Source organism: Brevibacterium sp. ZH18 (assembly GCF_022748595.1).
Lineage (GTDB): Bacteria > Actinomycetota > Actinomycetes > Actinomycetales > Brevibacteriaceae > Brevibacterium.
Genome location: NZ_JALDSX010000002.1, coordinates 57672 through 115342, shown reverse-complemented (window position 1 = coordinate 115342; position 57671 = coordinate 57672). Strand labels below are relative to the sequence as shown.

Annotated in this window: 55 protein-coding genes and 1 riboswitch (2 of these 56 cut by a window edge); of the genes, 39 read left to right on the top strand and 16 right to left on the bottom strand. The window is 63.8% G+C overall.

The window, feature by feature from the left end:
• From MPN20_RS01450 to MPN20_RS01420, 7 genes are all read left to right on the top strand, one after another.
• On the top strand, positions 1-1716 hold the 3' portion of the coding sequence (locus tag MPN20_RS01450; protein ID WP_242778545.1) for a PH domain-containing protein. Its footprint begins 63 nt before the window's first position; 1716 of the gene's 1779 nt are visible here — the last part of the coding sequence; its start codon lies off the left edge, out of view; it ends in the stop codon at positions 1714-1716.
• The gene (locus MPN20_RS01445) at positions 1713-2603 is read left to right on the top strand and encodes a DUF2520 domain-containing protein (RefSeq protein WP_242778542.1); all 891 of its coding nucleotides are present in this window, start codon (positions 1713-1715) and stop codon (positions 2601-2603) included. Before MPN20_RS01450 ends, MPN20_RS01445 begins: the two co-directional genes overlap by 4 nt.
• 98 nt (positions 2604-2701) lie before the next feature.
• The gene (lysS, locus tag MPN20_RS01440) at positions 2702-4261 is read left to right on the top strand and encodes a lysine--tRNA ligase (RefSeq protein ID WP_242778539.1); all 1560 of its coding nucleotides are present in this window, start codon (positions 2702-2704) and stop codon (positions 4259-4261) included.
• A gap of 4 nt (positions 4262-4265) precedes the next feature.
• Positions 4266-4511 (top strand): hypothetical protein, encoded by a 246-nt coding sequence (locus MPN20_RS01435; protein ID WP_242778536.1) that lies wholly within the window; start codon positions 4266-4268, stop codon positions 4509-4511.
• Positions 4477-4815: an Lsr2 family protein gene (locus tag MPN20_RS01430; protein WP_242778533.1), complete on the top strand. Its 339-nt coding sequence runs from the start codon at positions 4477-4479 to the stop codon at positions 4813-4815. The genes MPN20_RS01435 and MPN20_RS01430 overlap by 35 nt, the downstream gene beginning before the upstream one ends.
• A 695-nt stretch (positions 4816-5510) precedes the next feature.
• Positions 5511-8063, top strand: a complete 2553-nt coding sequence (locus MPN20_RS01425) for an ATP-dependent Clp protease ATP-binding subunit (RefSeq protein WP_242778530.1) — start codon at positions 5511-5513, stop codon at positions 8061-8063.
• A 136-nt stretch (positions 8064-8199) separates the two neighbouring features.
• Positions 8200-8784, top strand: a complete 585-nt coding sequence (locus tag MPN20_RS01420) for an amino-acid N-acetyltransferase (protein WP_242778527.1) — start codon at positions 8200-8202, stop codon at positions 8782-8784.
• A 105-nt stretch (positions 8785-8889) separates the two neighbouring features.
• On the opposite strand, the gene MPN20_RS01415 is transcribed toward MPN20_RS01420, so the two are convergent.
• Positions 8890-9978: an A/G-specific adenine glycosylase gene (locus MPN20_RS01415; protein WP_242778526.1), complete on the bottom strand. Its 1089-nt coding sequence runs from the start codon at positions 9976-9978 to the stop codon at positions 8890-8892.
• 36 nt (positions 9979-10014) lie between these two features.
• On the opposite strand from MPN20_RS01415, the gene MPN20_RS01410 reads away from it, so the two are divergent.
• On the top strand, positions 10015-10800 hold the full coding sequence (locus MPN20_RS01410) for a hypothetical protein (RefSeq protein WP_242778523.1): 786 nt from the start codon (positions 10015-10017) through the stop codon (positions 10798-10800).
• A gap of 92 nt (positions 10801-10892) precedes the next feature.
• On the opposite strand, the gene MPN20_RS01405 is transcribed toward MPN20_RS01410, so the two are convergent.
• The 6 genes from MPN20_RS01405 to MPN20_RS01380 form a co-directional block, all read right to left on the bottom strand.
• Positions 10893-11285 carry a VOC family protein gene (locus MPN20_RS01405; RefSeq protein WP_242778520.1) on the bottom strand — a complete coding sequence of 131 codons (393 nt, stop codon included), beginning with the start codon at positions 11283-11285 and terminating at the stop codon, positions 10893-10895.
• A gap of 45 nt (positions 11286-11330) precedes the next feature.
• Positions 11331-12683 (bottom strand): DNA repair protein RadA, encoded by a 1353-nt coding sequence (gene radA, locus MPN20_RS01400; RefSeq protein WP_242778517.1) that lies wholly within the window; start codon positions 12681-12683, stop codon positions 11331-11333.
• A gap of 86 nt (positions 12684-12769) precedes the next feature.
• Positions 12770-13357, bottom strand: coding sequence for an N-acetyltransferase family protein (locus tag MPN20_RS01395; protein ID WP_347566784.1), 588 nt, complete (start codon positions 13355-13357; stop codon positions 12770-12772).
• Complete coding sequence (gene map, locus MPN20_RS01390; protein ID WP_242778514.1) at positions 13357-14124, bottom strand: type I methionyl aminopeptidase; 768 nt, start codon at positions 14122-14124, stop codon at positions 13357-13359. Before map ends, MPN20_RS01395 begins: the two co-directional genes overlap by 1 nt.
• Positions 14125-14364: 240 nt before the next feature.
• The gene (locus MPN20_RS01385; protein WP_242778511.1) at positions 14365-15903 is read right to left on the bottom strand and encodes an aldehyde dehydrogenase family protein; all 1539 of its coding nucleotides are present in this window, start codon (positions 15901-15903) and stop codon (positions 14365-14367) included.
• 110 nt (positions 15904-16013) lie between these two features.
• Entirely contained in the window at positions 16014-17249 is a 1236-nt protein-coding gene (locus MPN20_RS01380; protein ID WP_242778508.1) for an FAD-binding oxidoreductase, read from the bottom strand.
• Positions 17250-17383: 134 nt separating this feature from the next.
• On the opposite strand from MPN20_RS01380, the gene MPN20_RS01375 reads away from it, so the two are divergent.
• From MPN20_RS01375 to MPN20_RS01360, 4 genes are all read left to right on the top strand, one after another.
• Positions 17384-18259, top strand: a complete 876-nt coding sequence (locus MPN20_RS01375; protein WP_242778505.1) for a LysR family transcriptional regulator — start codon at positions 17384-17386, stop codon at positions 18257-18259.
• A 22-nt stretch (positions 18260-18281) separates the two neighbouring features.
• Positions 18282-18884, top strand: coding sequence for a class I SAM-dependent methyltransferase (locus MPN20_RS01370; protein ID WP_242778502.1), 603 nt, complete (start codon positions 18282-18284; stop codon positions 18882-18884).
• 82 nt (positions 18885-18966) lie between these two features.
• Positions 18967-19287 carry a putative quinol monooxygenase gene (locus tag MPN20_RS01365; RefSeq protein WP_242778500.1) on the top strand — a complete coding sequence of 107 codons (321 nt, stop codon included), beginning with the start codon at positions 18967-18969 and terminating at the stop codon, positions 19285-19287.
• Positions 19288-19343: 56 nt separating this feature from the next.
• Complete coding sequence (locus tag MPN20_RS01360) at positions 19344-19922, top strand: hypothetical protein (RefSeq protein WP_242778497.1); 579 nt, start codon at positions 19344-19346, stop codon at positions 19920-19922.
• 45 nt (positions 19923-19967) lie between these two features.
• On the opposite strand, the gene MPN20_RS01355 is transcribed toward MPN20_RS01360, so the two are convergent.
• The 4 genes from MPN20_RS01355 to MPN20_RS01340 form a co-directional block, all read right to left on the bottom strand.
• Complete coding sequence (locus MPN20_RS01355; protein ID WP_242778494.1) at positions 19968-20849, bottom strand: energy-coupling factor transporter transmembrane component T; 882 nt, start codon at positions 20847-20849, stop codon at positions 19968-19970.
• Positions 20833-22311 carry an ATP-binding cassette domain-containing protein gene (locus tag MPN20_RS01350; protein WP_242778491.1) on the bottom strand — a complete coding sequence of 493 codons (1479 nt, stop codon included), beginning with the start codon at positions 22309-22311 and terminating at the stop codon, positions 20833-20835. Before MPN20_RS01350 ends, MPN20_RS01355 begins: the two co-directional genes overlap by 17 nt.
• 13 nt (positions 22312-22324) lie before the next feature.
• On the bottom strand, positions 22325-22954 hold the full coding sequence (locus tag MPN20_RS01345) for an ECF transporter S component (RefSeq protein WP_242778488.1): 630 nt from the start codon (positions 22952-22954) through the stop codon (positions 22325-22327).
• A gap of 23 nt (positions 22955-22977) precedes the next feature.
• A riboswitch (TPP riboswitch) is annotated at positions 22978-23086 on the bottom strand.
• A gap of 28 nt (positions 23087-23114) precedes the next feature.
• Positions 23115-23654 carry a DUF4916 domain-containing protein gene (locus MPN20_RS01340; protein WP_242778485.1) on the bottom strand — a complete coding sequence of 180 codons (540 nt, stop codon included), beginning with the start codon at positions 23652-23654 and terminating at the stop codon, positions 23115-23117.
• Positions 23655-23875: 221 nt separating this feature from the next.
• Between MPN20_RS01340 and MPN20_RS01335 the strand changes: the two genes are divergently transcribed.
• The 8 genes from MPN20_RS01335 (at position 23876) to glpK (ending at position 33470) form a co-directional block, all read left to right on the top strand.
• Positions 23876-25372 carry an MmgE/PrpD family protein gene (locus MPN20_RS01335; RefSeq protein ID WP_242778480.1) on the top strand — a complete coding sequence of 499 codons (1497 nt, stop codon included), beginning with the start codon at positions 23876-23878 and terminating at the stop codon, positions 25370-25372.
• On the top strand, positions 25372-26277 hold the full coding sequence (prpB, locus tag MPN20_RS01330) for a methylisocitrate lyase (RefSeq protein ID WP_242778477.1): 906 nt from the start codon (positions 25372-25374) through the stop codon (positions 26275-26277). Before MPN20_RS01335 ends, prpB begins: the two co-directional genes overlap by 1 nt.
• On the top strand, positions 26274-27395 hold the full coding sequence (locus tag MPN20_RS01325) for a bifunctional 2-methylcitrate synthase/citrate synthase (protein WP_242778473.1): 1122 nt from the start codon (positions 26274-26276) through the stop codon (positions 27393-27395). Before prpB ends, MPN20_RS01325 begins: the two co-directional genes overlap by 4 nt.
• Positions 27396-27435: 40 nt before the next feature.
• Positions 27436-28227 (top strand): enoyl-CoA hydratase/isomerase family protein, encoded by a 792-nt coding sequence (locus MPN20_RS01320; protein WP_242778470.1) that lies wholly within the window; start codon positions 27436-27438, stop codon positions 28225-28227.
• A gap of 51 nt (positions 28228-28278) precedes the next feature.
• Positions 28279-29244 carry a Ppx/GppA phosphatase family protein gene (locus MPN20_RS01315; protein WP_242778467.1) on the top strand — a complete coding sequence of 322 codons (966 nt, stop codon included), beginning with the start codon at positions 28279-28281 and terminating at the stop codon, positions 29242-29244.
• Between the two features lie 149 nt (positions 29245-29393).
• On the top strand, positions 29394-31115 hold the full coding sequence (locus MPN20_RS01310; protein ID WP_242778464.1) for a glycerol-3-phosphate dehydrogenase/oxidase: 1722 nt from the start codon (positions 29394-29396) through the stop codon (positions 31113-31115).
• 37 nt (positions 31116-31152) lie between these two features.
• Complete coding sequence (locus MPN20_RS01305) at positions 31153-31875, top strand: MIP/aquaporin family protein (RefSeq protein WP_242778461.1); 723 nt, start codon at positions 31153-31155, stop codon at positions 31873-31875.
• A gap of 62 nt (positions 31876-31937) precedes the next feature.
• On the top strand, positions 31938-33470 hold the full coding sequence (gene glpK, locus MPN20_RS01300) for a glycerol kinase GlpK (protein WP_242778457.1): 1533 nt from the start codon (positions 31938-31940) through the stop codon (positions 33468-33470).
• Positions 33471-33505: 35 nt separating this feature from the next.
• Here glpK and MPN20_RS01295 read toward each other — a convergent pair whose 3' ends face one another.
• Complete coding sequence (locus MPN20_RS01295) at positions 33506-34048, bottom strand: GNAT family N-acetyltransferase (protein WP_242778454.1); 543 nt, start codon at positions 34046-34048, stop codon at positions 33506-33508.
• Positions 34049-34122: 74 nt separating this feature from the next.
• Between MPN20_RS01295 and MPN20_RS01290 the strand changes: the two genes are divergently transcribed.
• Together MPN20_RS01290 and proC are read left to right on the top strand one after the other, a co-directional pair.
• On the top strand, positions 34123-35112 hold the full coding sequence (locus tag MPN20_RS01290) for a sugar phosphate isomerase/epimerase (RefSeq protein ID WP_242778451.1): 990 nt from the start codon (positions 34123-34125) through the stop codon (positions 35110-35112).
• A gap of 45 nt (positions 35113-35157) precedes the next feature.
• Positions 35158-35994, top strand: coding sequence for a pyrroline-5-carboxylate reductase (gene proC, locus MPN20_RS01285; RefSeq protein ID WP_242778449.1), 837 nt, complete (start codon positions 35158-35160; stop codon positions 35992-35994).
• 17 nt (positions 35995-36011) lie between these two features.
• Here the strand turns inward: proC and MPN20_RS01280 are convergent, their stop codons facing one another.
• Complete coding sequence (locus MPN20_RS01280; RefSeq protein ID WP_242778446.1) at positions 36012-36893, bottom strand: LuxR C-terminal-related transcriptional regulator; 882 nt, start codon at positions 36891-36893, stop codon at positions 36012-36014.
• A 110-nt stretch (positions 36894-37003) separates the two neighbouring features.
• Between MPN20_RS01280 and MPN20_RS01275 the strand changes: the two genes are divergently transcribed.
• The 3 genes from MPN20_RS01275 to MPN20_RS01265 all read left to right on the top strand — a co-directional run bounded on the left by MPN20_RS01275 (position 37004) and on the right by MPN20_RS01265 (position 39995).
• Positions 37004-37345, top strand: a complete 342-nt coding sequence (locus tag MPN20_RS01275; protein WP_242778443.1) for a DUF485 domain-containing protein — start codon at positions 37004-37006, stop codon at positions 37343-37345.
• Positions 37342-38988 (top strand): cation acetate symporter, encoded by a 1647-nt coding sequence (locus tag MPN20_RS01270; protein WP_242778441.1) that lies wholly within the window; start codon positions 37342-37344, stop codon positions 38986-38988. Before MPN20_RS01275 ends, MPN20_RS01270 begins: the two co-directional genes overlap by 4 nt.
• 245 nt (positions 38989-39233) lie before the next feature.
• Positions 39234-39995, top strand: a complete 762-nt coding sequence (locus tag MPN20_RS01265) for a hypothetical protein (protein ID WP_242778437.1) — start codon at positions 39234-39236, stop codon at positions 39993-39995.
• A 99-nt stretch (positions 39996-40094) separates the two neighbouring features.
• On the opposite strand, the gene MPN20_RS01260 is transcribed toward MPN20_RS01265, so the two are convergent.
• Complete coding sequence (locus tag MPN20_RS01260; RefSeq protein ID WP_242778434.1) at positions 40095-40757, bottom strand: TrkA family potassium uptake protein; 663 nt, start codon at positions 40755-40757, stop codon at positions 40095-40097.
• Entirely contained in the window at positions 40750-42168 is a 1419-nt protein-coding gene (locus tag MPN20_RS01255; RefSeq protein ID WP_242778672.1) for a potassium transporter TrkG, read from the bottom strand. Before MPN20_RS01255 ends, MPN20_RS01260 begins: the two co-directional genes overlap by 8 nt.
• Before the next feature lie 59 nt (positions 42169-42227).
• Between MPN20_RS01255 and MPN20_RS01250 the strand changes: the two genes are divergently transcribed.
• The 14 genes from MPN20_RS01250 (at position 42228) to ccsB (ending at position 56793) form a co-directional block, all read left to right on the top strand.
• The gene (locus tag MPN20_RS01250) at positions 42228-43424 is read left to right on the top strand and encodes an acetoin utilization protein AcuC (RefSeq protein WP_242778431.1); all 1197 of its coding nucleotides are present in this window, start codon (positions 42228-42230) and stop codon (positions 43422-43424) included.
• A 214-nt stretch (positions 43425-43638) separates the two neighbouring features.
• Entirely contained in the window at positions 43639-43737 is a 99-nt protein-coding gene (locus tag MPN20_RS01245; protein WP_009882927.1) for an AURKAIP1/COX24 domain-containing protein, read from the top strand.
• A gap of 75 nt (positions 43738-43812) precedes the next feature.
• Positions 43813-44058, top strand: coding sequence for a glutaredoxin family protein (locus MPN20_RS01240; RefSeq protein WP_242778428.1), 246 nt, complete (start codon positions 43813-43815; stop codon positions 44056-44058).
• A 27-nt stretch (positions 44059-44085) separates the two neighbouring features.
• Positions 44086-44781: a redox-sensing transcriptional repressor Rex gene (locus MPN20_RS01235; protein WP_242778425.1), complete on the top strand. Its 696-nt coding sequence runs from the start codon at positions 44086-44088 to the stop codon at positions 44779-44781.
• Positions 44778-47255, top strand: a complete 2478-nt coding sequence (gene hemA, locus MPN20_RS01230; RefSeq protein WP_242778422.1) for a glutamyl-tRNA reductase — start codon at positions 44778-44780, stop codon at positions 47253-47255. Before MPN20_RS01235 ends, hemA begins: the two co-directional genes overlap by 4 nt.
• A complete protein-coding gene (locus MPN20_RS01225; protein ID WP_242778419.1) occupies positions 47252-48862 on the top strand; it encodes a uroporphyrinogen-III synthase in 1611 nt (536 codons plus the stop codon). The genes hemA and MPN20_RS01225 overlap by 4 nt, the downstream gene beginning before the upstream one ends.
• Before the next feature lies 1 nt (position 48863).
• Positions 48864-49919, top strand: coding sequence for a porphobilinogen synthase (gene hemB / locus MPN20_RS01220; protein WP_242778417.1), 1056 nt, complete (start codon positions 48864-48866; stop codon positions 49917-49919).
• Positions 49916-50392, top strand: coding sequence for a MarR family winged helix-turn-helix transcriptional regulator (locus MPN20_RS01215; protein WP_242778414.1), 477 nt, complete (start codon positions 49916-49918; stop codon positions 50390-50392). The genes hemB and MPN20_RS01215 overlap by 4 nt, the downstream gene beginning before the upstream one ends.
• A 40-nt stretch (positions 50393-50432) precedes the next feature.
• Positions 50433-51869, top strand: a complete 1437-nt coding sequence (hemL, locus tag MPN20_RS01210; protein ID WP_242778411.1) for a glutamate-1-semialdehyde 2,1-aminomutase — start codon at positions 50433-50435, stop codon at positions 51867-51869.
• Complete coding sequence (locus tag MPN20_RS01205) at positions 51866-52507, top strand: histidine phosphatase family protein (protein ID WP_242778408.1); 642 nt, start codon at positions 51866-51868, stop codon at positions 52505-52507. Before hemL ends, MPN20_RS01205 begins: the two co-directional genes overlap by 4 nt.
• A gap of 116 nt (positions 52508-52623) precedes the next feature.
• Positions 52624-53199, top strand: a complete 576-nt coding sequence (locus MPN20_RS01200; RefSeq protein ID WP_242778669.1) for a TlpA disulfide reductase family protein — start codon at positions 52624-52626, stop codon at positions 53197-53199.
• A 5-nt stretch (positions 53200-53204) separates the two neighbouring features.
• Entirely contained in the window at positions 53205-53960 is a 756-nt protein-coding gene (locus tag MPN20_RS01195) for a cytochrome c biogenesis protein CcdA (RefSeq protein ID WP_242778666.1), read from the top strand.
• Entirely contained in the window at positions 53960-55666 is a 1707-nt protein-coding gene (locus MPN20_RS01190) for a cytochrome c biogenesis protein ResB (protein WP_242778405.1), read from the top strand. The genes MPN20_RS01195 and MPN20_RS01190 overlap by 1 nt, the downstream gene beginning before the upstream one ends.
• Before the next feature lie 119 nt (positions 55667-55785).
• Positions 55786-56793 (top strand): c-type cytochrome biogenesis protein CcsB, encoded by a 1008-nt coding sequence (ccsB, locus tag MPN20_RS01185; RefSeq protein WP_242778402.1) that lies wholly within the window; start codon positions 55786-55788, stop codon positions 56791-56793.
• 428 nt (positions 56794-57221) lie between these two features.
• On the opposite strand, the gene MPN20_RS01180 is transcribed toward ccsB, so the two are convergent.
• Positions 57222-57671, bottom strand: partial view of a PLD nuclease N-terminal domain-containing protein gene (locus MPN20_RS01180; RefSeq protein WP_242778400.1) — the 3' portion only. The gene runs 27 nt beyond the window's last position; the window shows 450 of its 477 coding nt (coding positions 28-477); the start codon falls outside the window, past its right edge — the gene reads right to left on this strand; its stop codon occupies positions 57222-57224.

The following is a 57671-nucleotide window of genomic DNA, read 5'->3' as shown; positions in this document are numbered from 1 at the left end:
ACTCCGATTCTCGAGAGTCTGGGTGTCCTGGTCGCCATCTTCGTCGCGGCCGCCTACGGGCTGCAGAACTTCGTGCAGAACGCGATCGAGGGCCTGGCCACCGGTGACGGTGTCGATCTCGGGTTCGCCGGCTGGCTGCGCACCCACCCGCTCGTCATCCTCGCCGGCGTCGGCGCAATCGTGCTCGTCCTGCTGCTGACGGCACTGTTCAGCTGGCTGGCCTGGCGAGTGATGGGCTATCGCGTCGACGCCGAGGCCATCTACTACCGTCGCGGACTGCTGTCGAAGAAGCAGCGCAAGGCTCGGCTGGACCGCGTCCAGTCAATCGACCTGCAGCAGAAGCTGCTGCCCCGGCTCATGGGCATGGCCGAGCTCGTCTTCGACGTGGCCGGCGGAACCGACTCGAACATCTCGCTCAAATACCTGTCGAAGAAGCGCGCCGAGGAGCTGCGCGACGAACTCCTCGCCGCGGTCAAAGCGAAGAAGCAGTCGGGCCAGAACCAACAGTCCGCCGAGGCTGCCCCGGGTGTCGAACGGCTCGGCACGGGTCCTGCGTCCGCAATCGGCGATACGGAAGATCCCGTCGACGGCGGTGCTGCACAGGTGCTCGATCCGGTCGCCGAAAGGGAGAAGCCGGGCATCGATCATTCGGTGCCCGAACGACGCGACGACAGCCTCGGCGTGCGCCTGAGCAAACGGCTCGGCGCGATGGCTGAAGACGTCTCGCACGAAGCTGAGAACAGCCTCGGCGAGCTTCTGGCACCGTACAATCTCTCACCGAGGATCGGCCGGGAGGGAGAGATCATCCGCGTTCCGGTCCACCGAGTCGTCGTCTCCTCCCTGCTCAAATCAGAGACGATCATCTCTGTCCTCGTCGTCCTCCTGGTCATCGCGGTCGCGATCGTGCTGCTGGCAATGGGCATCACGGAGGCCTTCATCCCGATGCTCGTGGGTGTGCTGCCCGGCATCTTCGCGGCCTTCTCCGTGTTTCGGAAGAATCTCGACAACGCGAACTTCGTCGTCCGCCTCGACGAGCACGGTCTTGCCGTCAACCACGGACTCTTCTCCACCTCGCGCAAGGTCATCCCACTCGATCGGCTCCAGGCCGTGAGCCTCCACCAGCCGCTGCTGTGGCGCTGGGCCGGATGGTGGAAGGCCGAATACAACATCGCCAGCGCCGGGGGATCGGGTGAGTCGAACCTGCTGCTGCCGGTCGGCGACATCGACCAGGCTCTGCTCATGGTCGGTCTGGCGCTGCCCGACCCGCAGCTGCCGGAGGGCATCCGGGCAGACACCCTCGTCCGCACGGCCATGTACGACAGGAAGTCCGAGGACCCACTGGCGCCGTCAGCAGAGGCACTGTTCCACGACCAGCCGCGGTCTTCGAGAATCATCGATCCGTTGGCGTGGAAGCGACGCGCCTACGCCCTGACCGGGTCCCTCCTCATCCTGCGCCTGGGGGTGCTCGATCGCCGCGTCGACTTCGTGCCGCATGTCAGAGTGCAGTCGATGAGGTACCGCCAGGGACCGCTGATGCGGAAGCTCGGGCTGGCTACCGTCGATGTGCATTCGACGGCGGGACCGATCGATCCGCGAGTGACCCACCAGAGCGTCGACGAGGCGAAGAGATTCTTCGCCGAGCATTCGGAGCGCACACGACTGGCACGACAGAAGTTCGACGAGGAGGCCCGTGCGGCCAAGGAGGAGCGGCGATGAGCCAGGACGAAGCACCCCGCCTGGGGATCGGGATCATCGGCTGCGGCAAGGTCGGAGCGACCATCGGCGCGGCCTGGCGCGAGGCCGGTCATGCGATCATCGGTGTCAGCGCCACCTCGGCGCAGAGTCGCGAACGGGCTGAGGAGATGCTCCCGGGCGTACCGATCCTGCCTCCGGACGACGTCGCCGAACGAGCTGAGCTCCTGCTCGTGGCTGTGCCCGATGACGAGATCGAGTCGCTGGTCAGCGGTTTGGCCACCGTCGGACGTATCCACGCGGGGCAGATCCTCGTCCACTGTTCCGGCAGATACGGCACGGATGTGCTGGAAGCCGGGACCCGCCTCGGTGCCCTGCCGATCGCACTGCATCCGTCGCTGTCGTTCACGGGCACGACCGTCGATCTGCCGCGCCTGCGTCAGGCGACGATCGCCGTCACCGCCCCGGCCCCGATCCGTCCCGTGGGGGAGGCCCTCGTAGTGGAGATGGGAGGCGAGCCGATCGAGATCGCCGAGGCGGACCGTCCGCTCTACCATGCGGCGATCACCCATGCGTCGAACCATTCGATCACGATCATCAGCGAAGCCATGGACATGCTCGCCGAGGCGGGGGTCGGTGATCCCTCCCGCGTGCTCACCGCACTGGTCGACGCGAGCGTGTCGAACACGCTGCAGAACGGGTCGAGGGCTCTGACCGGACCGGTCAGCAGGGGAGACGTGGGCACGATTGCCGCGCACTTGGCTGCGTTGAGCGAATACAGTCTCAGCGTCTCCAACCCGGCCACGCGCAACAGCTACATCGCGCTGGCTCGCTCGACCACGGCGAAGGCGGTGAGCCTGGGGCGGATCACCGATGTCCAGGCACAGGAGATCCTGTCGTCCCTCGACTGAGCTCGACGGATCGACAGTCTCGAACGACTGGAGATGTTCGACGGTGGGCAGGGGAGGCGAATTCCACCACAGGGGGCGGTCGCGGTAGCCTAGATGTCATGGCAGATACCGAGTCGAACACGCCCGAGAACGCAGATCTTTCGTCAGAGCACCTCGATCCGGAGCAGATCCGGATCCGGAAGGAAAAGCGCCAGCGGCTCTTAGACTCCGACACCGATGCCTATCCGGTGTCGATTCCGCGTACGCACACCCTGGCAGAGGTCCACGCCGCCCATGACGGGCTCGAGGCGGGAGACGAGACCGAGGACATCGTCGGCGTCGTAGGACGCGTCGTATTCGTACGTACGACAGGCAAACTCTGCTTCGTGACTCTGCAGTCGGGAGACGGCACCAGGCTCCAGGGCATGCTGTCTCTGCGCGAGGTCGGTGAAGAGCGGCTCGGCGATTTCAAGACCGATGTTGACCTGGGCGACTTCCTGTTCGTGCACGGCAAGGTCATCAAGTCCAAGCGCGGCGAGCTCTCCGTGCTCGCCGACTCGTGGTCGATGGCCAGCAAGGCGCTGCGCCCACTGCCCGGCCTGCACACCGAGCTGGCAGAGGACACTCGCGTCCGCCAGCGCTACCTCGACCTGATCACTCGTGAAGAGGCTCGAACGACGATGCTCACCCGCGCCGAGGTCATGTCCTCGCTGCGTCGGACCTTCGCCAGGCAGGAGTTCGTCGAGATCGAGACTCCGATGCTCCAGTTCATGCACGGCGGTGCTTCCGCTCGTCCGTTCAAGACGCATATGAACGCCTACGACATCGACATGTACCTGCGCATCGCGCCCGAGCTGTTCCTCAAACGAGCAATCGTCGGCGGCATCGAGAATGTCTTCGAGATCAACCGCAACTTCCGCAACGAGGGTGCCGACTCGACCCACTCTCCGGAATTCGCGATGCTCGAGGCTTATCAGTCCTATGGCGACTACCACTCGATCGCCGACCTGACGAAGACGCTGGTGCAGAATGCCGCTCAGGAGGCGACCGGTTCGCTGGTCGTCAAGCTCGAAGACGGCTCTGACTACGACTTCGGTGGAGACTGGGCGGTCGTGAGCATGTACGAGACTCTGTCTGCGGAGTCCGGTGTTGAGGTCACTCCAGAGACGGGCCTTGACGTGCTCGACAAGATCGCCGCCGACAACGGAGTCGACTTGGCCGGCGTCTTCCGTTCGCACGGCAAGTACGTCGAAGAGCTGTGGGAGCACTTCTACCAGGACAAGCTCTGGGCGCCGACCTTCGTCACTGACTTCCCTGTCGATACGTCACCGCTGGTGCGCGAGCACCGGACGAAGAAGGGCGTCGTCGAGAAATGGGACCTCTACGTCCGCGGATTCGAATTGGCCACCGGCTACTCCGAGCTCGTCGACCCTGTGATCCAGCGTGAGCGCTTCGAAGCTCAGGCTGCCGATGCGGCCAGGGGCGACGACGAGGCGATGGGCCTCGACGAAGAATTCCTCATGGCAATGGAACATGGAATGCCGCCGACCGGCGGTATGGGAATGGGTCTCGATCGTCTTCTCATGGCTTTGACCGGCCTGGGAATTCGCGAAACCATTCTTTTTCCTTTCACGAAGCCCATCGCTTCGGGGAATCAGGAAACAGCTCAGGAGGGCTGAGTTTATGTTGGATCTCATCAAGGCGCTGTTGCCGTCAATCTGTGTCGGACTGCTGTTCTGGTATGTGATGCGAAACATTCTTCGTGCCGACAGAACCGAGCGCGAACAGATCGATAAATTCTATTCGGAAAATGAAGTTAACGAATTGGGCGTTAACGGCGAATCGGATGTTAAGCTTACTCCGACAAAAACTTCTGAATATGAAAAGAGTGAACATGGCAAGGGAGATGCGACTCGTTCTCACGGATGATTTCGACGGCTCTGAAGCATCGGAAACTGTGCGCTTCAGCCTCGACCAAGGCACTTACGAACTCGAGCTTTCGTCTGAGAATGCTGAAAAGCTCCGTGAAACATTCGCTCCATTCATCGCCAAGGCTCGCCGGGTAGCCAATCCCGGTGGGCGTGGGCGCCGTGCAGGATCGGGTTCCACTGCCGGTCCGAAGCGTGATACCGCTAAGATCCGCGAGTGGGCACAGGCCAATGGCTACCAGCTCGGTGATCGCGGACGGATCCCGTTGGAGATCGTCCAGGCTTACGAGGCAGCAGAAAGCTGATCGAGCCGCACTTGCAATTCTGAAGGACCGACGAATCATTCGTCGGTCCTTCAGTGTTTTGTGCTACCGGCATTCGGGGTCACCAGTCATATTCGCGCCGGGCTATTTCCGATGAAAGGTCTGGCATCGGCCAATCTCTAATTCGCTTTGAGCCCGAGGCGAAGTGATCACAGGTTCAACCAGTATTAGAGGATGCTGATGAAATGGCCTCAGGTCGCTGTGTGGTCTGCTGTGGGGAACAATTGTTCAGGCGTGAAAATGGCCGTTCATGAGGATCTCATCGGAAACGATATCGGCTGATATGTCTCTATCTCGGATATATGTCTCCCGTGGAGTGACGATTCGGCAACCGTCCTTTTACTCACTCTTCGTGGGCTTGATCGGGCTGGCCGTCTGCCTTGCGCTCTGGTCGCTTCGCTGGTCGTTTCGCCGGTCGCTTCGCCGACCAGTTTGCCGTTCGCTTCGCTGACCGTTTTGCCGGTCGCTTCGCTGACCGTTTCGCCGACCGTTTTGCTGATCGGGTGGCGGAGGAACCTTGTTCCGAGGCGACGCACAGGCTCCGTCGAGGCCGTTCTTCGGCGGAAACAGTGAATTTCGCCCACAGCCTAACGGTTTCGGCTGATGGCGAAACGTGCAATAGATCGTGGGCAATGGTCGTTAGGCTCTAAAGAATAACAAGACCGAGGAGGGTGAATATGTTCGAGCGGTTCACTGACCGAGCACGCCGTGTGGTGGTGCTGGCCCAGGAAGAAGCCAAACTACTCAAACATAACTACATCGGAACCGAGCACATCCTGCTCGGCCTGATCCATGAGGGTGAAGGCCTGGCAGCCAAAGCACTCGAGGGAATGGATATCTCCCTTGAGCAGGTGCGCGATCAGGTGCAGGAGATCATCGGCCAGGGCCAGCAGGCGCCGAGCGGGCACATCCCGTTCACTCCGCGTGCGAAGAAGGTCCTCGAGCTCAGCCTCCGTGAGGCTCTGCAGCTGGGACACAGCTACATCGGAACCGAGCACATCCTGCTCGGTCTGATTCGTGAGGGCGAAGGTGTCGCCGCGCAGGTGCTCGTCAAGCTGGGTGCAGACCTGGGACGGGTCCGTCAGGAAGTCATCAAGCTTCTGTCGGGATACCAGGGCAAAGAGCCCGTCGCCGCCGGCGGCCGTGAAGAAGGTACGCCATCCGGCTCATTGGTCCTCGACCAGTTCGGTACGAACCTGACCGCAGCCGCCCGTGAGGGCAAGCTGGATCCGGTCATCGGACGTCACGAGCAGATGCAGCGCGTGATGCAGATCCTGTCCCGCCGCACGAAGAACAACCCGGTCCTCATCGGTGAACCCGGTGTCGGTAAGACCGCAGTGGTCGAAGGACTGGCACAGGCGATTGTCAACGGCGAGGTGCCGGAGATCCTCGAAGGCAAGCAGCTCTACACCCTGGACCTCGGTTCACTGGTGGCCGGCTCCCGCTACCGCGGTGACTTCGAGGAACGTCTGAAGAAGGTGCTCAAGGAGATCCGCACACGCGGAGACATCATCCTCTTCATCGACGAGATCCATACCCTGGTCGGTGCGGGTGCGGCCGAAGGCGCCATCGATGCGGCTTCGATCCTCAAGCCCATGCTGGCCCGCGGTGAGCTGCAGACCATCGGTGCCACAACGCTCGACGAGTACCGCAAGCACATCGAGAAGGATGCCGCACTCGAGCGCCGGTTCCAGCCGATCCAGGTTCCGGAGCCTTCGCTGGCGCATTCGATCGAGATCCTCAAGGGTCTGCGTGACAAGTACGAGGCACACCACAAGGTGACGATCACGGAAGGTGCACTTGCAGCTGCCGTGAACATGTCCGATCGCTACGTCAACGACCGGTACCTGCCGGATAAGGCGATCGACCTCATCGACGAAGCGGGAGCGAAGCTGCGCATCTCGCGTCTGTCTGTGCCGCAGGAGGTGCGCGACCTGGAAGAGAAGATCCTCGAGGCTCGTCACCGCAAGGAAGCCGCCATCGATGCTCAGGACTTTGAGCTGGCTGCCTCCGAGCGCGACTCCGAGATGAAGCTGCAGCAGGACAAGGATGACCAGACCGAAGCCTGGCGCAAGAGCGGCAAGGACACATCGGCAGTCGTCGATGCTGACCTGATCGCCGAGGTGCTGGCTGCGGCCACCGGAATCCCGATCTTCAAGCTCACCGAGGAAGAGTCCTCGCGACTGCTGCGGATGGAAGATGAACTCCACAAGCGCATCATCGGGCAGAACGACGCAGTCAAGTCGATTTCCCGTGCGATCCGCCGGACCCGTGCGGGTCTGAAGGATCCGAAGCGCCCTTCGGGCTCGTTCATCTTCGCCGGCCCCACGGGTGTCGGCAAGACCGAGCTCGCAAAGGCCTTGTCCGAGTTCCTGTTCGGTGATGAGGATTCCCTCATCAGCCTGGACATGTCGGAGTACTCCGAGAAGCACACGGTCTCGCGACTGTTTGGTTCGCCTCCGGGATACGTGGGCTACGAAGAGGGCGGTCAGCTGACGGAGAAGGTCCGTCGCAAGCCGTTCTCGGTGGTCCTCTTTGACGAAGTCGAGAAGGCACACTCGGACATCTTCAACTCGCTCCTGCAGATCCTCGAGGATGGTCGCCTGACCGACTCGCAGGGTCGTGAGGTCGACTTCAAGAACACCATCATCATCATGACCACGAACCTGGGTACCCGCGAGGTGTCCAGTGGTCAGCAGATGGGCTTCCAGATCGAGGGAGCTACGAACAACAACTACGAGCGGATGAAGCAGAAGGTCAACGAAGAGCTCAAGCAGCACTTCCGGCCTGAGTTCCTCAACCGCGTCGATGACACGATCGTGTTCCCGCAGCTGGGCAAGGAAGAGATCCTTCAGATCGTCGACCTGTTCCTCGGACGGCTCGACGAGCGTCTGGCTGACCAGGGCATGAAGGTCGAACTCACCGATGCGGCCAAGAGCCTGCTGGCTGACCGCGGCTACGATCCGGTTCTGGGTGCCCGACCACTGCGTCGGACCATTCAGCTCGAGATCGAGGACAACCTGTCCGAGAAGATCCTGTTCAAGGAGATCGGCAGCGGTCAGACGATCAAGATCGACATCAAGGGCGAGGGCAAGACGGCGGAATTCACGTTCGAGGGCGTGGAGACCGAGAGCTTGGCACTCACCAGCTCGGACGATTCTGACTCCGGCGAACTCGCCGGCGCCGGATCGAACGGCGGCGGCAACGGTTCGGGAAGTTCGACTTCCTGAGCCACGAGGCCACTGAGACGTCGGTGCACTGAAGCGAGCCCGGAGACACAGCAAGCAGCTGAGTCTCCGGGCTTCTTCATGTCCGCACGCTTCCACGCCTTTTTCTCGCAGGCACGGCATGGTGTTGAATGAGGCCATGACCTCAACGCCTCCAGACTTCGACCATGCCCAGATCTCTGAAGATCACCACCTCAGACATGGGCTGCCGAGCGGTCTGTACATGCGGCGGGCACGGACGAGTGACGTCAAGGGAATCGAAGCGCTGGTCGCGCCCTTGGCAGAGGAACGTATCCTGCTGGCGAAGGACACTGTCACCTACTTCGAGACGCTGCAGGAGTTCTGGCTGGTGGTCGATCCGCAGCCGGACGGTTCTGAGATCCTTGCTGGGTGCGGGGCTCTTCACGTTATCTGGTCGGACCTCGCAGAGGCGCGCACTGTTGCCACATCGCCGGACTATCGCGGCAGGGGAGTGGGCAAGGCCCTCATCAGGCAGCTGCTTGCCGATGCCGTGGCGATCGGTGTCGACAGAGTCTTCTGTCTGACTTTTGAGACCGGTTTCTTCGGCTCTTTGGGGTTCGAGCCGATCAAGGGCATCCCGGTCTCGCCGGAGGTCTACATCGAGCTGCTGCATTCCGCGGATGAAGGCGTCGCCGAGTTCCTCGACCTGGCCAGAGTCAAGCCCAATACGCTGGGCAACTCCCGCATGATCAAGTATCTGTGAGGCTGACACCTCGCCGATTGCCGGCACCTCGCCGAATACTGACACCTCGCCGATTGCGGGGCCGGGACGAAGGCGGCACTGGACCGCGTCCGGCAGGACTGCGTATCAGCGCGGAAGGCTGAGCGAGTCCTGGTGGCGTTCAGCGAGTCCGTCGTCGACGAGGTCCGCGATGAGACGCGACACCCGGGTGGAGTCCGCGGTGAGGTTGCGCATCGTCGACAGCGAATCTGATGTGGCTTGGCCCAGAGAGTCGAGCAGATCGGGGTCGATCTGGGACGTGGGGGCCACGAACAGGTCAATCGAGACGGCGTCCGGCAGTCCGTTCCCTGTCTCCTCGAGCCTTGTGCTCTTCCTGTGGCCTGTTCTCTCCTCGTTCGCGGCATTCTCCGCGTGCGCCGATTTGAGGACGTCCATGATGGCGCCGCGCAGCTGTCGATCCGTCCCAGCCCATTTCTGGGTCGTGCGCTTCACCGCCGAGGCGGGACGTCCTGCCTGTTGCCATGCGCAGATGTCGTTGAGTGGGCAGTCATCGCACTGCGGGTTTCGCGATGTGCATACGAGCGCGCCGAACTCCATGATTCCCGCATTCCACTTCACGTGGTCCCGCTCGGGGACGAACTGGGCCGCCCACTCTGTCTCGCGCCGCCCAGGTGAGGGCGTAGGACGCTCGCGGCCGGCGAAGAGCCGGATCAGGACTCTGCGCACGTTGGTGTCGAGGACTGTGGTGCGCTCACCGTGGGCGAAAGACGCCACAGCGGCTGCGGTGTACGAACCGATGCCGGGAAGTTGTGAGAGTTCAACTGCAGTCTGGGGTACCTGACCGTCGAGCTCGTCGGCGATCACTCGGGCTGCTTCCTGTAGACGCAGGGCCCGGCGGGGATAGCCGAGGCGATCCCAACGATGGAGCACCTCGGCGGTGGGGGCACGTGCCAGGTCGACGGGAGTGGGCCATTTGTCCATCCATTCGCGCCACCGCGGTTCAACTCGGGAGACCGGAGTCTGCTGGGACATGATCTCGCTGACCAGGATCGCCCACGCGCTTGTGTCCGGATCACGCCATGGCAGGGGACGTGCAGCGGATTCGAACCAGGAGATGATGGTCCTGCGTACCCGTTCGACGTTGTCTGCGGCAACCGGAGGGAACTGGCAATCAGCGCCCGATGATCTCGATTCGGTGGGTGTCCGGTGTGTCATTTGGATGCTCAATCGCTTCGGCCTAGGCTCAAAGCGATGACTCCTTCCAATCGTGGTTCGCAGCCGAAGAACGGTGCCAAGGCGCCCCGCCAGTCTAGCGGGAAGCTGCCTGCGCACGTGTACCGTCGGCGCCGCTACACAATACTGGCCCTGGCCGCAGTGGTGGTCGCGCTGCTCGTGTTCGGAGTCGTCGGAATCGTCAAGGCCATCGGAGGCGGTGGTGGCGAAGAAGCTGCGTCGGAGAGCACTCCGGCGGCTTCGACCGCGGCTGCGGCACCGGTGCCCGATGAGAAGGCTGCGAGCGGAAAATGTCCCGACGATAAGGTCGAGCTCAGCGCCAAGGTGAACAAGAAGAGCTTCAAAGAGGACGCGCAGCCTGAGTTCGAAATGGTCATCGCCAATCAGCACACCGCGACCTGTCTGATCGAGGTTGGCACCAAGGAGCAGGAGTTCCTGGTTGAGAAGGGCGGCGATGTCGTCTGGTCCTCGAAGTTCTGTGCTGCTGATGAGGATGAGAACGCAGAAGCCTCGACCGAATTCGCGCCGGAGTCGAAGAAGACTGCGCAGTTCAAGTGGAATCGGATCCAGGTCGACAAGAACTGCAACAGGACGAACAAGGAGTTCGGCCCGGGGGAGTATGACCTCGTCGTCAAACTCGGCGACATGGAGAGCAAGCCCGTGAAGTTCGAGCTTGAGAAGTCCAACGCGGCCAAGGCCAAGGAGAAGAAGGCGGAAGAGTCGAAGAAGGCCGAAGAGTCGAAAAAGGCTGAAGAGAAGAAGGACGCCAAGAAGCCGTCCGATTCGGCGTCGCCGAAAGACTGATCCGTGGCACGGCTGAGGCAGCATGAGTCGCCGCAGTGGCAGGCGGTGTCACCGGATGAGTGGCCTGCACGACCTGAGCGGCTGCTGGCTTCTTAGGCCCCGCGGTAGGAGCCGACGCCCCAGGAATTCCCGTCGTGGTCTCTGAAGTCGAATTCCCGTCCGCCGTGAGGCTGGGTCGCCACCGGTCGGACGATCGCATGGCCCAGATCGATGATCGCCTCGTAGAGCCGGTCGACTTCCCGTTCGGTGTCAACGACGACATAGATCGAGGTTCCACCCACGCTGTCAAGGGCAGACCCGTCGTGACGGATGGAGCCGAACATGATGCCGCCATCATCGCCGAGCGCATATTCTGCGTGGACGACGACGGACGGGTCTTCCTCGTCCCTGACGGTCAGGCGCTCAGTGAATCCGAGCGTGACCAGGAGATCGGTCGTGGCGCCGGCGTCCGTGGTTCGAAATGCCGGAAATACTGTCGTGGTCATGCATCAAGGATGCGCCATTTCAGTGCAGAAGTCCCGAAAAACCTTTCAATCGTTACCGCCGAGGAGTAGATCGACAGCTTCGGAGACGTGCTCGCATTCCTTGACGCGCATGTTGCCTGGAGTGGCAACGTTGCGCAGTGCGCCGTGAGCGACGATCGCATGGGTGATGCCGAGTCGGGCCGCCTCGTTGAGTCGTTGACCGAGGTTGGGCACGTTGCGTATCTCTCCTGACAGGCTGATCTCTCCGATTGCGACGAATTTCGCGGCCATGGACTTGTCCCTCGCGGCCGAGGCCAGAGAGAGGCAGATGGCTAGGTCGCTGGCCGGCTCGGAGAGTTTCGCGCCGCCGACGGTCGCGGTGAAGACGTCGCTCTTCGCGAGGCTGATGTTTCCGATCTTCTGGCTCAGGACAGCCAGCATCATAGCCACACGGGACGAGTCCACGCCGGAGACCGACCGCCTGGACTGCCCTCCTGCGGATTCGGTGATGAGGGACTGGACTTCGACGAGAAGTGGGCGTTTGCCCTCCTGCGTCACCGTGAGGCAGGTTCCCGGAGGATTGCTGCCGCTGCGAGAGAGGAAGAGGCCGGAGGGGTCCTCGAGGCTCTTGATGCCGTTCTCCTCCATGTCGAAGCAGCCGACGTCATCGGTGGGTCCGAAGCGGTTCTTCACGGCTCGCAGCATGCGCAGGCGTGAGTGCCGCTCGCCTTCGAAGGTGCAGACGACGTCGACGAGGTGCTCGAGAAGCCTGGGGCCCGCAATGGTTCCATCCTTCGTGATGTGTCCGACGAGGACCGTCGGCAACGATCGGGCTTTGGCCTCGCGGATGAGTGCCGCAGCGACCTCTCGAACCTGGGTGACACCGCCGGGCACTCCATCGATCTCTGAGGAAGCGAGAGTCTGAATGGAGTCGACGACGAGCATCTCCGGAGCCTCGGCCTCGATCATTCCCAATACGGCGCCCAAGTCGGTTTCGGCGGCCAGGAGCAGTGAGTCCTCAAGGGCGTTGATCCTCTCGGCGCGCAGGCGCACCTGACCGGCGGATTCTTCTCCGGTGACGTAGAGGACCTTGGCCCCGAATTTGGCCACGCGGGCGGCGACGTCGAGCAGGAGTGTGGACTTTCCGACACCGGGTTCACCCGACAGAAGGACGACAGCGCCGGGGACGATGCCGCCTCCGAGGACTCTGTCGAACTCACTGACGAAAGTCGTTCGAGCCTGCGCCTGCGAGGAGTCGACTTGATTGATCGACTTCGCACCACTGGACTTCTTGACCTTCGTCTTGACCGAGGTCTTGCCTGCACCCTTCTCTTCGAGAGTGCCCCAGGCTTGGCATTCAGGGCAGCGACCCAGCCATTTGACGGTTGAATAGCCGCATTCGGTGCAGGTGAAAGACATACGTCGATTCTGGCACGTGGCTCTGACATGAAATTCGCTGACATGAAATTCGCTGACACGAGCTTGCGGTGGCGACCGAATGAGCTTCAGAGACGCTTTTCGACGAGGATCGTGTCGCACCAGGTCCCGGCGTGAGGGCCGAAGGTCATGTAGCCGATGCGTTCTCGGCGGCCGACTCGTCGGAAGCCAGCCTTATCGTGCAGGTGGAGGCTGGCGGTGTTCTCGGGCAGGATGGAGGCCTGCAACATCCAGAATCCCAGGTCATTGGAGTGTTCGATGAGCGATTCGAGAAGAGCCGAGCCGAGTCCTTGACCTGCCGCGCGGGGATCGACGTAGACGGAGTGCTCGATGACGCCACGATAGACGTCGCGATCAGAGGTCGGTGTGGCCGCCGCCCAGCCCAGGACGCTGCCGTCGACCTCGGCGATGAGATCGAGTCCCGCGATCCTCGTTGCAAAGAAATCCTGCTTCGTCGGTGGATCCGAGGCGAAAGTTGCGCTGCCGCCGGCGATCCCTGCCGCATATATGCGCTCCACTGCGGGCCAGTCACCGTCCGTCATGTTTCGGATCGTCACGCTCATCCCGTCATTGTCCTCCACCGGCGAGGACTCCACACGCAATCGGGCTTCCGACGAATCATTCGTCGGAAGCCCGATTGTGCTGTTCGCAGACATCAGTCCAGGGTTGTCAGCACCCGTGGTCCGTCCTCGGTGATGGCGATGGTGTTCTCTGAGTGCGCGCCGTTCGAGCCGTCGGCCAAGCGCAGAGTCCAGCCGTCCTTGTCGACGGAGAGCTTCTTCGAAGTGAATGACCACCATGGCTCGATCGCCAGGGTCAGACCTGGCTTGAGCACGAGGCCGCGCCCGCCCTTGCCGCGATTGGCCACGTGCGGATCCTCGTGCATCGTATGACCGAGGCCGTGTCCACCGAAGTCGAGGTTGACAGGGATGCGCTGTTCATCAGCGACGTCGCCGATGGCCTTGGAGATGTCGCCGAGGCGGTTGCCCGGCTGTGCGGCAGAGATGCCGGCTTCGAGTCCCGACCAAGTGGAGTCGATGAGGCGCTGGTCCTCGTCGGTGCCGTCGCCGACGATGACCGAGCGTGCGGCATCGGCGACCCAGCCGTTGATCGACACAGCGAAGTCCAGGGTCAGCAGGTCGCCGTCCTTCATCACGTAGTCGTGCGGCTTGCCGTGGAGGACGCCGTCGTTGACAGAGAGGCAGATGACGTTGCGGAAGGGGCCATCACCGAAGGACGGAGCATAGTCCCAGTAGCAGGACTCGGCACCGGCATCCTTGATGAGCGTCCGGGCCCGCTGCTCCAGGTGCATGATGTTCATGCCCGGTTCTGCGAGCTCAGACAGTTCAGCCAGTGTCTTTGCGACGAATCGGCCGGTCACCGCCATCTTCTCGATCTCGGCGGGTGTCTTCAGCTCAATCACAGGTGTTCTCCTTCGGTCTTCAAACGCTCATAGCCAACTTTAGTCGTTCGCGCTTGTTCCGTGTCGGTCGTCCTGTCTTTCCGTGATCAACCAGACAGCTGCGAGCAGGAATCATTGCAAGGCGTCTTGCCTCAAGGTAGGTTCCGAAGTATGCGGACGGCTCGTTGCCCTGCTCCTCGAGCACAGAAAGCGGGCGCCGGCCAAAAGCCGACGCCCGAATTCCGAGTTAGCCGAGGCGGCTCAGAGGAACTCGACTCCCTGAGCCAACGGCAGCTCACCCGAGTAGTTGATCGTGTTCGTGGCCTGACGCATGTAGGCCTTCCAAGAATCAGTGCCGGACTCGCGGCCGCCGCCGGTCTCCTTCTCACCGCCGAACGCACCGCCGATTTCCGCACCGGACGTGCCGATGTTGACGTTGGCGATGCCACAGTCCGAGCGCGACAGGAACTTCTCCGACTCTGCCAACTCCGATGTGAAGATCGCCGAGGACAAGCCCTGGGGCACACCATTGTGGATGGCCAGCGCCTCGTCGAGGTCCGAATAGGTCACGACATAGAGGATCGGGGCGAACGTCTCGGACTCCATCACCGAGGTTTGGCTGGGCATCCGCACGACCGCCGGCTCGACATAGTGGGCATCAGGGCGCTCATCGTCGAGGACGCGAGCGCCCCCGCAGAGCACCGTACCGCCTTCGGACTCAGCCTGTTTGAGAGCTGACTGCATTGCCTCAAACGAGCCTTCGTTGATGAGCGGACCGACGAGGACTCCATCCTCGGTGGGCGAACCGATGCTCAACGTCTTGTACGCCGCGACGATCTTGTCGACGAAATCATCGGCGATCGACTCATGGACGATGAGGCGTCGCAGCGTCGTGCAGCGCTGGCCAGCGGTGCCGGCCGCAGCGAAGACGACACCACGCAGTGCCAGGTCGATGTCGGCGCTCGGGGCGACGATCGCACCATTGTTGCCGCCGAGCTCGAGGAGGACCTTTCCGAACCGCTCCGCCACGACAGGACCGACCTCACGGCCCATCCGCACCGAACCCGTCGCCGAGACCAAGGCCACGCGCTCGTCACGGACCATGAGGTCGCCGATGTCACGGCCGCCGACGAGGATGGGCGTGAGATCCTCCGGTGCCCCCACCTCGGCGGCGGCCCGGACCAGCAGCGACTGCGCGCCCAGGGCCGCGAGTACGGCGTTCTCCGAGGGCTTCCACACGACCGAATCACCGGCGACCAACGCCAAGGCCGTGTTCCAGGAGTACACGGCGACGGGGAAGTTGAACGCGGAGATGACCCCGACGACGCCGAGCGGGTGCCAGGTCTCCATCAGCCGGTGACCGGGGCGTTCGCTGGGCATCGTCTTGCCCCACAGCTGTCGGGACTGTCCCAGGGCGTATTCGCAGACGTCGATCATCTCCTGGACCTCACCGGCCGCTTCGGACGGAGTCTTGCCGGCCTCGACCGTGATGATCTTCGCGAGGTCCTCCTTGTGCTCGCCCAGCAGCTGACCCCAGCGCTGGACCAGCTGGCCGCGCACGGGGGCGGGGACATCACGCCAGGCATCGAAGGCCTTCGCAGCCGCTGAGATCTTCGCCGCGGCGGTCTCCTTCGTATCCGCGGCAAGCTCGCCGAGGCTCTGGCCTGTGATCGGTGACCGCGCGGGCAGGCTGGCTGCCGCGCTGGAACCGGCTGTCAGGACGGAGGTGTCGACGCCACATGCGGTGAGTCCTGAGGTGAGGAGATCGGTGATGGCCTGGTCGGTGGGCAGTGCAGTCATGTGCGGTCCTTTCGCTGTTCTGTCTGGTGCGGTGTGTGTGAAGAGCTGTGCGTGAAATGCAGTGGTGGGTTGTGGGTTCTAGTGGTTGACGGGTCTGCGGGGCTGGGTGCTCAGACGATGTTGAGCTCCTTGCGCAGTCCCGTCGTGGAGAAGCGGCGTTTGTCGAGTGGTGTGACATCGACGAACGGTGTGCGGCCGGTCATCAGGTCGGCGACGACCTCGCCGACGGCTGGCCCCATGAGGAAGCCGTGGCCGGAGAACCCGCAGGCGTAGAAGAACCCGTCGAGTTCGGCGGCCTGGCCGATGAGCGCATTGTGATCGGGCGTCATCTCGTAGAGGCCCGCCCAGCCGCGCTTGACCTCGACGTCGCCCAGCCCCGGAGCCCGGGATTCGATGAGTTCGGCCAGCGTGGGCAGCCAGTCGGGGCTGCGTTTGTCGTCGAACTCCCACACATCCGTCTCGTCGGGGCAACCGAAGAGGAGTCCTGGGCCTTCGGGGTGGACGTAGAAGCTCGTCGAGAAGTCGATGGTGAAGGGCATTCGCGACAGGTCGATGCCCAGTGTCTCTTCATCGACGGGTTCGCTGACCATGATCTCGCGGCGCAGGGGCCTCACCGGAAGATCGACGCCTGCCATCTCGCCGATGAGGCCGGACCAGGCTCCAGCGGCGCAGACGATCTGTGAGCATTCGATGGTGCCCTTCGTCGTGATCACGGACGTCACAGTCCGGCTCGCCCCGCCGCTCGACTCAATGCCCGTCACCTCGCAGTTCTTGAGCACGCGCACACCCTTGTTCCTGGCCGCAGTGACATACCCGGACACGACAGCCTCGGGTGTGCAGTGGCCGTCGCCCGGATTGAAGGCCCCGGCGACGAGTCCCTCGGTGTTGACGAAAGGGGCCAGCTCCTTGATCTCATCGACGTCGAGCATCCGGGAGTCAAGGCCCATGCTCTGCTGGAGGGCGACGTTGGCGGCGAAGGTCTCAGCCGCCTCGGCGGAGTCGAGGAGGAACAGGTAGCCGTTGCTCACGAGATCGATGTCGATGCCGAAGTCGGCTTCGAAGTTCCGCAGGACCTCGAGGCTGCGCGTGGCCAAGGCGATGTTGACCTCGTCGGAGAACTGGGTCCTGACTCCGCCGGCGGCCTTCGACGTCGACCCTGATCCGGGAGAGTCGCGTTCGACGAGGACGATGTCCTCGACCCCGCGGTCGGCGAGTTGGTAGGCGATCGCGGCCCCCATCACGCCCGCCCCGATGATGACCACCTCGGCGTGTTCCGGTGCCGGGGCACCTGTGGGGGTCGCAGTGCTCGCGGATGATGTGCTGTTCGCTGGTGCTGTGTCGTCCACGCTCCACCTCACTGTTGGTCCAGGCATCCTCGTCGACGCCATCTATGCCCATTGTGCTTCCCCTCACATTTAAGGACAAGAGAGAGTTCGTGAACGATGTTTTTAGAAAACGTTAAAACAGCTAGTCTGTCCTCATGGCATGGACACTCGGGCAGCTGCAGACCTTCGTCACCGTCGCTGAGCGCGGTTCGATGACCCGGGCCGCTGATCAGCTGGGCTACAGCATCGGCGCGGTGTCCCAGCACGTGACAGCGCTGCGTCGCAGCGTCGGTGCCGAGCTCTTCCGCCGCCGAGGCAGGGGGCTGGTCCTCACGGAGGCCGGCCGAACGCTGCTTCCGCGCGCCCGCAACATCCTCGCCGCACAGAAGCAGGCGGAGATGGCGATGATGGGGCGAGACTTCCGCAGTGAGGCGATCGTGACCCTCGGCGTATTCGGGTCGGCGTCGACGACTGCGCTTCCGGCGATTGTGCGCCTGCTCGGGCAGAGGCATCCGCACATCGAAGTCCGAGCCCGTGAGATCAACGTCGAGACCATGTCCTCTGCGGTCATCGAAGGGGCGATCGACTTAGGGATCGGAATCAACTATCCGGCAGTGCCGCTGCCCCCGATGCGCGGATTGACATGGACGACCGTGGCCGAGGAGGACTTCGGCATCGTGACTCCCGCCGGGATGCCCCGACCGACGCCCGACGATTTGGCAGAGGCGGATTGGATCCTGCCCCCTGCCGAAGAACTCTTCGGTCGAGCGATGCGACTGGCCACCTCGGCGCTGGGGATCGCCGCGAAGGAGACCCACATCGTCACGGACACCGCCGTCGCGCTCGCCCTGGCGGGCACGGGCCTGGGCCTGACGCTCGCAACCCCGATCATGATGTCGATGGGTGGGGCCGGGGTGACGCTTCATCCCGTCGCCGAGGCGGGCGGACGGGAGATCATCGTGCTGATCTCACCCGACCCATCGGATCCGGTCACGGCCGTCGCCGAGGTGGTGGCCGAGGTCTTCGAGTGAGGATCCGTCCTAGGATGGGGCCATGAGCTTCGATCATCAGTGGAACCGCATCCGTGAGACCAACCCCGACCACTCCGCGAACTATGCGGACCGGTGGAGGAAGCTCGTGGCCGCCGGCCACGACATCGGGGGAGAGGCGCGGTTCGTCAATGCGATGGCACCGCGCGGGGCGCGCATCCTCGACGCCGGCTGCGGCACGGGTCGCGCCGGAGGGCAGCTAATCAAGGAAGGCCATACGGTCTACGGCGTCGACCTCGACGAGTTCCTCATCTCCGTCGCAGAAGAGGACTTCCCGAGCGGCGAATGGCAAACGGGAGATCTCGCGGTGTTCGACTACTCGGCCGCGAACATCACCGACATCGACGTGGCCTTCTGCGCCGGCAACGTGTTGTCCTTCCTTGACCCGGCATCGCGGCAGCAGACCCTGGCGAACATCAAGACGACGCTCAAGCCGGGTGGACGCTTCGTCGCTGGCTTCGGTGCCGGACGCGGCTACGACTTCGCAGACTTCGTCGACGATGTGAAGTCGACCGGGATGCTCGTCAGCCTCAAACTCTCCACCTGGGAACTCCACCCCTATGAGCCGGACAGCGATTTCCTCGTGCTCATCGCCGAGCGCGTCTGAAACCGAGCGTGTGTGAAGCAGGGGCAGCGAATATGATTTGCTGGAGCCGACAATTCATCACCGAAGAGAAAGAGGTCAGTCCATGATCTTCATCGTTGTGAAGTATGACGTGAAGCCCGAGAGCGTCGATGAGTTCCCCGAGGCGGTGCGCACCTTCACCGAGGCGACGCGTTCGGAACCGGGCAACCTGTGGTTCGAGTGGTCGAAGAGCCTGGAGAAGGACAACGAGTTCGTCCTCGTCGAAGCGTTCACCGATGAAGGGGCAGAACCACACGTCAAGAGCGACCACTTCGCCGCCGGCCTCGAGGCCATGCGCCCGCACCTGGTGTCGACGCCGAAGATCATCTCCCGCAAGATCGACGGCGAAGGCTGGGACGAGATGGGCGAGCTTCAGGTCGACTGAGGCCTGTCTGCCCGCTGAACATTCACGGGTGGGCAATAGTTGCCTAGACTTCATTCATGGCGACCAAAGCGATGAATGTGGCGGCGATCGAGAAGGCACTCGGCGAACCCTGGGCGGACACCAGGGCCCGCCTCGAAGCGGCTGGTGGGACGTCGGCGAGTCATAAGGAACTCGCCGACGCCCTCTACCCGCAGTTCGAGGGGGTCGTGGAGAAGCACGGCTGGTGGGTCCAAGGCGCCGTCATCGCCTATGAGCAGGAGATCGGTTCACGTGTGCCCGGCCAGCGGGCCGACGGAACCTTCGACGTCGCGGTCTCACGCACTGTGGCGGGGGAGCGCACCGAGGTGGTCAGGAGCTTCGCAGAACTCGTCGATGGCTCTATGAACGGCGTCGACCTCGACGGGGAACCGCGCACGTCCGAGACGCCGAAGCGCTCCTTCTGGCGTGCGAATCTCGCCGACGGCAGCAAGATCGAAGCCGCGGCTGAGTCGAAGGCGGCCCCGAAATCCGGCTCGAAGTCCGATTCGAAGTCCGGCGAGAAATCGGTCCTCGTCGTCACGGCCTCGAAGCTGATGAGCGCCGAGGCTCTCGAGGATTGGCGCGCCTTCCTCAAAGATCTCATCAAGCAAGTCTGAAACTCCGTGAAGCAGGTCTGAGCCTTCATCAATCAGTCCTGACCACTACCCGCCGATGATCGGGTTCCACGTGCCCAACAGGTGCGCTGAGACGATCGCCGCCACACACACTCCCAGCGAGGCCACGATGGCCACCAGATCCCGTCCGGCGAACGTCGACCGTCTGCGCCACGTGCGACCGGGACGACCGAATGCCCGGCCCTCCATGGCCATCGCCAGAGTGGTCCCGCGCCGTATCGACTGGACCAGTAGTACGAAGATCCCACCGAACAGACTGCTGGTGCGCCGCACGAGCGAACCACCAGCCACGCCTCTGGCCCGCCGGGCCATCGACAGCGTCTGCCATTCGGTGACGAGCAGACCGAGCAGCCGGGACGCCGCGAGCACCGACACGACGACCACCTCGGGCAGTCGAAGATGCTGAATCAGGGCATCTGAGAGGTCGCGTGGGTCAATCGTCGACGCGAGCACGATGAGCGGAATCGCCAGCGCCAGGGCGCGGACGAAGATCGCGGCCGCCGCGTCAAGGGACCCGGTCGTCATGAGGATCGGTCCGACGTCGATGACGACAGCACCGGTCTTCTCCGCGAGGATCGCCGTGCCCCAAGCTGCGAGCAGCGCACCCACCGGAAGGAACCACAGCCGTTTGAGCGCGGCCAGCAGATCGAGACCGGTGACGGGCAGACTAACAAGGGTGAACGCGAGGACGATCCCGGCCGAGACCAGATCGATGCTCAGCAGGGCGCCGACCATGAGGATGAGCGCCACGGCGATCTTCGTCAGCGGATTGCATCTGACCAGAGCCGTCGAGCGCACCACGGGAATGAGCTGACCGGGATCCTGAACGGTGACCTCGGCGGAACCAGCGGGACCGGCGGAACCGGCGGAGTAGGAGTGCTGCAGAGTGTGCTCACTCAATGCGCTCACCCACCTCTACCCGGCGCGCTCCGATCGCATCGAGGAACGCATGATCGTGACTGACCGCGACGACCGCCGACCCGCGGGTGAGGATGTCGATGAACTGCTCGACCAGCCCGGCCCACGTGAGGGCATCCTGACCGAACGTGGGCTCATCGACGATGAGCACCCGCGGCCGCGGGGCCATCATGGCGGCGACCGACAGGCGACGCTTCTCCCCACCGGAGAGGCCCTGTGGGTGGGCATCGGCGACCGATTCCAAACCCAGCACGTCGAGCAGTTCGGCAACGCGGTCGTCGACTTCGGCACGCGACCATCCGGCTAGGTGCGGGCCCAGTGCCAGCTCGGCGGAGACGGTTGAGCGCAGGAACTGATGCTCGGGCTCCTGAAAGACCATCCCGATGCGCGGAGCCAGAAATGCCGAGGCCCACCGATACGGGCGAGCATGCTTCGCCCCACCGCGGAGGGTGCCGGACGCGTGCACTTCGCCGTCGAATTCCGGGATGAGACCCGCCAGGGTCAGAGCAGTTGTGGACTTCCCGGCACCGTTGGCGCCCACGATGCCCACTGCCTCACCTGCCTGAATGCGCAGGTCGAGGCCGGTCGTCGCGGGAACCTTCGCTCCCGGACGAGCCACGCCGAGGCGCTCTGTCGTCAGCACGACCTCGCCGTTGGTGCGGGGGAGCGCTTCTGCTCCAGACGGCACCCCGGGCGATGTCACTCGCGGCCCCGCTGCTTCAGGCACCCAGATTCCACACTCAACCAGCACCTGGGACAGTTCCGGATCACCGAAGACCCGCCTCGGCGGCCCTTGAGCGACCACTCCTTCGCGACCGAGGACGATCACGTGGTCCACGTGATCGAGCCACAGCCCGACCCGGTGTTCGACGATGATCATCGTCGCCGAGGTGGCGGCTTGGGTGTCGAGGACAGTGTCACGGACAGCTGCGGCGGAGTCCGGATCGATGTTGGCTGTCGGTTCGTCGAGGACGATGACCTGCGGTGACATCGCGTGGATCCCTGCCAGCGCCAAGCGCTGCTTCTGTCCGCCGGACAGAGCAGCCGTCGGATGCTCGGGCGGGAGGTCGAGGCCCAGCGCCGCCAGCGACGTGGTGATGCGGGACTCGATGTCCTCGGCGGGCAGTCCCAGGTTCTCCATTCCGAAGGCGACATCGTCGCCGACGCGGGAGAAGATCACCTGCGAATCGGGATCTTGGAGGACCAGCCCGATCTCACCTCGGCGAGGGTCAGGTGGAGCGTCGCCGACGAGAAGCTCACCGCCCGCCTCTCCGGACTCGGCGGGCAGGACGCCGGCGATCGCGTGCAGCAGCGTCGACTTTCCCGCTCCGGACGGACCGAGGAGAAGCACCTTCTCACCTGCCGCGATGTTGAGATCGAGGGGTCCGACAGCGGTTTCTTCGCGATCGGCATGACGCCACGAGAACGAGTCTGCGCGAATCGGCAGAGCCATCAGCGCGGGCCTCTCAGCGCAGTCGACCGGAGGCAAAGGAGCTCAGCGCCCCGGTCCGAGCAATCGCTCGGTAGGCGTACCACGCGCCGATGCCCGAGATGACGATGCCGGAGATGATCGCGCACACGGTGTAGGCGGCCTGGAAGCTGAACTGCCAGGCGGCGTTGTACATGATGTTCTCGCTCACGGACATGAATGCCGCGGCCAGCAGGCCGGACAGGCTTGTGACCCACAGGCTGAAGCGGCGGTAGCCGAAGGCGGCGAAGATGAGTTCGGCACCGAGCCCTTGGACGAGCCCGGAGAGTAGGACGGTGGCACCGAAGTGGGAGCCGAGGACCGCTTCGACGATGGCGGCGATCATCTCGCACAGCAGTGCTGCGCCGGGTTTGCGGATGATGATCCCTGCGAGCGGACCGGCGAGGACCCAGAGTCCGGCGATGAGGCCGATCGAGGGAGGGAAAGCCTGGAACCCGAGTTCGAGGACCTTCCAGCTCAGTGCCAGGACCCAGAAGATGAGTCCGACCGCGATGCCGAGGACGGCGGTGACGACGTAGTCGACCACACGCCACTTCTTCGTCAGCGGGGCCAGAGTGTGGGGTGGTGTGGACTTTGCGGTGGGTGACGGCGCGGTCGTGTTCGGCATTGTGCCTCCTCAAATCAAGGAGGGGTAGAAGAGTCTCGACTTCCTTCGGCGGTGCTAACCGCATCAGGTTCGAGGGTCTGCAGCTTCATCTGCACTCTCAGCGCCCCTTTCGGCGCTCCCCTGTCGTGGCACCCACTGTACAGCAGGGCGCTGGAGGCTCTCAGATCGCGAAGCCCATGTGGGCCAGGGCGTAGCGGAGGACGTGTTCCTGACCGTGGCAGAGTTCGCTGGTGATTTCGGGGCTCAGCGTCTCCTCCGGAGTCAGCCAGTCGAGGCTGAGTGCGTCCGCGCGGGGCGTGCATTCGCCGCGCACTTCCAGGATGAAGCACATCGAGATCGCGTGCTGTCTCGGATCGTGGAGCAGAGACGAGCCCTCGGTGGGGAAATACTCAGCGATGTGGAAGGGCGCGATCGCCGGCGGGATGACCGGCAGAGCCATCGGCCCGAGGTCATTCTCCGCGTGCCGCATGAGCGCCGCGCGGATGCTCTCGTGGAAGCGGATGCGTCCGCCCACGACCTCACGACCCAGCGTGCCATCGTCGAGGCTGCGCAGAAGCAGACCGATGCGCTCGACAGTTCCGGATTCTCCGACCCGGACGGGAACGGCGTTGACATAGGGGATCGGGATGCGTCGGCGCAACCGGGCGAACTCCTCGTCGCCGAACCAGTTCTCGTCGAAGTCAAGGGCAGTGCGAGTCATGATGCCATCGTCCCACATCGTGATCCGTGGCAGAAGAGGTCCGGATTCCCATTCCGCAGAACTTCAGAGCAGCCCACTGGTCGGAGGCAGGACCGGTCGGGTAAAGTATCTTGATGTCGAGATAAAATTCTGGCCAGACCGTGACAGTGAAGTGACGTAGCCTACAGTTGTGTCAGCCACTCTCAGACCTGAACGGTCAAGGACGTTTGAAGGGGTTAACCATGATCGATCATGAAGTCCGCACGCACAAGAGCTCAGAGAACCTGGCTCGCGAAGACCAACTCGCCTGGAAGATCGCAGAGGTCGCCTCAGACCCGACTCCGGTGGATTCAGAGGTCACCGAAATGGTGATCAACCGCGTCATCGACAATGCCTCCGTGGCAGCCGCTTCGGTGCGCCGCTCGGCCCCGCTGCACGCTCGCGAGCAGGCGCAGACCCACCCGTACACACCCGGTGCAACAGTCTTCGGCCTGCCCCTGGGCGAGCACTTCTCCCCGGAATGGGCAGCCTGGGCCAACGGTGTGGCCGTGCGTGAGCTCGACTTCCATGACACCTTCCTCGCCGCCGAGTACTCGCACCCCGGCGACAACATCCCGCCGGTCCTCGCCGTTGCTCAGCACAAGGGCATCAATGGCAAGGACCTCATCAACGGCATCGCCACCGGCTATGAGATCCAGGTCGACCTGGTCAAGGGAATGTGCCTGCACGAGCACAAGATCGACCACGTCGCCCACCTCGGCCCGTCGGCGGCCGCCGGCATCGGCGCCATGCTCGGACTCGACACCGAAGTCACCTTCCAGGCGATCCAGCAGGCCCTGCACGTGACCACCGCGACCCGTCAGTCCCGCAAGGGCGAGATCTCGTCCTGGAAGGCGCATGCTCCCGCATTCGCCGGCAAGATGGCCGTCGAAGCAGTCGACCGTGCGATGCGCGGCGAAGGCGCTCCCAACCCGATCTACGAAGGCGAAGACGGCTTCATCGCCTGGATCCTCTCTGGTCCTGAAGCCCGCTACACGATTCCTCTGCCCGGCAAGGGTGAGGCCAAGCGCGCGATCCTCGACACCTACACCAAGGAACACTCGGCCGAGTACCAGGCGCAGGCGCTCATCGACCTCGCCCGCAAGCTCGGCGGCGAGATCGAGGACCTGACGAAGATCAAGCGCATCGTCATCCACACCTCGCACCACACGCACAACGTCATCGGCACCGGCGCCAACGATCCGCAGAAGATGGATCCCAAGGCCAGCCGCGAGACCCTCGACCACTCGATCATGTACATCTTCGCCGTGGCCATGGAGGATCAGGGCTGGCACCACGAGCGCTCCTACGCACCCGAGCGTGCCGGGCGCCCCGAAACCGTGAAGCTGTGGCACAAGATCGAGACCACCGAAGACAAGGAGTGGACGCGCCGTTACCACTCGACCGATCCCAATGAGAAGGCCTTCGGCGGCCGCGTGGAGATCGAATTCGAAGACGGTTCGACACTCGTCGACGAGATCGCCGTGGCCGACGCACACCCCTTCGGTGCCCGTCCCTTCGCCCGCGCGAACTACATCGAGAAGTTCAAGACCCTGTCCGAAGGCATCCTCACCGGTGCCGAGCAGACCCGCTTCATCGACCTGGCCGAGAACCTCGAGAACCTCGACGCCAAGGGTGTTGCCGAACTCAGCTTCACCGTCGACGGACTCGAGCACACCGGTTCGAAGGGCATCTTCTGATGTTGGGGGCAACCGCAACACCGGCCGAGCGCCGCGCGAAATTCCGTGAGCTCCTCGCCGGCGACAAGATCGTCCAGTTCCCCGGTGCCATCAATCCGATCAACGCTCAGATCATCGAGCAGACCGGATTCGAGGGCGTCTACATCTCCGGCGGTGCCTTCTCCGCAGCCATGGGCCTGCCCGATATCGGACTGACCACACTCACCGAGGTGGCCGATCACGGACGCAACATCGCCCGGGTGACGAACCTGCCGACCTTCATCGACGCCGACACCGGCTGGGGCGAAGCAATGAACGTGGCACGCACCATCCAGGAATTCGAAGACGCCGGAATCTCGGGGATGCACCTCGAGGATCAGGTCAACCCGAAGCGCTGCGGCCACCTCGACGGCAAAGAGGTTGTCACTGCTGCTGAGATGAGCAAGCGCATCAAAGCCGCCGTCAAGGGGCGTCGAGATGAGAACTTCGTCATCAGCGCCCGCACCGATTCCCGTGCAGGCGAAGGACTCGACGCGGCGATCGACCGCGCGAAGGCCTATGTCGACGCCGGAGCGGACCTGATCTTCCCCGAAGCCATGCGGGACCTGAGCGAATTCGAGAAATTCGCCAGCAGCGTGGATGTTCCGATTTTGGCGAACATGACAGAATTCGGAAAGAGCGAACTGTTCACGACCGAGCAGTTGGCGAACGTCGGAGTCAAAGTCGTGATCTACCCGGTCACAACTCTGCGTCTCGCCATGGGTGCGATCAAATCGGGCCTGCAGACCATTCGCGACCAGGGCACCCAGGTGGACCTGCTCGAGGGAATGCAGACCCGTGCGGACCTCTACGACACGATCGACTACGCTGCGTACAACGATTTTGACGCAGCCGTATTCAACTTTTCACAGGAGGGTCACCAGTGACCGAAGAAATCAAAAAAGGTCTTGCGGGCGTCGTCGTCGACACCACGGCCGTTTCGAAGGTAGTCCAGGAAACGAACTCGCTGACCTACCGCGGGTACCCCGTCCAGGAACTCGCTGCCAAGCGCAACTTCGAAGACGTCGCCTACCTGATCTGGAACGGTGAGCTCCCGAACGAGGCTCAGCTCGAGGAGTTCAAGTCCCGTGAGCGTGCTCAGCGCGGCATCGACGACAAGCTCGTCCAGCTCATCCTCGACCTGCCCAAGGACTGCCACCCGATGCACGTCGTGCAGACGGCCGTGGCCTACCTCGGCGCTGTCGATCCTGAGGCTGACGTCGAAGGCGAAGAGGCCAACCTGGCCAAGGCCGAGCGTCTCTACGCCCAGCTGCCCACGATCGTGGCCATCGACCACCGCCGTCGCCACGGACTCGACCCCGTCGCACCGACGAAGGACCTCGGCTACGCCGCGAACTTCTTCAAGATGGTCTTCGACGAGGTTCCCGCCGAGGAGGTCGTGCGCTGCTTTGACATCTCGATGATCCTCTACGCGGAGCACTCGTTCAACGCTTCGACGTTCACCACCCGTGTCATCACCTCGACGACGTCTGACCTGTACTCGGCCGTCGCCGGTGGCGTCGGTGCCCTCAAGGGACCCCTGCACGGTGGTGCCAATGAGGCTGTCATGGCGATGCTCGAAGAAGTCGGCACCGCTGACAAGGCTTCGGCATGGATCGACGATGCACTGGCGAAGAAGGCCAAAATCATGGGCTTCGGACACCGTGTCTACAAGAACGGCGACTCGCGCGTCCCGACCATGCGCAAGGCCTTCGAGGACATGGTCGAAGCCAAGGGTGCAACCGATCTCCTTGATCTCTACAACGCCTTCGAAGAGGACTTCGTCGGCCGCAAGGGAATCTACCCGAACCTCGACTACCCGTCGGGTCCGGCGTACCACCTCATGGGCTTCGACACCGATCAGTTCACACCGATCTTCGTCATGGCCCGCATCACCGGCTGGACCGCTCACATCATGGAGCAGCAGGCGAACAACGCCCTGATCCGACCGCTGAGCGCCTACGACGGTGAGGAACAGCGCGAGGTCCCGGACAACCGGGGCTGAATCGCCACCGCTTTATAGTCACAGCTGAAAGGCATGACACATGACCGTTGACGGCACCTACCGTCCGGTCGATCTCGAGGGTTTCGACTTCACCGTCTCCGGTGGAGTCGGAACCCTCGTCATTGATCGGCCCGAAAAGCGCAATGCCATCTCCCGCCCGATGTGGCGGGCACTGCCGGAGATCATCGCCGGCGTCGACGCCGACGACTCGATCGGCGCACTGGTGATCACCGGAGCGGCGGGGCACTTCTCCGCCGGGTCCGACATTGCGGACCTCAATGTTCCCTTGGATGATTTCTGGGACCTCAACTCCACCGCCGAGGCGGCCGTGGCCAATGCGCGCACCGCGACCATCGCCGCCATCACCGGCAACTGCGTCGGCGGCGGCACCGAGATCGCAGCGGCCTGCGATATCCGCATCGCGGCCCCCGGTTCGATCTTCGGCGTCACTGCGGCGAAACTCGGCCTCGTCTACCCACCGGGACCAACTCGCCGCCTGGCCACCGTGCTCGGTGACTCCTGGGCCAGATACCTGCTGGTCACCGCCTCGATCGTGAAATTCGAGACGATGCGCGAGCTCGGCTTCTTCCACGAGGTCTCCGAGACTCCGCTGGCCTCGGCACAGGCGATGGGGGAGAAGATCGTCGGACTCTCCCGCCTGAGCCAGGTCGGTTCGAAGGCCGTCCTCGACGGGCAGCTGACGGAGGATGCAGACCCGCCGCAGTGGCTCGACCAGGCTTACCGAGCAGAGATCGCCCGCGGCCAGGAGGCGTTCTTCGCGAAGCGCCCGCCCGAATTCGGCTTCCGCGCCACTGACTGGGCCGACGCGTAGGACTTATCGAATGTATAGGACTGCGCCGATATCTGAGGTTAAACTGAGCGAATGCGCCTAGCAGTCCTCGATATCGGGTCCAACAGCGTCCACCTCCTCGTGGTCGACGCTCACGTCGGAGCCCCGCCCCTGCCCGCCACCTCCCACAAAGAGATCCTGCGTCTGGCCGAGCACCTCGGCGATGACGGATACATCGACGCCGAGGGCCAGGAGAAGCTTCACAACTTCATCGCCGAGGCTGTCGAGATCGCCGAAGATCAGGGATCGGAGCAGATCCTGGCCTTCGCCACCTCGGCGGTCAGGGATGCCCCGAACGGCAGCGAGCTCATCGAATCGATCAACGCTCAGCTGGGAGTGACCCTCAATGTCATGTCCGGCAAGGACGAGGCGCGGGTGACGTTCCTCGCCGCCCGTCGCTGGTTCGGATGGTCGGCAGGCAAGATCCTGCTCTTCGACATCGGCGGCGGATCGCTCGAGATCGCAGCCGGACAGGACGAGTACCCGCAGGCAGCGGTGTCCGTGCCCTTGGGTGCCGGACGCACCTACTCGGACTTCCTCCCCGATCCGCTGCCCAGCGCGGATGACATCCATGAGCTGCGCAAATACGCCCGATCTCAGATCGGCCGCATCGCCGGCAAGATCAACCGCGTGGGCACCGCCGATCAGGTGGTGGGGTCGTCGAAGACCTTTCGTTCGCTGGCCCGGATCGCCGGGGCCGCTCCCAGCGGGGACGGCATCTACGCTCCGCGCAAACTCTTCCGCCGTGATCTCGCGGGGATCATCGACACTCTTGCCGCCCGCACACCGGAGGAGAGGGCGACGTTGCCAGGAGTGTCCCAGGCCCGTGCCGGCCAGGTGCTCGCCGGAGCCATCGTCGCCGAGGCGGCGTTCACGATCTTCGACGTCAACGTCATGAACATCTCCCCATGGGCGCTGCGTGAGGGCATCATCATGCGCAAGCTCGATCTGCTCGACTCTGCCGAGATGTCATCGGCGATGCGCGTGGAGCTGGTGTGAGCAGCGCCGACGACGAACGAGCCCTTACCTGAAGGTTCTCTGCTAGGTTTTTCTCAACGGCCCCTGATCGCACTCACACGTGCAAGGGGGCGCAATAATGATTGACGGCCCACCGGTCTGCCATGGTCGACGAAGGAAACGAACAGCATATGCAAAATGGCGAACTCTCCCCATCGTTCCGCGATGAAGCCCTGCACACCCTCGAATCTACGACGCCGAGCGACCCGCTCGACGTCTTCGTCGTCGGTGGTGGTGTCACCGGCGCCGGATCGGCCTTCGATGCGGCGACGCGCGGGCTCAATGTCGGCGTCGTCGATGCGAAGGACTGGGCCTCGGGCACATCCTCACGGTCATCGAAGCTCATGCACGGCGGGCTGCGCTACCTCGAGATGCTCGACTTCAAGCTCGTGGCCGAGGCGCTCAAGGAACGCGATCTCCTCCTCCAGCACACGGCCCCGCACTTGGTGGAGCCAGTCGCCTTCGTCTTTCCCTTCGAACACCGCCTCATCGACCGGGCCTTCATCGGCTCCGGCGTTCTCCTCTACGACACGATGGCGACTCGGCCGGGGCGCAAACGCGCTGTGCCGATGCACCGCCACCTGGGCAAGAAGGCTCTGACCGCGCACTTCCCGGGGCTGGCCGATGATGCGGCCGTCGGCGCGCTCGAATACTACGACGCGAAGGTCGACGACGCGCGCTTTGTCATGACCTTGATCCGCTCGGCCGCGAGCTACGGTGCGGCAGCGGCAAACCACGTGTCCGTCATCGATTACCTTCACGACGGCGATAGGGTCTCCGGCGTCCGTGCCCGAGATGAGATGACCGGCCGCGAGTTCGACATCCACGCCCGCCGCACGATCCTCGCCGGGGGCGTCTGGACCGAGGAGCAGCAGGACCTGGCCAAGGCCGACGCCGGTCTGAAGGTGTTGGCGTCGAAAGGCGTGCACATCACGGTCGATCAGGACAAGATCAAGGCTGACCCGGGAACCGGCATCATCTCGAAGACCGAGAAGTCCGTGCTCTTCGTCATTCCGTGGGAGGGCTACTGGGTCATCGGCACCACCGACACACCGTGGGACCAGGATGTCGATGCGCCGGTGGCGACGTCGGACGATATCGACTACCTGCTCAAGCACGCAAATGCGATTCTGGCGGAGAAGCTGACGCGCGATGATGTCATCGGCGTCTACTCGGGTCTGCGCCCGCTGCTCCAGCCGGTAGCCAAGAAGGGACAGGCGTCGACGAAGGTCTCCCGCGAGCACACGGTGATGGAGGTCGAACCCGGCTTGTCTGCGATCGCCGGTGGAAAGTACACGACCTATCGGGTGATGGCCGAAGACGCCGTCGACTTCGCCCTCGGCGACGATGCGAAGGACCGTCGCTCACTGACCGAATCGGTTCCGCTGCTCGGCGCCCAAGGCGTTGGTGCTGTGAGACGCGGACAAGCTGGCATCGCCGAGAAATACGGGTGGGACGAAGATCGTGTCAAGCGGCTCATCCGCCGCTACGGAACCCTCGTCGAGGACATCCTCGATCTCGTCGACGAGAACCCTGATCTCGGTCGGCCTCTGACCGGGGCAGAGCGCTACCTGCGCGTCGAGGCTCACTACGCAGCAGCCTCGGAGGGTGCCGTCCATCTTGCCGACATCCTCGAGCGGCGGATGCGGCTGAACTACGAGGTCCGGGACCGGGGGAAGAGCGCCGCCGAGGCGGTCGCCGCGATCGCCGCCCCGATCCTCGGGTGGGACGATGAGCGGGAGGCGAAGGAGATCGCTGACTTCAATGCTCACGTCGACGCACAGATCGCCGCCGAATCCACCCACGACGATGCCGCAGCTGCGGCACTCGTCGAGGAAACACCGAAACCGTAAATCCGAGAAGCAGGACAGACATAGGAGTTTGTGAGATATGGGTACTATTTTCCTTTATGAGATCGGCGGAACGGCGATGCTCATGCTGCTCGGCGTCGGCGTGGTCGCCAATGTGGTTCTGGGCAAGACGAAGGGCAACGGAGGGGGCTGGCTCCTCATCTCGTTCGGCTGGGGCCTCGCAGTCTTCGCCGGTGTCTTCGTCGCATTCAAGACCGGAGCGCACCTCAACCCGGCGGTGACCTTCGGCATCCTCGCGAGCGGAGCACCGGAATACGCGGACGGCATTCCGGTCAACTTCGTCAACACCGTCGCCTATCTCGCGGCCGAGATGATCGGCGCCATGATCGGTGCGGTCCTCGCCTGGGCTGTGTACAAGAAGCACTACGACGAGGAGAAGGACGCCGGCAACATCCTAGGAACCTTCTCGACCGGTCCTGAGATCCGCAGCTACGGCTGGAACTTCGTCACCGAGGTCATCGCCACATTCGTCCTCGTGTTCGTCATCCTGCTCTTCGGCGGAACCCCCGACAAGCTGGGACCACTGGCAGTCGGCCTCCTCGTCGTCGCCATCGGCGCCTCCTTGGGCGGCCCCACCGGCTACGCGATCAACCCGGCACGTGACCTCGGCCCCCGCATCGTCCACGCACTGCTGCCCATCCCGAACAAAGGCAGCTCGGACTGGGCCTATTCGTGGGTCCCGATCGCCGGGCCCCTGGTCGGCGCCATCATCGCCGGTCTGCTTTCCCGAGCCTTCGTCTGAGCCATCAGACCCTCGTCTGAGTCACCAGCAATCCACAGCATCACCTCGACATAGGAGTCAGCATGAGTCAGGAAAAGTTCATCCTCGCCGTCGACCAGGGAACCACCTCGTCGCGGGCCATCGTCTTCAACCACGACGGGCAGATCGTGTCCTCGGGCCAGCTCGAGCACGAACAGATCTTCCCCCGCGCCGGCTGGGTCGAACACGACCCGCTGGAGATCATCAGGAACACGAATGAGGCGATCGGTCAGGCCCTGACCCGTGCCGACATCAACCGCCACCAGCTCGAGGGTGTGGGCATCACGAATCAGCGTGAGACCACGGTCATCTGGAACAAGAACACCGGAAAACCCGTCTACAACGCCATCGTCTGGCAGGACACACGGACCCAGAAGATCTGCGAAGAACTCGCCGGAGACGAAGGGCCCGACAAGTACAAGGAACGTGTCGGCCTGCCCCTGGCGACGTACTTCGCCGGACCGAAGGCCAAGTGGATCTTCGACAACGTCGAGGGCGTCAAGGAGTCCGCTGAAGCCGGCGAACTGCTCTTCGGGACCATGGACACCTGGGTTCTCTGGAACCTCACCGGCGGCGTCAACGGCGGAGTCCACGTCACCGACGTCACGAACGCCTCGCGCACGATGCTCATGAACGTCAAGAGCCTGGACTGGAACGAGGAGATCGCCGGCGACATGGGCATCCCCGTCTCGATGCTCCCGGAGATCAAGTCCTGTTCGGAGGTGTACGGCTACGGCGCCAAGAACGGCCTCATCATCGACACCCCGATCTGCGGCATCCTCGGCGACCAGCAGGCGGCGACCTTCGGTCAGGCGTGCTTCGAGAAGGGCCAGGCCAAGAACACCTACGGCACCGGCAACTTCATGCTCATCAACACCGGCAATGAGCCCGTGGCCAGCAAGAACGGTCTGCTGACGACCGTGGCCTACAAGATCGGCGACGCCGAGGCTGTCTACGCCCTCGAAGGCTCCGTGGCGGTCACAGGATCACTCGTGCAGTGGCTGCGTGACAACTTCGGAATCATCTCCGAGGCTCCCGAAGTCGAGACGCTTGCGAAGAACGTCGATGACAACGGTGGCTGCTACATCGTGCCTGCCTTCTCCGGGCTCTTCGCCCCGCACTGGGAGTCTGACGCCCGTGGTGTGATGGTGGGTCTGACCCGCTATGTCAACAAAAACCACATCGCGCGTGCGGCTCTCGAATCGGTGGCGTTCCAGTCCCGTGAGGTCCTGGATGCAATGGATCTCGATTCGGGTGTCAAGCTCACCGAGCTCAAGGTCGACGGCGGCATGGTCGCCAACGAAACGCTCATGCAGTTCCAGGCCGACCTCCTCGGCGTGCCCGTCATCCGTCCCGAGGTCGTCGAGACCACGGCCCTGGGTGCGGCCTACGCCGCGGGCATCGCGGTGAAGTTCTGGAACGGCGAGGAGGACGTGAAGAACAACTGGCGCGAGGACAAGCGCTGGCTGCCGTCGATGGACGAGGACAAGGTCGCTCGCGCCTACCGCCTGTGGAACAAGGCCGTCGAGAAGTCGAAGAACTGGGTCGACGAGGACGTCGAAGAACTCTACGGCTGACCTTCGGTCGAGGCCGTACCTCGCCGAGGTGGGCCTCAGCCGAGGTTGATCGTGAACATGCGCTCTGGCACCGCCGGGGACACTCCGTCGAAGACGTGGGTGATCTCCGTGCGGTGCCAGCCGTGTTTGGCATAGAAGCGCATCGCCCGGTCGTTGCCTTCGGCGACCATGAGATAGGCGCGGGTGAACCCCAGGGCCTGCAGCTCGTCCTCCAAAGCGTGGAGGAGAAGCGCTCCGGCGCCGGAGCCGAACGCCTCTGGGTGGAGATTGATCGCCGCGAGCTGTCCCAGTCCGGAGGCCTCGGGAAGCTGGCTGAGCACCTCGGCGGTGTCCCGGGGCGGGCACACCCCGCCGAAGCCGAGGACACGCTGTCCCTGCACCGCGACGAGCGTCGACATCGGGCTGGTCTCATCGCTGAGGCTGCGGGTCCAACCAGCGGTCTGTCGGTCGAGGTCGAGGGAGTCGAGGATCTCGTCGGCCATGATGCCGCGATAGGCAGTCGTCCACGCTGCGATGTGGATGTCGGCGATGGGGGCGGCATCATCGACGCGGGCCCGGCGAACTCGAAAATCAGTCATTGATCCAGCTTAGCGACCTCAGGGCTTATGCTTTCTGAGGGAATATGAAATCTTCGAGGACTAAACTGGGTGAGATGAGCAGGGCGAAACGGTCGAAGTCAGCACGTAAGGTCTACACCGCTAAGAATTCTGCGCGGTCCAATTCGCGACGCAACCGTGAGTACTTCGACAGCCATGAGGTCTACGACCACGAGACCCAGCACAGTTCGGACCACCAGATCCGAATCGGACTCTCCAGCTCCTCGGTGTCCCCGATGACCGTGGCAGAGACCTTCGCCCAAGCGGCCAAACACGGCTACGACGGTGTTGAGATCATGGTCACCCACAATGCCGAGACCCGCGACGTCGACCTCATCAACGGTCTGGCTGCGGAAACGGGCCTTGAGGTCATGTCCCTGCATGCACCGACGCTGCTCTTCCTGCCCCGAGTCCTGCACAAGGACCATTGGGAGAAGCTGCGCATCACCGCGAATCTCGCGAAGTCGGTCGGCGCCAAGACTGTGGTCCTGCATCCGCCCTTCAGGTGGCAGGGAGAATACGCGCTGGGCTTCGTCGACGGTGTGCGGCAGGTGTCGGAGGAGACCGGAGTCGTCCTCGCCGTGGAGAACATGTACCCCTGGCGCGCAGGCGTGCGCGAGGTCCTCGTCTACTACCCCGACTGGAACCCCCTCGACGAAGACTACGATGCCCTCACCTTCGACTTCTCCCACGCTTCGACAGCAGGAATGAACGCCGTCGAGACCGTGTCGGAGATCTTCGACAAACTCCGCCACGTCCATCTCACCGACGGCTCTGGTTCGCTCAAGGACGAACATCTGATCCCCGGTGCCGGTACCATGCCCGTGGCCGAGACCCTGCAGCTTCTGGCCAAACGCAACTGGTCCGGCGACGTCGTCGTCGAAGTCAACACACGCTTCGTGACGAAGAAGTCCACCCGGGAGCAGATGCTCGCCGACTCCCTGGCCTTCGCCCGCACCCACCTCGGGCTTGAGACCGAGGACCGCCACCGCAACGCCTCGAGCCATGTGCGCACCAGTGAGACACGTGCGAGCAAGAGACCGTAGTCAGAACGCACACCACCTGAACCACCACAGAAAGGCAGGTCTGATTTGACCTCCATCGCCTCCATCGGCACGGGAAACATGGGCTCGGCACTGATCAAGGGAATCCTGAGCGCTGACGAGAAGCTCGACGTTCGCGCGACGACCAATTCGGCCGCCTCGGCGAAGCGACTCGCTGCGGATCTGCCGAGTGCCACCATCACCTCCTTGGAAGACGATGCCGAGGCCAATCAGAAGGCCGCCGCCGGTGCGGACTTCGTCTTCCTCGGCGTCAAGCCGTGGATGATGGCCGATACGGTGCGTGACCTGGCCCCGAGCCTGGATGCGAACACAGTCCTGGTGTCGATGGCTGCCGGTGTCGCGATGACGGACCTGGCCACGCTGGCGCCGAAGAACCCGATCGTGCGGATCATGCCCAACACTCCCAGTTCCATCGGGCACGGCGTCATCGCCCTCGCGCCCTCCGCCGAGGTGGACGAGACCACTGTGGACACACTGCGGACCCTGCTGTCCGGAGCTGGACTCGTCGTGGCCCTGGACGAATCCGAGATCCCCGCCATGACAGGGATCTCCGGTTCGGGAGTGGCCTACTTCTTCCTCCTCGCCGAAACGATGATCGCCGCGGGCGTGAAGATGGGACTGAGCGAGGAGACCGCCAAACAGATGGTCGTGGCCACTGCGGACGGAGCCGGCCGGCTCCTGAGTGAGAAGCCGGACCCGAGCGCACAGCGTCAGGCTGTCAGCAGCAAGGGCGGCACCACGCTGGCCGGACTGCAGACCTTCATCGACGCAGGGCTCTTCGATATCGCCGAGGCGGCCGCGCAGGCTGCAGGCTACCGTTCCCTCGAAATGGAGAAAGAGAACTCCGAGGTCATCAACGGCTGAGAGCGCGACAGCCTGGGTCAGGGGAGGGCCCCGGCCGACCTCGCGATGGACACCGCTTCATGCCGGGTGCCGGCCGAGAGTTTGACCATGGCCGTATTCAGGTAGGACTTCACGGTCGACTCCCGCAGTCCCAGCCCCTCGGCGATCCGGGCATTCGACCAGCCCAATGCCACGTGCGAGAGAATGTCTGTTTCCCTGGGGGAGAGGCTGACAGTGGGCGTCAGGTTCGGAAACAGTTCCGAATTGTGCCCGGAGAGGATATCGGCCAGGCGATTCTCTACTACGGTCAGCCGCTCACGCATCTCGTTCTCATCGACGCCTGAACGGATCGAGCGCAGCTCCGCATAGGTGCGGCGAAGAGCCTCCCTGCTCGAGGACTCGAGGTCGGAGTACAGACGCTCAGGTTCGACCTGCTCCTCGCGCGGTCGGGGCTGCCCGAGCTGGCCCAGATCAATTGACAGCTGCCGGACGCGTTTGACCAGGTCACTCGTCTGCGGAGCAGCGGCACCGTACCCTTTTCGGTGGCCGCAGTAGACCATGCCTGTGACTTCGCCGCCGCGCAGAGTCGGCACAGCGATGAGGACCTGGATCCCTTCACCCAGCACCGCTTCGTCGTAGTGATGGGTGATGAAGGGGTCGATTCCGTAGTCCCTGGTCAGCTGCGGGGTGCCTTCGGTCATGGCTCGGCCGCCGAGTCCGCGTCCGGTGCTGACGATGAGCGAGGAGAGAAGATCGTTTCCAGCGCCCGCCACTGCCTCGACGGCAACTGCATCCTGATCGACCATGCCTCCGAATACGACGTCGCCGGTCCCGCTCCGGTGCAGAGAGTCGACGGCCTCGACGAAGAGCCGACGAGTCTCGGCTTTGAGCGCCCGTGAGTCTTTAGCTTTGGCGTCCATGTGAATAAGCTACCAACTTTCGGTGGTATTCCCTAGCGCAACCTGAGCGTTAGGTTAAGGCTGTGTGATTCAGACCACAGATGTTCTACGCACGTCCGAATGGAGAAAACATGTCCGAACCAGTGACCACTCGGGTCGATTTCCTCGTTGAGGAGGAGACCCCCGAGTTCAAAGCACTCAAGCGAAAGCGGTTCTCAGTGGTGATCCCACTGTCGATCGGATTCATGGCGTGGTACTTCCTCTACGTCATCCTCAGTACCTACGCACACGACTTCATGGCAACGAAAGTCGTCGGCGAAATCAATCTCGGGCTGATCCTCGGCCTCCTACAGTTCGTAACGACCTTTGCGATCACGATGTTCTACGTCTCGTTCGCGAACAAGAAGCTCGACCCGCCGGCCTCGGCGATCCGTGAACGCCTTCAGCAGCAGTCGGAAGGACCTGCCTCATGAGCACAGTGGCAATCGGCGACTTCTTCGCCGCAGGCATCGACCACGTCTCCCAAGGGGTGACCGAGGTCGAGAACAACCCGGTCCTCAACATCACGATCTTCGCAGCGTTCGTCGCGGTGACGATGTTCATCGTTCTGCGCGCCAGCAGGAACAACAAGTCGGCGTCGGACTACTACGCGGGCGGACGATCGTTCACGGGACCCCAGAACGGTTTCGCCATCTCCGGTGACTATCTCTCGGCGGCATCGTTCCTCGGCATCTGCGGCGCCATCGCGGTCAACGGCTACGACGGCTTCCTCTACTCGATCGGCTTCCTCGTCGCCTGGCTCGTCGCCCTGCTGATCGTGGCGGAGCTGATGCGCAATACGGGCAAGTTCACGATGGCCGACGTCCTGTCGTTCCGGCTCAAGCAGCGCCCCGTGCGGATGGCGGCAGCCCTGTCGACGCTGGCCGTCTGCTTCTTCTACCTCCTTGCACAGATGGCTGGCGCAGGCGGCCTCGTGTCGCTGCTCATGGGCATCGACGGCAAGATCGGACAGTCGCTGGTCATCGCCGTTGTCGGTGCGCTGATGATCGTCTACGTGCTCGTCGGCGGCATGAAGGGAACCACTTGGGTCCAGATCGTCAAGGCGGTCCTGCTCATCCTCGGCGCCTTCGCGATGACCATCTGGGTGCTCGCCCTCAACGGGTTCAACCTCTCGACGCTGCTCGTTTCCGCAGTGGACAATTCGAGCGTCGGTGAAGCGATTCTGGCTCCCGGTCAGAAGTACGGTGAGAATCCGCTCGACTTCATCTCCCTGGCACTGGCTCTGGTGCTTGGCACCGCCGGCCTGCCGCACGTCCTGATGCGCTTCTACACGGTGCCTTCGGCGAAGGAAGCTCGTCGTTCGGTTGTCTGGGCGATCTGGCTCATCGGTGCGTTCTACCTGTTCACCCTCATCCTCGGATACGGTGCGGCAGCCCTCGTGGGTGCCGATGCGATTGAGAACGCACCGGGAGGAGTGAATTCGGCGGCACCGCTGCTGGCGCTCCACCTCGGCGGGCCCCTGCTCATGGGCTTCATCTCAGCCGTGGCCTTCGCGACGATCCTCGCGGTGGTTGCCGGCCTCGCGATCACCGCAGCCGCGTCCTTCGCGCACGATATCTATGCGAGCGTCATCAAGAAGGGCAAGGTCGAAGACCCCGATGCCGAAGTCAAGATCGCGCGTCGCACGGTCATCGTCATCGGTGCCGTGGCGATCATCGGCGGCATCGGAGTGCAAGGGCAGAACATCGCGTTCCTCGTGGCGCTCGCCTTCGCAGTCGCGGCCAGTGCGAACTTGCCGACGATCATCTATTCGCTGTTCTGGAAGCGCTTCACCACTCGCGGTGCGGTGTGGTCGATCTACGGTGGTCTGGGATCGGCGATGCTGCTGATCGCGTTCTCACCGGTCGTCTCCGGCTCTGAGACGGCGATGATCCCGGGCGCCGATTTCGTGCTCTTCCCACTGTCGAATCCCGGAATCGTCTCGATCCCGCTCGGCTTCATCCTCGGCTGGATCGCGTCGATCACCGACAAAACCGTTGAGAGTCCCGAGCTCGCGGCGGAGATGGATGTCCGTGCGCACACGGGATTCGGCGCCGAGGAGGCTGTTGAGCACTGATTCCACGTGCACTTCGCATCGTTATTCGTTTGACTGACGACGACAGCGCGAGGTACACAGGCCTCGAGGCACACAGACGGAGGGGGCGGCTGAGGCCGTCCCCTCCGTCGTTGTCTGCAACGCTGTCCGGTTCAGGGCTCACCGGTTCAGGGCGGCGCCTCGTGCGAACCGGCCGTGTCAGTGCCGGGACATACTCTTTTCACAACGATGCGCAGTCGCAGCGAGTCGGCGGAAAGAGAGCCTCAGTGAACAACAACGAACAGTTCTTTCGAGTGGCGCGCCTGCATTCCGCCCTCATGACGGTGCACTCGGAGCTGAATAAGCTCGAGCGGTTGCGTGCGACACAGTTAGCTGCTCATGCCCTCACAGCCCATCTGCCCATCGAAGACCGTGATGTCCGTGCCATCGACGATGAGCTCGCGAGTCTGCTTGAGCGTGAAGCGGAACTGCTCGAGCGTCGCAGGGAGCTGATTGAGCGACTGTGGCCGGACTTCCTCGATCTGGCCGACAACGAGCTTGAGCGGTTGGACTCAAGCTTCGGGGCAGACGGCTGGAACGACCTGCCAGAGCGCTGCTTCGACACACTGGAGACGGTGACGATGTCCTTTGTCCACCGGTTGGAGAACGCGATCAGCTCATGGAACCACGTCGGTGAAGCCCTGACCGAATTCTCACAGGGCTTGCCGCTCAATGACAGTGAGATGAATGGCAGTGACATGAATGGCAGTGAGGAGCCGACACTTCCCTTCGACTCACCAGTCACGCGCCTGGGCCCGAATGAGCGGGGCAAGTATGCGGGAATCGAAGTCAAGGGGCGGTCAGTCGCGCTGGTCAGCAGGCACGAGACGCTCGAATGGTTCCTGGCCGAGCTCGAGAGGCGACTGGTCACGATGATGAAGGAAGCACGAGAACAACTTCTGTCAGGCAAGGACTCTACGACGGAGATTGAGCTCGACCCCGCACCCAAGAAACTGTTCTGGCGAGAGGTAATACCGGATCAGATCTGAAGACTGCTTACGGCTCGGACGCTGCTCCGGCCAGCCTCTCGGCCGAGCCGGCCTCCCTGCCGGGCCAGCGACCTGTGCCTCCCTGCCAGACAGGTGCCTCTACGGCCGCCCGGCGAAGCGTCCAAGCAGTTCCACATGTCCGGCGACGATGAGCAGGTCCTGCTTCCCCACCCGGGTCGTGGGCTCGGCGTACGTGAAGTCGCGGCCCGGGCTCTTGATGCCGACGATCGTCACACCGTATTTGTCGCGTACACCCGATTCGCTGAGTGTGAAGCCCTGGATCTCCCGCGGCGGACGCATCTTCACGACTGCGAAGTGGCCCTCATCGAACTCGATGTACTCCATCATCCGCGAGCTCACGAGGTGAGCGACCCGCCTGCCGGCATCCGATTCAGGATAGAGGACGTGGTGGGCGCCGATGCGGTGGAGGATTTTGCCGTGGGAGGGCGAGATCGCCTTCGCCCACACTTGGCCCACGCCCAGGTCGACGAGGTTCGCCGTGGTCAGCACGCTGTCCTCGATCGAGGTGCCGATGCCGACCACGGCCGTGGAGAAGTCACCTGCTCCGACCTGTCGCAGGGCGTCGATGTTCGTGGCGTCGGCTTCGACGACGTGGGTGAGCTTTCCGCTCCAGTCCTTGACGAGTTCGGCGCTGTGTTCGATCGCCATGACCTCGCGACCGAGCTTGGCCAGAGTGGCGGCCGTCGATGATCCGAAGCGTCCGAGTCCGATGACCAGGATTGAAGAGTGTTCGTTAGCCAACGACCGGCCTTTCTTCGGGATAGCGGTACAGGCGCACCGTGTCCTGCATGGACAGGGCTGCCGCCAGTGTAATCGTACCCAGGCGGCCGATGAGCATGATCACCGACAGCAGATACAGGCCCGGAACTGGCGCGGTGGCCGAGACTCCTGAACTCAAGCCCACGGTGCCGAACGCAGAGATCACCTCGAACAGCACTCGATCGAGGGGTTCGGCGCTGATCTGGAGCAGCAGCAGAGTCCCGATGAAGACGATGGTGGCACCGGTGAGCAGGATCGAGATCGAGAGCTTGATCGTCGATGACGTCAGGCGCCGACCGAAGACGTGGACATCCTGCAGTCCGCGAGCCTCGGCGAGGGCTGCCAGAACCAGGACCGCCACGGTCGTGACCTTGATCCCGCCGGCTGTGGACGAGGACCCGCCGCCGATGAACATCATGATGTCCATGAGCAGGTGCGAGGACTGGCTCATGTCCGCGATCTCCATCGTCGAGAATCCTCCCGAACGGGGCATGACCGCCATGAACAGGATCTCGACGAATGTGTGGCCGGCGCTCTTATCACCCAGGGTGGCAGGGTTACCCGACTCGAAGATGAGCAGGAGCAGCAGGCCGACGGCCAGGACCAGGGACGTCGTCGTCAGCGTCAGCTTCGTGTGCAGGTCCCACTTCTTCGGTCGGTTCCATTGCATGGCGATCATGAGCACGACGGGAAAGCCCAGTGCTCCGACGAAGACGCCGAGCATGAGCATCGACAGGATCCACGGATCGGAGGCGAAGTAGGCGCCGCCGCCCGGGTGGATCGTGAAGCCGGCATTGTTGAACGAGGAGATGGAGTAGAAGATCGAGTACCAGGCGGCGTCGCCGAGGCTCGCTCCACGGATGAGGAACCGCGGGAACAGCAGCACCGCAAGGATCGCCTCGGCGGTGAAGATCGTGATGACGACGGTTTTGAGAAGTGTGCCGACCTGCCCCAAGTTGAGCGCCGACGTGGCCTGCTGGGCGATGAGCCGCTGCCGGACCCCCAGTCGACGGGAGACCGCCATGCCCAGCACCGAGGCGAGGGTGAGGATGCCGAGGCCACCGACCTGGATGCCGGCGGTGATGACCGAGACACCGAAGTCCGACCAGTAGTTCTCCGTCACCACCGGGGTCAGGCCGGTCACACAGACCGCAGAGACGGCCACGAAGACGGCATTGGCGATGTGCTCGGAGTCGGAGACCGATCCTGGGTCGCGCATGCTCGCGGGCAGCATGAGCAGGATCGCGAAGAGGATCACGACTGCAACGAACGAGCCGATCGCCAAACGCGCAGGCGAGGCGAGGGCAAGGTCGTCGACGAAGTCGCGGACCCACCGGCCTGGTCGCAAGAACCGGTCGAGTCGCTGCTGGGATTTCTTTGGCACAAGCACCATGGTAGATCGCACGGGCACCGAATCTCCGCAAGTGAGCTGTGCCATATAGCATTGGTCCCATGGCCGATAGTGATGTTTATGTCGTCTGGGACGAAGCGGTGACCGGGTACAACTTCGGTCCCAGCCATCCCATGCATCCCCTCAGGCTCGACCTGACCGCGAAGCTGGCGATGGACTTCGGTCTCTTCGATGCCGACAATGTCCACGTCAACGGTGTCAGCGAAGTCGACGAGGCCAAGCTCGCAGCGCTCCATGACGAAGGCTTCATCGCGGCTGTGAAGAAGGCGGGTTCCAGTGCATCGCTGACCGATGAGGAGGCGAAGAAGTACGGAATCGGGACCGAAGACGTGCCGAGCTTCGAGAACATGCACGCCGCCTCGGCGATGCTATTCCAGGGCTCGGTCGACGCAGCGCAGTCGATCATCTCCGGCGGCTACCGTCGTGCTGTGAACTTCACGGGCGGCATGCACCACGCAATGCCCGACTATGCGAGCGGATTCTGCGTCTACAACGACATCGCCGGCGCGATCACGGAGTTCCTCGAGGCCGGATATGAGCGCATCGTCTACATCGACCTCGACGCCCACCACGGGGACGGGGTGGAGAAGTTCTTCTGGGACGACCCTCGCGTGCTCACGATCTCCATGCACGAATCCGGCAAATTCCTCTTCCCCGGCTCCGGCTTCCCCGCCGAGATCGGGGGACTGCGGGCAGCAGCCTCGGCGGCGAACATCGCATTGCCCCCACGCACACTCGATGGGGACTGGCTGCGCGCCTTCGATGCGACGATCCCGGCGATCGTCGAAGGATTCGACCCGCAGATCATCGTCTCCCAGCACGGCTGCGATGGGCACCGCAGCGACCCGCTGACCCATATGCGCCTGAGCGTGGACGCGATGCGCGTGGCTACTGAGTGGGTCCGCGACCTCGCCGAGAAGCACACCGGGGGCACATGGCTGGCCACCGGGGGAGGCGGCTACTCGATCATCGACGTCGTGCCCCGCGCGTGGACGAACCTGGTCGCGATCTCAGCCGGACGCGACATCGACCCTGCCGCCCGCATTCCCGGCCGCTGGGCCGACTATGCGCAGACGAAGACCGGGCGGGAGGCGCCGCTGTCGATGACCGATGGCTTTGACGGGGAGTTCACCCCGTGGACGAACGGCTACGATCCGGAGTCCGAGCTCGACCGCGCGATCATGGGTACCCGCAAGAACCTCTTTCCCTTCTTCGGCCTCGACGCCTACTTCGACTGAGCCGGCAACTTCTCTGACTGAACAGGCAACTTCTCCGACTGTGCGTGCGCTGCCGTCGATCGACGACGCCGCCAATCCGGGGATCGTGTGCGCCGCGCTGTGGATCTCGACACAGTTTTGGGAAAGCAGCGGGCCAGGCGATAGAATTGTACGGTTAGTTCAATAGGTGGGCACCTGATGTTCACCTCCACCGACGATCACAAGGGGTACCCGCGTGGGCTCAGTCATCAAGAAGCGCCGCAAGCGTATGTCGAAGAAGAAGCACCGTAAGCAGCTTCGCAAGACACGTCACCAGCGTCGCAACAAGAAGTAAGACCGGAAAAGGTCCTACGCCCCCGCTCGAATCTGAATTCGGCGGGGTTTGTTGTCGCCCGATGAGGAGTGTGCAGTGGTCGAACTGACTTTTCTCACACGCACCGACTGCCACCTGTGCGAAACCGCCAGGAGCGCCATCACCGAGGTGGTGGCGGGCAGAGACGTGAGAGTGACGGAAATCGACATCGACACCGATGACGATCTGTCAGCACAGTACGGCTGGGATGTCCCGGTCGTCCTGCTCGACGGTCGTCAGCACAGCTTCCATCGAGTGGTCGAGGACCGGCTGTCCCGAGCCATCGATGCTCTGGGCGCATGAGATCGATTGAAGGAGTGACACGTTTAAGTGGGCGAGATTCTGTCCGCCAACGGTATAGAGGGTGTCGTTCGCAAGGACGTCCCCGAACGCGTCATCTCCCGACTCCCGATTTATCTGCAGACGATTGAGACGATTGCTGCGACCGGCCAGTCGACGATCTCCTCGGAGGCGTTGGCGGCCCGCAGCGGTGTGTCTTCGTCAGTGCTACGCAAAGACCTGTCTCAACTGGGACGATCTGGCCGACGCGGAGTCGGCTATTCGTGCCAGGACCTGGCTTCCACGCTGCGTACGTTCCTCGGTCTCGACCGGGCGCGCACCGTGGCCATCATCGGCGCCGGACGCTTGGGCTCAGCCCTGGCCGACTACGCCGGATTCAAACGACGCGGACTCAGACTCACCGCAATCTTCGATACCGATGAGGCCAAGATCGGAACGATGATCGGGTCGTTGCCGGTCTCCGACCTCACCGAACTGTCCACCTGGCCCGAGAATATCGACCTCGTGGTCATGGCAGTTCCCGCCAACGCCGCGCCCGCGGCGGCACATCTCGCCGCTGAGGCAGGCGTGCGCGGAATCCTGAACTTCGCACCCACCGTGCTCGACGCCCCGGACTCCGTCCGCGTGCACCAAGTCGATCTGGCCAGTGAGCTGCAAGTACTTGCATACTATTCGGCGCTCGATTCGGCACCGCTCAATCCAGGTTTTGAGGAGCACAGGAATTGACTCTCTTGGTTCTCGGCATTTCCCATCAGTCGGCCCCGATCGACATGTTGGACGCACTCGCCTTCGGGGCCGGAGAGGTCGGAGCCCTGCGCGACGATGCTCTCGCCGGTGACAACGTCGAAGGCCTTGCGGTTCTCTCGACGTGCAACCGCCTCGAGCTCATCGCCGACGTCACAGCCTTCCACGGCGGACTCGCCGATCTCGGCAATGCACTCGTGTCTTCGATCGACAAGGAATGGCAGGACATCGCCGGGCATTTCTACGCCCACTACGATTCCCAAGCCATGTCGCACATGCTCAAGGTGGCCTGCGGCCTCGACTCGATGGCGATCGGCGAAGCCCAGATCCTCGGTCAGCTGCGCTCGACCTTCACCGAGTCACTCTCTGCCGGAGCCCTGACCTCCGACCTCTCGCACGCTCTGCAGCAGAGTCTGCGCGTGGGTAAGCGCGCTCACTCGGAGACCGGGCTCGACGAGGTCGCGCGTTCGCTCTTCAGTGCGGCGCTGGAAGCATCGGCAGCGCACATCGGCTCACTGCGCGCCGCGAACGCACTTGTCATCGGCGCGGGCGCGATGTCAGGCCTCGTCGTCTCCGGACTCCACAAGGAAGGCGTCGCCCACATCACGGTGCTCAACCGCACCCTGGACAAAGCCGAGCGCCTCGTCGCCGAGGTGGGCGGACGAGCCCGCGAACTCACCTCGCGGATCCTGGCCGAAGAGATCGCCGACGCGGACCTGATCATCTCCTGCACCGGCGCCCGTGCCGTCGTGGTGACCCGCGACGACATCGTCGCCGGGCTCTCGCAGAACTCCAAGGGCGCCGCCAACAAGGCATTCGTCGACCTCGCCCTGCCTCACGACATCGATCCGTCCGTGCGCGAGTTCGAACACGTCGCACTCTTCGGCCTCGGTGAGATCAGGACCATGCTCACGAGTTCGGACAACCAGCGCGATACCGCGGTCGTCGAGACCGTCGAATCAGTCCGCGCGATCATCGACGAAGAACTGGCCAAGATCGAGTCCGGCAACAAGGAACGTGCTGTCGCCCCGACGGTCACGGCCCTGCGGACACATGCCAAGGACGTCCTCGCCGCCGAGACCGCGCGTCTGGAGAAGAAGCTCGGCGACGGTGTCGACGAGAAGGCCTTCGGCGAGATCCGCAAGTCTCTGCACCGTGTGGCCGAGAAGCTCATCCACACGCCGACCGTCAAGGTCAAGGAACTGTCCGTGACCGATTCGGACGTCGACTACGCTCAGGCGCTCATGCAGCTCTTCGACCTGCCGACGAACAAGGTCGCCCACTCGATTGCGAAACCCGAGACGAAGGTCGCCACGGCCTCGAGCTCGAACCATGTCGAAGCCGACGGCATCCGCCCGGTCGCCGACCACACCCTCGACGTCGTCGAGCCCGAGCGCTTCACGGGCCGCACCATCCGTTTGGGCACCCGCCGGTCGCAGCTTGCACGCTCCCAGTCCACGGCCATCGCCCACCAGTTGGCCGCGCTGACCGGGTGGCGCATCGAGATCGTCGAGGTCGTCACCGAAGGCGACGTCAATATGTCGCCCCTGACCGGATTCGGCGGTACCGGAGTCTTCGTCTCCGCAGTCCGTCAGGCGCTGCACCAGGGCAAGATCGATATCGCCGTGCACTCCCTCAAGGACCTGCCCACCACCCCCGAGGCGGGCATCCAGATGGCGGCCATCCCGCCCCGCGTCGATCCTGCCGACGTTCTCATCGGACGTGACGGGCTCAGCCTCGCCGACCTGCCCGCAGGCTCGGTCGTCGGCACCGGATCACCCAGGCGAGCAGTCCAGCTGCGCGCCGCCCGCCCCGACATCGAGGTTCGCGGAGTCCGGGGCAACGTCGACACCCGCATCGCCCATGTGCGCGACGGACGCCTTGACGCCGTCGTCCTCGCGGCTGCCGGAGTTCGCCGCATCGGCCGCCTGGCCGAAGCCACCGATTCCCTCGATTTCGACACGATGTTGCCGGCACCCGGACAGGGAGCGCTGGCCATCGAGACTCGCGGTGCCGACAGCCCCTACGCCCTCGACGAGACGGTCATGGCCGATGACGCCGAGGTCCGCGCTGCCCTGCGCCGGCTCCACGACGAGACGACTGACCTCGCGGTCACCTGTGAACGTGCGATCCTGTCCCGGGCAGAGGCCGGATGCTCGGCACCGATCGGTGCTCTTGCCACGATCCAGGGTGACCGCTTCGTCGTCGACGCAGTCATGGCCGACGACGACGGCAACCTCGCACGGACCCATCTGAGCGCTGAGCTGCCGATGGTGCCCGACGTCGATCTGGCCTCGGCCAACGAGAACCAGCTGTCGATCGCCGGGAAGGAACTCGCTCGCGTCGCCGACGAGCTCGGTACCGCAGCTGCCGAGGACCTGCTCATGCAGCTCGGAATCGATCCCACCGCCTCGGCGGATCACCTCACCCCGGTCAAGGCCCAGGAGCAGGTATGACGACTCCCGACTCCCCGACGACCGGTCGGGTTCAGCCGCGCAGACTCCTGCCGGTCTCACCCCGCGTCGTGTTCATCGGCAGCGGTCCTGGCGAGGCAGGTCTGATGACGATGCGCGGTGCCGACATCCTCGCGAACGCCGAACTCGTCGTCTATGACACCCACGTGCACCAGGAGATCGTCACCGCCTACGTCCCGCAGGCCGCCGAGCTCATCGACGCGGCTCAGCTGGGGGCAACCGCCTCGACTCGTGGTCGCAAGCTCGCCGAGCTCGCTCGCCCCGACAAGACCGTCGTGCGGCTAAGCTCCGACGACGGAATCATCTTCACCCCGACGACCGCCGAGGCTGCTGTGTGCCGCAAGGCCGACGTCGACGTCGAGATCGTTCCGGGCGTCGGACTCTCCGCTGCCACCTCGGCGTTCACCGGCACCGCGCTGACGACGAACCGGGTCCGTTCGGTCCGCTTCATCGAGGCAGGACCGCAGACCCACGTCGACGTCTCCCTGCACCGCAACACCACCCATGTGCTCACAGGCGCCCCGTCCGACCACGAGCAGGCGATCAGAGCACTGCTCGACGACGGCTGGGACGAAGACACGAAGGTGCTCCTGGGATGGGGCATCTCCACGACCGATCAGGCGAGCGTCGAAACGACGCTGCGGCAGGCGCTGGCGATGGCGCAGTCCGGAGGAGATCGTATGGTGGTCATCATGGGACAAGGTGTGGAATCCCGGGGTGAGCTCAGCTGGTTCGAGTCCAAACCGCTCTTCGGCTGGCAGGTCCTCATCCCGCGGACGAAGGAACAGGGCACTTCCACCGCCGAGGCGCTCGGTGAGTTGGGTGCTGTCGGCACGGTCGTGCCGACGATCGCCGTGCAGCCCCCGCGCACCCCGACGCAGATGGAGAAGGCCATTCGCGGCCTCGTCGACGGCTCCTACGAATGGGTCGGCTTCACCTCGGTCAACGCGGTGCGCGCCGTGCGCATGTGGTTCGAGGACTTCGGCCTCGACTCCCGATCACTCTCCGGTGTCAAGGTCGCGGCCGTCGGCGGTCGCACCGCTGCATCGCTGCTCGACTGGGGCATCACCCCCGACCTCGTTCCCGATGGTGAGCATTCGGCTCGCGGCCTCGCCGCGGCCTGGCCGGACTACGTCGACGACATCGACCCGATGAACACGGTGCTGCTGCCGCGTGCCGACATCGCCACAGAGGTCCTCGTGGCGGGACTGCTCGAGAAGGGCTGGGACCCCGATGACGTCACGGCCTACCGGACCGTCCGCGCCTCTCCGCCGCCTGCGCCGATCCGCGAGGCCATCAAGGCCGGCGACTTCGACGCGTTCTTGTTCACATCCTCGTCGACGGTGCGCAACCTCGTCGGAATCGCCGGAAAGCCGGCACCTACCTCGGTGATCTGCTGCATCGGACCGGCGACCGCGAACACCGCAGCCGAGCACGGACTGCGCGTCGACGTGCTCGCCGAGGAAGCCAACCTCACCTCACTCATCGACGGTTTGGTCGAATTCGCCCTGGCCCAACGTAAGGATGATGTGGCGGCCGGGATCACCCCGACCCGTCCCAGCCAGAAACGCCGCAGAAAGAAGGCCTGATATGTCATTGGTCCCTGGAACCGTTCGCCCCCGTCGTCTGCGGACCACGCCGGCGTTGCGTCGTCTCGTGTCCGAGGTCAGGCTGCATCCTGCCGATCTCATCCTGCCCATGTTCGTCAAGGAGACGCTGAGCGAGCCGGTGCCGTTGGCCGGCATGCCGGGCGTCGTCCAGCACACACTGGACTCTCTGCTGGAGGCGGCTCGGGACGCTGTGGCCGCTGGGGTCGGGGGACTCATGCTTTTCGGCATCCCCGAGCATAAGGACGAGATCGGCTCCCAGGCAGACGCTCCCGAGGGCATCCTCAACAGAGGTCTCAAGCTGCTGCGTGACGAGTTCGGCGACTCGACCGTGGTCATGGCCGACCTGTGCCTCGACGAATTCACCTCCCACGGACACTGCGGAGTTCTCGACTCGGATGGTGGAGTCGACAACGATGCCACTCTTGACCGCTACGCGTCGATGGCGCTGGCCCAGGCCGAGGCCGGAGCGCACGTGCTCGGACTCTCGGGCATGATGGACGGACAGGTCGAGTACTGCCGTGAAGCGCTCGACGCTGCCGGGTTCACCGACGTCGTCATCATGGGCTACACCGCGAAGTATGCCTCGGCGTTCTACGGGCCCTTCCGCGAGGCTGTGGACTCGGAGCTCAAGGGCGACCGCAAGAGCTACCAGCAGGATCCGGCGAATGGCCGCGAGGCTATGCGCGAGCTCGACCTCGACCTGGCTGAGGGTGCCGACGTGGTCATGGTCAAGCCCGGCCTGCCGTATCTCGACGTCCTCGCCGAGGTGGCCTGCGATTCGCCGGTGCCTGTATGGACGTACCAGGTGTCGGGGGAGTATGCGATGATCGAATTCGCGGCCGCCGCCGGTGCCATCGAACGCGAGCGCGCGATCGACGAGTCGCTCATCGCGTTCAAGCGCGCGGGCGCCGACGCCATACTGACCTACTGGGCCACCGAGGTCGCCCAGCGCCTCAACGGCGAAGCCGCGGCCCGGACACACGCCGGCGGCGCGAACGACCAGGGCAGCGGCGGCGCGAACGGAGCGCGGGCATGAGTGAGCCGCGCTGGCTGAGCACCGTCGACCAGAAGGCCTGGCGGAACTACCTCACTGGTCATCAGCTCTTGGCCGCCCAGCTCGACAAGGAGCTGCGTGAGAAGCACGGGATCGGCATGCCCGAATATGAGATCCTCGTGCGACTGAGTGAGCACGATGACCGGATGATGCGGATGGCCCTGCTCGCCTCTGATACGACGATGTCGCGCTCGCGTCTGACGCACTGTGTGGCTCGGATGGAGAAGAGGGGCCTTCTCGAACGCTCGGCGATCCCCGAGGACGGTCGCGGCGTGAACTGTGTCATGACCGACGCCGGATGGACGCTGCTGACCGCGGCCGCCCCCACACATGTCTCCGGAGTCCGCGACCACCTCGTCGACCTGCTCGAGCCTGAGGAAATGGCGACCCTGGGCCGCATCTTCGAGAAGGTCAGCGGACACATGCGCGATGTCGGTGCCGACCCGACCTGCTGACCCACCGACACCGATACCACCGACGACTTCAGGAGAACACATGAGCGATCAGGCGAATTCAGAATCTGCGACGACTCCCACCGCATCGACTCCCACCGTGACAACTCCCACCGCGAAGATTGTCACCGCGGAGTCGGCTGCGCTCTTCGACCGCGCTGAGCACGTGATCCCGGGCGGCGTGAATTCGCCGGTGCGCGCGTTCAAGGCCGTCGGCGGCACCCCGCGCTTCATCACCTCGGCGACCGGAGCGTGGCTGCGCGACGTCGACGGCAACGACTACATCGACCTCATCGGCTCGTGGGGGCCCATGATCATGGGCCACTCCCGCCCCGAGGTGGTCGCCGCCGTGCAGGAAGCCGCAGTCAAGGGATTCTCCTTCGGCACCCCGTCGACCGGTGAGGTCGAACTCGCCGAGGAGATCGTCTCCCGCGTCGACCCTGTCGACCAGGTGCGGCTCGTGTCCTCTGGCACCGAGGCGACCATGAGCGCGATCCGTCTGGCTCGTGGCTACACGGGACGGGCGAAGATCGTGAAGTTCGCCGGTTGCTACCACGGACACGTCGATTCGCTCCTGGCCCAGGCCGGGTCCGGTCTGGCCACGTTCTCTCTTCCGGACACCCCCGGCGTCACCGGCGCTCAGGCGCAGGACACGATCGTCGTGGCCTACAACGATGCGGCGGCCCTGGAGCAGGTCTTCGCTGAGCACGGCGATGAGATCGCCTGCGTCATCACCGAGGCGAGCCCCGGAAACATGGGCATCGTGCCCCCGCGTGACGGCTTCACCAACACCATCCGCCGCCTGACCAAGGCGAACGGCGCACTCATGATCAGCGACGAGGTGATGACCGGGTTCCGAGTCTCTGCCGCTGGTTGGTACGGCTACGAATCAGAGACGCTGGGCTACCCCGAAGGTCCCGCCGACCTGTTCACCTTCGGCAAGGTCATGGGCGGCGGATTCCCGGCCGCAGCCTTCGGCGGCCGCGCCGACGTCATGGCCCATCTGGCGCCCTCCGGTCCCGTCTACCAGGCAGGAACACTCTCGGGCAATCCGGTCGCCACGGCCGCCGGCCTGGCAACGCTGAAGCTCACGACCGAACTCGACGTGTACTCGCACATCGGTCGGGCAGCGGACATCCTGCGCCCGGCCGTCGCTGCGAGCCTGGAGGCCGAAGGTGTTGCGCATACGATCCAGTCGGCGAATTCGATGTTCTCGGTCTTCTTCACCGACCGCGAGGTCGTGAACTACGACGATGCGCGCAGCCAGAACGTGGACCAGTACTCGGCGTTCTTCAACGCGATGCTCGATCAGGGCATCCACATGCCGCCGAGCGCATTCGAATCCTGGTTCCTCTCCTATGCGCACACCGACGAGATCCTCGAACGCATCGTCGCGGCGCTGCCGGCAGCGGCTAAGGCCGCCGCTGCAGCGTCCGGCAAGGCCGGTGCAGCCTCCGGCGGGCAGGGAGCGAACTCATGACCACGATCCACCTGGTCCGCCACGGCGAGGTCGACAACCCTGAGGGCATCCTCTACGGTCGACTGCCCAACTTCGGGCTGACCGAGCGTGGGCATGAGATGGCCCGACGCGTCGGCGAGCACTTCGCCACGGCCGCGACACAACCCGTCGAACTCGTGGCGTCGCCGCTGCTGCGGGCGCAGCAGACAATCACCCCGCTGCACGAGGCACTCGACCGTCCGGTCTTCACCGATGACCGCGTGATCGAGGCCGCGAACTCCTTCGAGGGGCAGAGGCTCAATGCGCGCAGGCTCGCTGAGCCGCGCAACCTGGTGCGACTGTACAACCCGCTCATCCCGTCGTGGGGCGAGCCCTACCGCCAGATCGTTCTGCGGATGCAGGCGGCTATGGCGAGCCTGCGCGCGAAGCTCGTCGGGCATGGGCCCGATGCCGAGGGCGTCATCGTCTCCCATCAGCTGCCGATCTGGATGGCGCGACTGGCGGGGGAGGGCCGCGGACTCGTCCACGACCCCCGAAAGCGCGAGTGTGACCTGGCTTCTATCACGAGTTTCACATTCGATTCGTCCACACTGGTATCCGTGAGTTACGAGAGCATCTGCGCAGATCTGCAGCCCGGACAAGCGGTGGCAGGGGCATGAGTCGCCGCCGTGATCGGCTGAACCGCCACACCCAGGACCCTCTGCACAACCAGCGCAACCAACGCGACCAGCACGACCTGCACGACCTGCACGACCAGACCAGCGGGCACCATCCGATGAATCGGCGTGCGGTCCTAACCGGACTGGTCGCTGGCACGGCATTCGTCCTCAGCGCGTGCAGCGAGAACGACAAGCTGGCCGACCAGGCCGGCTCCGACCAGGGCTACGTCTCCGGGTCTGGCGTGGTGTCGCAGGTGGCTGAGGACAAGCGCGGTGATCCGCTGGAGCTCGACTTCACGACGATCGACGGGAAGAAGATGTCGCTGGCCGACATCCGCCCCACCACGGTCGTCATCAACCTCTGGTACGCGGCTTGCCCGCCGTGCCGGAAGGAAGCGCCGGGGCTGAAGGCGCTGGCCGAGGAGTTCGGCGACGATGTCCAGTTCCTCGGCGTCAACGTCCGTGACCAGAAGGCCGCGGCGAACGCCTTCATCTCGAACTACCAGATCCCGTACCCGAATATGCTCGACAGCAGCGGCGACATGGTGGCCCTGCTCTCCGGAGTCCTGCCGCCGCAGGCTACGCCGTCGACCGTCGTCCTCGATGCCAAGGGCCGGGCCGCGGCCCGTGTCGTCGGCGAGGTCGACGAATCGACCTTGAAGGGACTCATCGAGGACGTGCAGGCGGAGTGAGTGGGATCGGGGCGGACTTCGCCCAGACGGTTCTCAACGGGCCGCTGATCCTTGCCGCGGGTGCGGCCGCACTGGCCGGACTCGTGTCCTTCGTGTCTCCGTGCGTGCTGCCGCTCGTCCCCGGCTATGTCGGCTATGTGACCGGACTGAGCGGATCGTCGCTCAAGGAGAAGGAGACGTGGCGGGTCGTCGTCGGAATCTCCCTGTTCGTGCTCGGCTTCACGGTCGTCTTCGTTCTCCTGGGCACCGGGTTCTCGGTCCTGGGGGCCCTGTTCTCACAGTGGCAGAGTGTCCTCATTCGGATCCTCGGCGTCGTCGTCATCATCGCCGGGTTCGTGTTCATGGGCGGATTCGGTCTGCTCCAGAACGAGCACCGCATCCGCGCCCGTCCCAAGGCCGGGCTGTGGGGTGCGCCGGTGCTCGGCGCCACCTTCGCCCTCGGCTGGGCACCGTGCGTCGGGCCGACGCTGTCGGCGGTGCTGACGATGTCCGTGAGCTTCGGCGGTGACGGAACGATCTGGCGCGGTGCGCTGCTGGCTTTTGTCTACTGCCTGGGGCTGGGCATCCCATTCATCCTGCTCGCAGTGGCCATCCACAAGGGCGCCGGTCGCTTGAATTGGGTGCGCAAGCATCAGACGGCGATCGTGCGCGCAGGCGGCATCATGCTCATTCTGCTCGGCGTCGTCATGGCGTCGGGACTGTGGAACATCTGGATGACCTCTCTGCAGGGTCTGATCTATGGATTTGAAGTGGTGATCTAGTGGCGAAGAAGACGCCGACTGACAAGTCCGGCAAGGCAGACGTGACTCAGCCTCAGCTGGGGTTCTTCGGCATGTGCCGGTGGGCTTGGCGACAGCTGACGACGATGCGCGTGGCGCTCATTCTGCTCCTCTTTTTGGCTCTCGCCGCGATCCCGGGCTCCCTGCTGCCGCAGCGCATCCAGGATCCGGGCCGCGTCAACAAGTTCCTGGACAACAACGGTGCCTGGGGGCAGTTCCTCGACACCATCCAGATGTTCGACGTCTACTCGTCGATCTGGTTCTCGTCCGTCTACCTGCTGCTGATGATCTCGCTCGTCGGGTGTGTGATCCCACGCTCGGCCCAGCATTGGAAGGCCATGCGATCGGCCCCACCCAAGGCGCCGAGGCGGTTGGGTCGGATGCCCGGATACGAAGCGTTCACCTCGGCGCAGGAGTCCGAGGAATTCCTCGACGCAGCCCAGGCGCGTCTGAAGCGGCTCGGGTATCGCACCTCCCGGCATGGGGATCATGTCGCGGCCGAACGCGGATATCTGCGTGAGACCGGCAACCTCGTCTTCCACATCGCCCTGCTCGTGGCCACGCTGACGATGGCGATCGGGTCGCTGTTCGGGTATTCGGGGCAGCGGATCCTCGTCGAAGGGGATACGTTCACGAACTCACTGGTGTCCTACGACTCGTTCGAACCGGGCTCCTACTATGACCCGGACAATCTCCCGGACTTCCGACTCAAGCTCGACAAGTTCACCTCGACCTTCGACGACCAGGCGCCTGGCAGCCAGTTCGGGCAGCCGCGGACCTTCGATGCGAAGGTCACGGCCACCGTGGATGGGAAGAGCGAGAGCCATGTCCTCCAGGTCAATTCCCCTGTCCGTGTGGGCAGCACCGGGGTGTATCTGACGGGCAACGGCTATGCCCCGGAGGTCACCGTCCGTGACGCCAAGGGACAGATCGTGCAGTCGGGACCACAGGTCTTCATCCCCGACGGCGGCGACCCGGGCTACACCTCGGAGGGTGTCGTCAAGGTTCCGGACGCCGCGGGTGAGCAGCTGGGCTTCGTCGGGGTGTTCCTGCCGACAGCTACCCAGAATGAGAAGGGCGAGCTGGTCTCAAGCTTCGCCGAGCTGCGCAACCCGTACCTCGTGATGAGCGGGTACACGGGTGACCTGGGGCTGGATTCGGGAAGCCCGCAGTCGGTGTACACGCTTGACGCGGCGAATATGACGGAGATGACCGATGCTTCGGGCAATCCGCTGCTTATCCAGCTGGCCCAGGGAGAGACGCAGAAGCTGCCAAATGGCGGATCTGTGACCTTCGAAGGGGTCAAGCGCTACATCGCCGTCGACATCTCGCAGGACCCGACGCAGGGGCTCATGCTCGTCAGTGCGATCTGCGTGCTGCTGGGCCTCGGGCTGTCGCTGTTCATCCCGCGTCGACGCATGTGGGTGCGCATCAATGACGGCAAGGTCGAGGTCGCTGCTCTGGCCCGCGGCGAGGATCCGATGGTCGAACGCGCGGCCAAGGACCTGGCAAAGGACCTGGGCGCCGAGGCTGATGCTGATTCCAGCTCTGACGGAACCTCCCGTACACACACGGCATCCAGCGGTGACAAGGTTTCCGATGCGCGACCGGATCGGCGTCGCACGGGCAGAGCCAGCCAAGACGCCGAGGAAGCGAACGGCCGTTCGAGGCCAGACGACTGGCAATAGCTACTACGCGGAGTAGAATTGCCGCGGAGCGCATAAGACACGGCGCTGACAGCACGACACCGGCGGCACAGCGCCGGTGACACAATGCAACGGAAGAGCACCGCTGGTGCGGAGGATGTATGGACGTCAACACTGACCTCGCAATGTGGTCGAACCAGCTCATCGTTTCGGCGATGATCGTCTACGCGTTCGCCATGATCTTCTACGCCTTCGACCTGTTCGGTGGGCGAGAGCTCAAACAGAGCGAAGCAATCACCTCGGGCGCTGCACGGGCCTCAACTGTGCGACGGACCAATCGGAAGACAGCGACGGCGCTGCTCGACCCGCCGGAGATCGATGCATCTGCGGATGCGTCGACCGGTTCGGGGAAGAACAAGCCGCGCCGTGGTGCTCGGATCGGCACTTCGCTGCTCGTCCTCGCGGTGCTGCTGCACATTGCCGCAGTTCTCACTCGTGCCCTGTCCGTGATGCGTGTGCCGTGGGGCAACATGATGGAGTACGTCCTCACAGCTACGGCGATTACGGTCGTCGTCTTCCTCATCGTCAACGTGAAGAAGGACATCCGCTACCTGGGAACCATTGTTGCCGGGGGAGTGCTCCTGTGTCTGGGGCTGGCCATCACGGTCTTCTACACACCTGCTGCGAAGCTCATTCCGGCGCTCGACTCGTACTGGATCGCCATCCACGTGCCGATCGCAATCCTGTCGACGTCGCTGCTCTACATCTCAGCAATCTTGGCTGTGTTCCAGATCCTCAAGAACGCCCATGAGACAAAGGATCCGAAGTGGCTGCGGTTCATGCGGCGTATGCCCTCGAGCATCGACTTGGAGCGGTTCTCCTATACGATCGCCGCGGTCGGATTCATCACTTGGACGTTCACTCTCATCGCCGGCGCGATCTGGGCCGAGGTGGCCTGGAGCCGCTACTGGGGCTGGGACTCCAAGGAGATCTGGACGTTCGTCGTCTGGGTCATCTACGCCGCGTACCTGCATGCCCGCGCCACACGTGGTTGGGGACCGACGAGGGTTGCCGTGCTCAACCTCGTCGGCATTGCGACTGTGATCTTCAACTTCACCGTCGTCAATATGTACTTCAACGGACTGCACTCGTACTCCGGACTCGACTGAGCTGGTAACAAGGCTGGCCTGCTGAAGCGACCGTCGGCCTGTCTGTCAGTCTGTTTGTCTGTCTGCCTGGCTACCCAGTCGGCCGGGCTGTCTGCCTGGCTACCCAGTCGGCCAGGCTGCCACTCTGTCCGGCCTGTGAGTCTGTTTGCAGACGTTGAGTCGGCTGAGCTGCGGCTCGGGTGGATGCGTGTTTCAGCTGTCCGCCAGCACGCCGGTTCACCTGCTGCACGAATACCCTTAGCCGGATGAGTCAGTTCGTCGGAAGAATCTGCATCCGCGCGCCTTCGGACCCAGTGAATACGGGCCCAGACTTCGGGCCCAGACTTCGGGCCCAATTGAATACGGACCCAGCGCATACGGCCCTGTGAAGTGGAGTTCAGACGGTCAGGCGGATCGACCGTCAGCCAGCCAGTCAGTCAGCCAGTCAGTCAGTTGCTGTGGCCGCGGCCGTCGCCCTGAGAGCCGCTGGACCCGCCGGGTCCGTGCTCATCGGTATCGGCTGTAGGAGCGTCGTCGGCTGAAGACTCGTCGGAGTCGTCGGCTGTGTCGGACTTCTCAGCACCACCATTGGCATCGGCCTCAGGAACGGGGTCCTTGGGATTGCGTGCTTCTGGTGCGTGCTTGCCGAGCTTGACGTCTCGGTCGACCTTACGCAGATAGGCGTCGTCGTCATCGGGGGCGCTGGGTCCGCGGCGACGCGGAGCAGCAGTGGGTTTGTCTTCAGAACCACGGCCGAAGATGTACCAGAGGACGAAGCCGAGAACCGGAATGACGAGGATGATGATCGCCCACACTGCTTTGGGCAGGACTCGTACCAGACCACGATCGCGCAAGAGGCAATCGAAGAGTCCGTAGAGCGTGATCGCTGCGGCAAGAAC

Bases quoted from the DNA above. Each gene is read 5' to 3' on its own strand.
- MPN20_RS01445 (WP_242778542.1), top strand. From the start codon at position 1,713: ATGAGCCAGGACGAAGCACCCCGCCTGGGGATCGGGATCATCGGCTGC.
- lysS (WP_242778539.1), top strand. From the start codon at position 2,702: ATGGCAGATACCGAGTCGAACACGCCCGAGAACGCAGATCTTTCGTCA.
- MPN20_RS01435 (WP_242778536.1), top strand. From the start codon at position 4,266: ATGTTGGATCTCATCAAGGCGCTGTTGCCGTCAATCTGTGTCGGACTG.
- MPN20_RS01430 (WP_242778533.1), top strand. From the start codon at position 4,477: ATGGCAAGGGAGATGCGACTCGTTCTCACGGATGATTTCGACGGCTCT.
- MPN20_RS01425 (WP_242778530.1), top strand. From the start codon at position 5,511: ATGTTCGAGCGGTTCACTGACCGAGCACGCCGTGTGGTGGTGCTGGCC.
- MPN20_RS01420 (WP_242778527.1), top strand. From the start codon at position 8,200: ATGACCTCAACGCCTCCAGACTTCGACCATGCCCAGATCTCTGAAGAT.
- MPN20_RS01415 (WP_242778526.1), bottom strand. From the start codon at position 9,978: ATGACACACCGGACACCCACCGAATCGAGATCATCGGGCGCTGATTGC.
- MPN20_RS01410 (WP_242778523.1), top strand. From the start codon at position 10,015: ATGACTCCTTCCAATCGTGGTTCGCAGCCGAAGAACGGTGCCAAGGCG.
- MPN20_RS01405 (WP_242778520.1), bottom strand. From the start codon at position 11,285: ATGACCACGACAGTATTTCCGGCATTTCGAACCACGGACGCCGGCGCC.
- radA (WP_242778517.1), bottom strand. From the start codon at position 12,683: ATGTCTTTCACCTGCACCGAATGCGGCTATTCAACCGTCAAATGGCTG.
- MPN20_RS01395 (WP_347566784.1), bottom strand. From the start codon at position 13,357: ATGTCTGCGAACAGCACAATCGGGCTTCCGACGAATGATTCGTCGGAA.
- MPN20_RS01385 (WP_242778511.1), bottom strand. From the start codon at position 15,903: ATGACTGCACTGCCCACCGACCAGGCCATCACCGATCTCCTCACCTCA.
- MPN20_RS01375 (WP_242778505.1), top strand. From the start codon at position 17,384: ATGGCATGGACACTCGGGCAGCTGCAGACCTTCGTCACCGTCGCTGAG.
- MPN20_RS01370 (WP_242778502.1), top strand. From the start codon at position 18,282: ATGAGCTTCGATCATCAGTGGAACCGCATCCGTGAGACCAACCCCGAC.
- MPN20_RS01365 (WP_242778500.1), top strand. From the start codon at position 18,967: ATGATCTTCATCGTTGTGAAGTATGACGTGAAGCCCGAGAGCGTCGAT.
- MPN20_RS01360 (WP_242778497.1), top strand. From the start codon at position 19,344: ATGGCGACCAAAGCGATGAATGTGGCGGCGATCGAGAAGGCACTCGGC.
- MPN20_RS01350 (WP_242778491.1), bottom strand. From the start codon at position 22,311: ATGGCTCTGCCGATTCGCGCAGACTCGTTCTCGTGGCGTCATGCCGAT.
- MPN20_RS01345 (WP_242778488.1), bottom strand. From the start codon at position 22,954: ATGCCGAACACGACCGCGCCGTCACCCACCGCAAAGTCCACACCACCC.
- MPN20_RS01340 (WP_242778485.1), bottom strand. From the start codon at position 23,654: ATGACTCGCACTGCCCTTGACTTCGACGAGAACTGGTTCGGCGACGAG.
- MPN20_RS01335 (WP_242778480.1), top strand. From the start codon at position 23,876: ATGATCGATCATGAAGTCCGCACGCACAAGAGCTCAGAGAACCTGGCT.
- prpB (WP_242778477.1), top strand. From the start codon at position 25,372: ATGTTGGGGGCAACCGCAACACCGGCCGAGCGCCGCGCGAAATTCCGT.
- MPN20_RS01320 (WP_242778470.1), top strand. From the start codon at position 27,436: ATGACCGTTGACGGCACCTACCGTCCGGTCGATCTCGAGGGTTTCGAC.
- MPN20_RS01315 (WP_242778467.1), top strand. From the start codon at position 28,279: ATGCGCCTAGCAGTCCTCGATATCGGGTCCAACAGCGTCCACCTCCTC.
- MPN20_RS01310 (WP_242778464.1), top strand. From the start codon at position 29,394: ATGCAAAATGGCGAACTCTCCCCATCGTTCCGCGATGAAGCCCTGCAC.
- MPN20_RS01305 (WP_242778461.1), top strand. From the start codon at position 31,153: ATGGGTACTATTTTCCTTTATGAGATCGGCGGAACGGCGATGCTCATG.
- glpK (WP_242778457.1), top strand. From the start codon at position 31,938: ATGAGTCAGGAAAAGTTCATCCTCGCCGTCGACCAGGGAACCACCTCG.
- MPN20_RS01295 (WP_242778454.1), bottom strand. From the start codon at position 34,048: ATGACTGATTTTCGAGTTCGCCGGGCCCGCGTCGATGATGCCGCCCCC.
- MPN20_RS01290 (WP_242778451.1), top strand. From the start codon at position 34,123: ATGAGCAGGGCGAAACGGTCGAAGTCAGCACGTAAGGTCTACACCGCT.
- MPN20_RS01280 (WP_242778446.1), bottom strand. From the start codon at position 36,893: ATGGACGCCAAAGCTAAAGACTCACGGGCGCTCAAAGCCGAGACTCGT.
- MPN20_RS01275 (WP_242778443.1), top strand. From the start codon at position 37,004: ATGTCCGAACCAGTGACCACTCGGGTCGATTTCCTCGTTGAGGAGGAG.
- MPN20_RS01270 (WP_242778441.1), top strand. From the start codon at position 37,342: ATGAGCACAGTGGCAATCGGCGACTTCTTCGCCGCAGGCATCGACCAC.
- MPN20_RS01255 (WP_242778672.1), bottom strand. From the start codon at position 42,168: ATGGTGCTTGTGCCAAAGAAATCCCAGCAGCGACTCGACCGGTTCTTG.
- MPN20_RS01250 (WP_242778431.1), top strand. From the start codon at position 42,228: ATGGCCGATAGTGATGTTTATGTCGTCTGGGACGAAGCGGTGACCGGG.
- MPN20_RS01225 (WP_242778419.1), top strand. From the start codon at position 47,252: ATGACGACTCCCGACTCCCCGACGACCGGTCGGGTTCAGCCGCGCAGA.
- hemB (WP_242778417.1), top strand. From the start codon at position 48,864: ATGTCATTGGTCCCTGGAACCGTTCGCCCCCGTCGTCTGCGGACCACG.
- MPN20_RS01215 (WP_242778414.1), top strand. From the start codon at position 49,916: ATGAGTGAGCCGCGCTGGCTGAGCACCGTCGACCAGAAGGCCTGGCGG.
- hemL (WP_242778411.1), top strand. From the start codon at position 50,433: ATGAGCGATCAGGCGAATTCAGAATCTGCGACGACTCCCACCGCATCG.
- MPN20_RS01205 (WP_242778408.1), top strand. From the start codon at position 51,866: ATGACCACGATCCACCTGGTCCGCCACGGCGAGGTCGACAACCCTGAG.
- MPN20_RS01200 (WP_242778669.1), top strand. From the start codon at position 52,624: ATGAATCGGCGTGCGGTCCTAACCGGACTGGTCGCTGGCACGGCATTC.
- ccsB (WP_242778402.1), top strand. From the start codon at position 55,786: ATGGACGTCAACACTGACCTCGCAATGTGGTCGAACCAGCTCATCGTT.